Raw genomic sequence first — 41,764 nt, 5'->3', positions numbered from 1 at the left:
CGGAATTCAGAAGGAAAGCTGAGATTCGGGCCGACGTATCTACCGTAAGCCACTGGTCAATAGCGAAAAGGGCTAGTCCAACCACCGGATAAGATCGTGGCTGCGCACGATCTATCCTTGTTCGTTATGCGTCATTGATGGAAATTCTGTAGCTGCTGAATTGCTTCAAGTGGAGTGAGAAACCTATAAGAGACAACCAACACCGCGACGCAACCAAAACCGGCTATGCCAGACACGACGGGCTGCTTATAACGTATCTGTAGCGATATGGACAACCAGACTATACCGAGACACCCGATAAGAAATGGAGCCGCTTGGGAAGGAGTTGCTTCAGTGAAGTTGGGCCACAAGACTGAGGCCACAACAATAATGGCTGGCACATAAAGCCATGCACTGTGGATGGGTTTATCAGGCGGCTGAAAATAGTCATTTAGATTAAGACCATTGTTCTCAAAGAAGTCTTCTATTTCTTTGGGTGTTCCCTCCAGGTCTCCGAGTTTCATCGGTCGCCTCCGGCTTGCCCGTCAACTACTCGCATCACATCAGCTCTGGCTGCGGTGTCGCTCCACTCAGCAGAACAGTCATCCTTGATAAATATAAGCCGATTTCCTTCAAGTATGGTATTAGTTCCTCGAAATCTAAATCCCGAGAGATTGCCGCCGAACGCCTTCTGATTTACATTAGCCAATGCTTCAGATACAGTCTCTGAGTTAGGATGATATGTATCGTCGTTCTCTTCAGTGGAACTAAGCGTGAATTCAATGACTGCGCCCCCTGAGAGAGCCGGATAGACGTCGCAACGCAAAGCTATGCCAGGCTTCAAATACTGAGCCAAGTGGCGACGAAAGTTGTTGACATAACGCTGAATGAGTGGGACTTCAAGCATACGGGATTTTTAACGGACTCTACTGCGCATAACTTGTTATTAGGTGGTTTCCGTGAACCACTCCCCGCAGGGCTCTTCTTTCCGTGAACCACGGCGCCGCACCCGGCGATGTTCGCGCAATACCGTTGCGCCGCATGGTATCTGACCAAATGCATCGCAAGACTAGCCGTGGTTAACGGGTCTGAGAACCGAATGGTCAGTCACACCCCTGCAGGAGGCCAAGCACAGAGAGGCTGTCTAGACCCAGCATCGGAATCAGGATCAAGAAAAAGCCCGGGTGCTTCACCCCGGGCTTTCAGATTCTGCAGCCGCAGCTGCCCTCAGTTCACACCACCGCAGCCTGCTCCGCCTTCTGCTCCGCGAGCACCTTCTCCAGCCCCTCGATGTCTTCGTCGGTGATCTTGGTCTGCATCGGGCAGTGCTTCGGCCCGCACATTGAGCAGAACTCGGCCTGCTTGTAGATGTCGGCCGGCAGGGTTTCGTCGTGATACTCGCGGGCGCGCTCGGGATCGAGCGAGAGGTCGAACTGCTTGTTCCAGTCGAAGGCGTAGCGGGCGCGGCTGAGTTCGTCGTCGCGGTCGCGGGCGCCAGGGCGGTGGCGGGCGATGTCGGCGGCGTGTGCAGCGATCTTGTAGGCGATCAGGCCCTCACGCACATCCTCGGCATTGGGCAGTCCCAGGTGTTCCTTCGGGGTCACGTAGCAGAGCATCGCCGTGCCGTACCAACCGGCCATCGCCGCGCCGATGGCGCTGGTGATGTGGTCGTAGCCGGGAGCGATATCCGTCACCAGCGGACCGAGCACATAGAAGGGCGCCTCGCTGCACTCCTCCATCTGCTTCTTGACGTTGAACTCGATCTGGTCCATCGGCACATGGCCCGGACCCTCCACCATCACCTGGATGTCGTGCTCCCAGGCGCGGCGCGTGAGCTGGCCCAGGGTTTTGAGTTCCGCCAGCTGGGCGGCATCAGAAGCATCGTGCTGGCAGCCGGGCCGCAGCGAATCGCCAAGCGAGAAGCTGCAGTCGTAGCGCTTGAAGATCTCGATGATGTCATCGAAGCGCGTGAACAGCGGGTTCTGCTTGTGGTGATAAAGCATCCACTGAGCCAGGATGCCGCCGCCACGGCTCACGATGCCGGTGAGGCGGCCCTTCACCAGCGGCAGGTGCTCGATCAGCAGGCCGGCGTGGATCGTCTGGTAATCCACCCCCTGCTGGCAATGCTTCTCGATGATGTGCAGGAAATCATCGGCATCGAGCTTCTCGATCGAGCCGTGCACACTTTCGAGCGCCTGGTACACCGGCACCGTGCCGATCGGCACCGGCGAAGCGTTGATGATCGCCGTGCGCACCTCATCGAGGTTGACGCCACCGGTTGAGAGGTCCATCACCGTATCGGCGCCGTACTTCACCGCCAGCCGCAGCTTGGCCACCTCTTCATCGAGATCCGAGGCATTGGGCGAGGCACCGATGTTGGCGTTAACCTTGCACCTGGAGGCGATGCCGATCGCCATCGGCTCGAGATTGGTGTGGTTGATGTTGGCCGGGATGATCATGCGGCCCCGGGCCACTTCTTCCATCACCAGCGATTCGGGCAGGTTTTCCCGCTTGGCCACGAAAGCCATCTCTTCGGTTACCACACCCTGACGGGCATAGTGCATCTGCGACACGTTGGCGTGGCCGCGACGCTTCTCAATCCAGGCACTGCGCATGATCGGCTGCTGAATGACGGGGCCGGACCGAGCAGGCACATCTCCGGCTCCGAACACGGCCGCAACCGAAGGCCACAGCAGAAATCGGGACACTTCCCTGCGCCGGCATGACCCGGATCAGGTTCGGAGGGTGTGATCTCAGCCCACAGCCGAAGACGGCCGGGCACCCCTAGTGACTCCCTCAAACTAGCAAGGCTGGACGGAATGGGTGGTCAGGCCTGAAGACCGTTCAGGGCGGCCGCCACCACCCGGTGATCGGCGTCCTGCTGCAGGCCGCGGAGCAGCTCCCGCGCAGCCTCCGCGGCCTGGTCGGGGGGCTGGCTGGAAGCAGCCTCACGCACCACCCGGCTGAGGATCTCCGCTCCCCCTACCCGGACGCTGCCGTCGGCAACAGCAACGGCCATACGCGCCAGCTCCAGCAATACCTGGGGGTCGATCTGTGGTTGCTCGGCCAGGGCCGAGAGGATGCTGCAGCGCACCAACCACTGTTCGTCCCGCTGGAACGACTCCCGCAGCAAGGGCCAGGCCCGCTCCAACCCGTAGTTGGCCAGGGCGTTGGCGGCTTCGGCCCGCACGTTGGCATCCTCGTCACCCTGGAGCGCCTCGACCAGGGCCGACCAGCCAGCTTCATTGCGCTTGACCCCCAGACCCGCACAGCTGATGGAGCGCACGATGAAGGGCTCCTGCTCCAGACCCAGCAGCAACAGGGGAACGGCCTGTTCGGCCTCCAGCTTGCGCAGTCCCACCAGGGCCGGCAGAGCCTGGGCAGGGTCGTCCGAGACAATCGCCTGGCGAATCGCCTCGGGGTCAAAGTCGGCTGGTGATGACGTTTCCGCGTCGTCCATGGGGGGGTGGCTTGCGAAGGAGTTTCACCCTGCCACGTTGCTGCCCTGGCCATCACCAGACCCGCTTGCCGGTGGGGGAGCGGCCAGGCGCAGGGCCTCCAGCAAGATCCGCCGCCTCTGGGCCCGGCGCAGACCACTGCTCACCAGCAGGCCGGTGCCGATCACCAGGGCCGGCACCGCCTCAAGCCGCTGGGTGCCGCGGCGGGAGGCCAGGCTCACCAGCGCCAGCAGAATCAGTAGAGGGGCCGAAAGGGCCAGCACCATCCTCAGGGCAGGACGGAAGCGGCTCAAGCCTGGCGCTCCATCCAGAGCAGCAGGCTGAGGGTGAGCACCTCGACCCCCACTGCCAGGGAGCCTTCGTCGGGGTTGAAGCCGCCGTTGTGGAGAGCGGCACAACCATCGGCTCCAGCCACCCCCAGACGGAACATCGTTCCCGGCGCCACCGAGAGCAGTTGGGCGAAATCTTCAGCCCCCAGAGACGGTTGATCCAGGCGCAGCACCTGCGGGCGGCCCAACAGGGCCTGGGCGGCCTCCTCCACCAGATCGGTGAGGGCGGGGTCGTTGTGCACCGGCGGCGAAATGCAGCGGTAGCGAACCCGGGCCTCGCCGCCATACCCCCGGCAGATGGAGTGGACGGTGTCCTCGATCCAGCCCGGCAGCTCGGCATGCACGGTGGTGTCCAGACAGCGGACGGTGCCCAGCAGACGCACGTGGTCGGCGATCACGTTGAACGCCTTGCCCCCCTCGATCCGCCCGAAGCTCACCACCACCGGGTGCAGGGCATCCAGCCGACGGCTGATCGCCTCCTGCAGGCCGCTCACCACCCGGGCCGCGATCCAGATCGCATCGGTCGACTGGTGGGGCCGGGCACCATGGCCCCCTTCCCCCAGCACCTCCACCTCCAGCTCACCCGCGGCGGCGGTGAGGCTGCCGCTGCGCACCCCGATCGTTCCCACCGTCAGGCTGGGGAACACATGCAGCCCGAACAGGGCCTGCACGCCCTCCATGGCGCCATCGGCCAGCATCCAGGCCGCCCCCTGGGCCGTTTCCTCCGCCGGTTGGAACAGCAGCCGCACCCGGGCACTCAGCTGGCCGGCCAGGGGAGCGAGCAGTCGCGCCACACCGAGCCCCACAGCGGTGTGCAGATCGTGCCCGCAGGCATGCATCAACCCCTGCTGACTGGAGGCGAAAGCGAGGCCGGTGCGCTCCTCCACGGGCAGGGCATCCATGTCGACCCGCACGGCCAGCAGCGGAGCTCCCTCCGGCCCCAGCTCACCCACCACACCGGTGCGGCCGACCCCTTCGCGCACCTGCCAACCGAGCAGGCGCAACTCACCGGCCACCAGGGCCGCCGTCTGGTGTTCGGCGCCGCTCAGCTCGGGGTGGGCATGGACGTGGCGGCGCAGGCCGATCAACTCGGGCGTGGCCTGCTCCAGAGCCCTGGCCAGATCCAGCCGCCGCCAAATATCCGCCGCGGTGCCGCTGGAACGGGGTGGGGCGGCAGAACTCATCGCTGGACCAACTGGAGAAAATCCTCGAGAGCCTGGACCGGCCCCGGGGGCCAGCGTCGGATCTCCAGCAACCATTCTGGCTGGCGGTAGCGGGGATCCAGACCCGAGGCCGCCGCCCAGTTACTTTCCGCTTCACCGCCGGCGCCCCGTTGCCAGAGCAGGGCCGTCAGGGCCGCCCGAGCGTCGGCGAAGAGGGGATAGCGGCGCACCAGCTTGCGCAGTTCCCGCTCGGCCTCGGCCGGCTCCCCCAGCTGAAAAGCGGCGAGGGCCGCACTGGAGCGGGCCATGGCAAAGCCCGGCCGGGCCGCCGCCGCCGCCTCGAAGCAGTCCCTGGCCTGATCCCAGTGACCAAGCGAACCTTCCACATTGCCGAGGTTGTACAGGGCGGAAGCCTCCTCGGGATCCCGCTCAAGAATCCAGTGGTAATCGGCGGCGGCCAGGTCCCACTGGCCCAGGGCCTCTTCGGCGGTGCCGCGGTTGAGGTGGGGATCGGCGTTGACCGGATCAAGCGCCATCGCCTGCTCCTGGTCAGCGATCGCGGCCTCAGCCCGCCCCAGGGCGAGCTGCACGTTGCCCCGGTTGCTCCAGGCGGCGGCATCGCTCGGAGCCTGCTCCAGCACCCGGTCCCAGAGGGGCAGGGCATCACCGAAGCGGCCCTCGCGGCTGGCCGCAAGGGCCGCTTCGAACAACTGCGGCAGCGGCGCTGCTGTGGCGGGGCTGGCCCAGAGCGGTCGTGGGGCGGGCAGCAGCGCCAGAGCCAGGGTCAGACAGAGCGCCAGCAGGCCCCATCCCATAACCCGCAAGCCAGCCATCAGGCGGCCTCCGGCCAGGCCAGATGGCGCCGTGCCGCCTCGGTGGCCACCCGACCCCTGGGGGTGCGTTGCAGGAATCCGAGCTGCAGCAGAAAGGGCTCCACCACTGTTTCCAGGGTGATCGGGTCTTCACCGAGGCCGGCGGCCAGGGTGTCGAGGCCCACCGGGCCGCCGCCGTAGCCACCGAGCAGCAACTCCAGCAGGCGGCGATCGCTGGCATCGAGGCCAAGGGCATCCACCCTGTGCAGGCTGAGGGCCTCGGCCACCAGTCCCGGGCCGATGCGCGCTTGCCCCTGAACGCTGGCCACATCCCGCACCCGCCGCAGCAACCGGTTGGCGATGCGAGGCGTGCCGCGGCAGCGACGGGCCACCTCCACAGCCGCCTCCGCCTCCAGCACCAGACCGATCAACCCGGCTGCCCGCTCGACGATCGCCTGAAGATCGTCGACGGTGTAGAACTCCAGCCGCTGGATCAGCCCGAAGCGATCGCGCAGGGGTGAGCTGAGGGCTCCGGCCCGCGTGGTGGCACCCACCAGGGTGAAGGGGGCCAGCGGCACCGCCCGGGTGCGGGCCGTGGTCCCCTTGCCGACGGTGAGGTCGAGGCGGAAGTCCTCCATCGCCGGATAGAGCAGTTCCTCGGCCACGCGGTTGAGCCGGTGGATCTCATCGATGAACAGCAGCTCGTTCGGGCGCAGGTTCACCAGCAGACCGACGATGTCGCGCGGGCGCTCCAGGGCGGGGGCGCTGGTGATGCGGCAGCGCACGCCCAGTTCCTCCGCCAGCACCAGCGCCATGGTGGTCTTGCCGAGGCCAGGGGGGCCGTAGAGCAGCACATGATCAAGGGCCTCCGCCCGCTGACGGGTGGCCTCCACGGCGATGCCCAGCACCTGCTTGAGCTCGCTCTGGCCGATGTAATCGCTGAGGCGCCGCGGCCGCAGGCCGTCCTCCCGGTTGGGAAGGGGGGCCTCCTCTTCGGCCTCGAGCGGATCCCGGCTGCGGCTGGCCTTCTGCTGGCGTGGATCCAGCAGACGCGGTGGCGGCTGGGCACCGGATCCGGCTGCGGAGGAGACGATCGCCATGGCCCTGAGAGTAGGCAGGCCAGGACGTGGATAGGGTCAGTTCAGCAGAGGGGAGGTCGATGGCCAAAGGCGCGGGCAAGAAAGCGGCCAAGGCGGCACGGGATGCCGCCAACCGGCTGCTGGCCGACAACCGCTTCGCACGACATCAATACGAGATCCTCGAAACCCTGGAAACGGGCATCGAGCTGGTGGGCACCGAGGTGAAGTCGATCCGGGCGGGCAAGGCCAACCTGCGCGACGGCTTCGGTCTGATCCGCAACGGCGAACTGCAGCTGCACAACGTGCACATCTCCCCCCACAGCCACGCGAGCGCCTACTTCAACCACGAGCCTCTGCGCACCCGCAAGCTCCTGGCCCACCGCAAGGAGATCAACAAGCTGCGGGTGGCACTCGACCAGAAAGGCCTCACCCTGGTGCCGCTGAATCTGCACCTCAAGGGCTCCTGGATCAAGCTCACCCTGGGGCTGGCCAAGGGCCGCAAGCTGCACGACAAGCGCCAGGATGAGAGGGGTAAGGACGCCGATCGGGAGGTGCGCTCGGCCATGGCGCGGATCTGACCCCCACCCCGATCCGCCCGGCTCGCGCGCCATACAGTCGCATCGCTCCACCGCCTGCAGCTGATATGTCGGCATTGACGCGCTGCCTGCAGGAAGAGGCCGCAGCCATCGCCGCAACAGCCGGCCGGCTCGATAGCCACCAAGTGGATGCGGCCCTGGTTCTGCTGGACCGCTGCGCCGACGAGCGCGCCAAGCTGGTGATCACCGGGGTGGGTAAGAGCGGCATCGTGGCGCGCAAGATCGCCGCCACCTTCTCCTCGATAGGGCTGATGGCCCTCTACCTCAACCCTCTCGACGCCCTGCACGGCGATCTGGGGGTGGTGGCCCCCCAGGACGTGGTGCTGCTGCTCTCCAACAGCGGCGAGACCCAGGAGCTGCTGGAGATCCTGCCCCACCTGCGCCGCCGCGGCACCGGCCGCATCGCCCTGGTGGGCCGGGTGGCCTCGAGTCTGGCCCGGGGCTGCGAGGTGGTGCTCGATGGCTCCGTCGACCGGGAAGTGTGCCCCCTCAACCTGGCGCCCACGGCCAGCACCGCCGTGGCGATGGCGATCGGCGATGCCCTGGCGGCGGTGTGGATGGAGCGACGCGGCATCTCACCAGCCGATTTCGCCCTCAACCATCCTGCCGGTGCCCTGGGCAAGCAACTCACCCTCACGGTGGGGGACCTGATGGTGCCGACCGCTCAGCTGCATCCCCTTGAGGAGGACGCCAGCCTCAGCGAAGTGATCGCCAGGCTCACCGGCGATGGGGTGGGGGCCTGCTGGGTCAGCCGTGCCGACAACGACTCCCTGCTGGCCGGACTGATCACCGATGGCGACCTGCGCCGGGCACTGGAGCATCATTCACCGGCCACGTGGGGTGAACTGCGGGCCACCGATCTGATGACCGTCGACCCGATCACCGTGGGAGCGGATCTGCTGGCGGTGCAGGCGCTCGAGCGAATGGAGCGCAATCGACGCAAGCCGATCGGTGTGCTGCCTGTGCTGGCCGACGGGGGACCGATGCTGGGGTTGCTGCGCCTGCACGATCTGGTTCAGGCGGGCTTGGCGCCGGGAGCAGTCTGAGCCCTCAGCCGGCAGCGGCCGCTGCAATCGCCCGGGCCTGCTCCAGCTGCTCGGCGGTGTCCACCGAGAGGAAATCACCGTCGACGGGAAAGGTGCCCACCGGGATGCCGGCCTCGATCAGCCGCAGCTGCTCGAGCTTCTCGGTGTGCTCCAGGGGTGAGTGGGGCAGATGCGCCCAGCGGGCGAGCACGTCGGCCCGGTAGCCGTAGATGCCCACATGCCCCCAGTAGGGAGCGTGCCGGGACCAGTCAGCGGACTCGACGCCACGGACGTGAGGGATCGCGGAGCGGGAGAAGTAGAGGGCACGACCGTCCGCCGCCAGCAGCGTCTTGACCACATTCGGGTTGTGCACCTTCTCCGCACCCATCCGGTACACCGGGGTGAGCACGGCGGGGGCTGGCGTGGTGCCGGCAAAGGCCTCGGCCATCGCATCGATCACCGCCGGATCAATGAAAGGTTGATCCCCCTGAACATTGATGATCACCGTGCGGGCAGGGTCAGGTGGGGCAGCCTCCGCTCCGGCGACTGCGGTCGCGGCCAGGGCCGTGAGCTCGTCCACCACCGAAGCGAGGCGGTCGCTGCCGGAGCTGCAGGAGGCCGCTGTCATCAGGACAGGAAAACCCCAGCCCTCGGCCTCCTGCCGCAGCAGGTCGCTGTCGGTGCAGAGCACCACCGTTGCGGCCCGCCGGGACTGCCGGCAGCACTCCAGCACCCGCCGCAGCATCGGCTGCCCGCCGATTTCGGCCATCACCTTGTTCGGCAGCCGGGAAGACTCGAGCCGGGCGGGTACCGCCACCAGGTAACGCCAGGGGGCCGCTGCCTCCTGCTGCAGGTCTGCCTCGTTCACCGCAGGGCCCCGGTCGCTGCTGCGGAGCCTATCGCCAGGCAGCAGTGAGTTTCCTGGCTTGGCGCACCAGCTGCTCCACCTGCCGCTCCGGCGCCGCGGCCCGCTCGCCAGCAGACACCGCCCGGTAGAGGTCCGCCACCCTCCAGGCCTCACTGCCAGGGTCGTCCCCGTGGCGGGGAATGAGATGTACATGCAGATGCCGGGCACCTTCACCGAAGGCGATCGCGTAGACCCGCCCGCAGCCTGTGAGTGTTCGCACAAGCTCGCTGCAGCGCTGCAGAATCGGACCGAAGGCCACCGCCTCCTCCGGCAGGAAGTCGATCGGTCCACCGAGATGGCGGCGGGCATCCAGCAGCAGCCAACCCGCCAGGGGGGCCGGCCGGGGGTGATGGCGCAGCAGCCAGAGGTCCTGGCGAAGGATTTCGTCACGGGCCACCGCCTCCCCATCGCCATGGAGGCGGCAGATGCCACAGGGGGGCTTGTCGCTTGGCTGACCGGGGCCCTCCTGCGAAGCTGCGCTCAGCCGCGGGTCGCTCATCACTGCCGTTCCTCCCGGTTCCGTGCCCGTGGTGCTCAGCGTGGCTTACCACAGCCTCGACGCCCTGCAGCAGCTGGGGAGTGATCTGGCCCGCCAGAGCCTGCCCCCAATCTGCTGGTTGGTGGTGGACAACAGCCCGCAGTCGGCGCCGCTGCGGGCCAGTGACCTCAACGCCGGCGGTGGGCTGCAGCTGGAGCTGGTGGCGGGCCGGGAAGGGGATGGCTTCGGGGCAGGTTGCAACCAGGGCTTCGAGCACCTGGCCCGCCGGGGCTGGGAGGGCTGGATCTGGCTGCTCAATCCCGACACCGCCCTGCCGGCCGGCCATGAACTGGAGCGGCTGAGCGAGGCCCTGGCGCAACTGCCGCCCCGGGCGCTGCTGGGCACCGCCGTGCGCGGCGCAAGCGGTGAGCTCGAGCCCAGCGGCGGCTGGATCGATCCCGGCCTCGATTTCCGCCGGCGGCGGGTGGGTGAAGCCAGCCTGGCCTCTGCTGTCGGCTCAGCCGCAGCCTCTGCTGCCGCCACTGCCATCCCTGGCGGAGGCGCGGTGCAGCTCGACTGGCTGAGCGGCTGCAGCCTGTTGATCCGGCCCAGCGCCCACCTACCCCCGGCTCGCTTCGATCCCGCCTTCCCCCTTTATTACGAAGACATGGACCTCTGCCTGCGGCTGGGGGCGACGGGCGCCCCGGTGCTGTGGTTGCCGGCGCTGGCGGTGACCCACCAGAGGGGTGCAGGCAGCCACACCCCCAGCGAGCGGCGCCAGCGGCTCTCGACCCTGAGTTATCTGCGCTTTCTGCGCCGCCACCGACCCCGCTGGGTGCTGGCCCTACGCAACCTGAGGCTGCTGCTCATGACGCTGCTGCGGCTGCCGGGGCGGCCGAAACGCAGCTGGGCGACGCTGGTGGCGATGGCGGAGGCCATGGGTCCCTTCCCCACCGCTTCGCCGGCGGTTCCCCCAAGGCGATGAGTGCGGCGATGCCCCTGGCCCTCTTCAACGGCAGCTATCTCGGGCAACGGCCTACCGGCATCGGCGTGGTGGCCCGCGAATTGGCGGCGGCCCTGGATCCGGTCCTGGTGCCGCTGCTGGATCCCTGCGGCGGCGATCGCCCCGGCAGCCTTAAGATCCCCGCCAACCTCTCGCCCGAGCACGGCCGCGCCGGCCACTTGCGCCGCCTGCTCTGGACCCAGCGGGAGCTGCCGAAACTGCTGCGCCGCAGCGGGGCACCGCTGCTGCTCTCGCCCCTGCCGGAAGCCCCTCTGGGGCGGGGGGTGCGCTCAGTGGTGCTCGCCCACGACCTGCTGCCTCTCCGCTACCCGCAGCTAACCCCCCTGCTGGCGTACCACCTGGCCTACGTGCCGCTGGTGCTGCACCGGGCAGTGCGCGTGCTCTGCAACTCCGAAGCCACGGCCCGAGAGGTGCACCAGCGCCTGGGTGTGCCCGCGAGGCGGCTGGTACCGATCCGGCTGGGATTCAGTCCCGGGCTGCTGCGGCCCCTGGGGCTGGAGCGGCAACCTTTTTTTCTGGTGCTCGGCCGCCACGACCCGCACAAGAATCTGGAGCGGGTACTGCGCGCATTCGCGGATCTGCAAGACCGCGACCACCGCCTGGCGCTGGTGGGCCCCCAGGATCCCCGTTACACCCCCCGTCTCCGGCGTCTGGCCAGTGAGCTGGGCATCGCCGGCCGCTGCGACTGGCGCGACTGGGTCAGCGACCAGGAACGGCTGGACTTACTGAACCGCTGCCGTGGACTGGTGATGGCCAGCCTCTGGGAGGGCTTCGGGCTGCCAGCCCTGGAGGGGATGGCCTGCGGCGCCCCCGTGATCGCCGCCGAGGCCGGGGCCCTGCCGGAAGTGGTGGGAGAGGCGGCCCTGCGGGTGGATCCCCGCTCGGTGGGCGCCATCGGCTCGGCCATGGCGGCCCTGATCCAGCAGCCGGCACTCGCCGCTCAGCTGGGGGAGGCGGGCCTGCTCCAGGCCACCCGCTTCCGCTGGGCGGACACCGGCCGAGCGGTGGAGGAACTGCTGCGGCAACTGGCCTGAGCCGGCTCGGCTCAGACCAGGCTCACCGCCGGATCCCTGCTGGCCAGGCGAGTCACCAAAGCACGCAGGTGGGGATCACTGCTGGCCGGCAGGGTCACCAGCAAGGGCGATCCAGCCGGACGCAGGGCCAGGGCCGCCAAGAGGGCCATGCTCTCCCCCACCACGATCAGGCCGGAAAACCGGGCGATGCGCTGCTCCAGCGCGATCTGGACTTCACTCCCCGCCGGCGTGGCCTCACACGGCAACGGCCATGACCGTTTCGAGCGCACCGGATGAGGTACGAGCTGCCACGGCCGGGGTAGCTGCTCCACCCTCGCCATCAGCTGCTCCACCCCGGGGGAGTCCACGATCAGGCTGCCCGGCTGTGCACCTGGTGGGGGGGCATCGGCCCCGGGCGCGGCCCGATAAAGCGGCCCGAGCTCCAGCACGTGGAAGCGCTCGCACCAGGGGGCCCGGCTCTCGCGCTGGTCGGAGAACAGGGCGAGGGGCGTTCCCGGCGGGAAGCGCCCGGGGTCGAGGGCCCGGGGCTGGCCGCGGTACTGATCGAGGCCGTCATCGAGCAGAAGCAGGCAGGGGCAGCGACGCACCAGCCAGCGCAGGGCGCGGCCCGCACCACGGAGGTGGGGCAGCCGCACCTCACCGACGAGCCCGAGGGTGGTGAGCAGGGCCAGGACGGCCATCACCGCCGGCTGGATCCGCAGGCGCAGGGGCCAGAGCTGACGGTCTTCGCGCTCCAGGCAAAGGCGGCTGCCTTCGAGCACCAGCACCTGCAGCACCGGCATGGGCCAGTGTCGACGCGACGACGAATCCGGCGCCGCTCGCCGGCGCAGGCGCCGTGCCGCCTCGAGGTGGATCCCGTTGAAGACGAAGGTGAGGCGGATCACAGGAGCGCTGGGGCGGGTGGGTCTGCGCTCACGACGGCCGTCCGGCCACCCGCTTCATGCCCTGCAGACGGCCGCGGCCGAGGGACAGCAGCCAGACCGGCAGCTCCAGCAACCGCCGGCCCGTCTGCCAGTGCAGTCGATGCCACCAGCGCACCGGCCAGACCCCGTGGCGATCGAGGGGCACCAGCTTGATCGGCAGCCGCTCCAGAAAGATGTCAGGGATGGCCAGGAAGCAGCCCCAGAACGCCATGCGCCGGGCGTGATCAATTTCATCGGCACTGTCCGCCGGGAGCTTCGGCAGGCTGCCGGGCTCCAGGCGCCAGAGGCCGGGCTGGATCTGCTGATAACGGGACCGGCGACTGGCGGTGCCCCAGGGGCAGTGGGCCGCCACCAGGCGGTTGCCCAGGCGGGAGGCCCGCATCGTGGCCAGGCCAAGGCTCTGGCGCAGGCTGCCGCGGCCATTCGCCCGCGGCTGGCCCATGCGCTCCTCGTTGGAGTGGGTGATCACCCCGATCGCGGCGACTGGGATCTCCCCGAGGGACCAACCCTGCTGGAAGGCCAGCCGGGCGCGCAGGTCCTTGTCCTCGAAGCCCCAGCCCCGCATGCACTCGTTGAAGCCTCCCACCGCCTCGAAGCGCTCGCGGGTCATCAGGAACTGGCCGTAGCGGCCCTCTGTGCCGGTGCCCACCCAAAGGGATCCATCCGCCAACAGAGCCTCCGGATCGAAGTCGGCCGTGGGCCAGCAGTCGGCGTCCATGCGGATCAGCCAATCGCCTTGGGCCTGGGCGAGGGCGAAGTTGTAAGCGCGGGAGGGGTTCCAGCGCGTCTCCCCCTCGACGCGCAGCAGACGCAGGCGCGGATCGGGCGGTAGATCGGAGCGGCGCAGGAATTCGTCACTGCTCCAGTCCACCACCAGGTGTTCCTGGTGGTGGGGCCAGGCCGCCACCGCGGCGGCAGAGCGCAGCAGGTGCTCGTGCCGGTTCATGCAGACGGTGACGAGGCTGAGGGAGGGGATCGCGCCCACGGGAGATGGCACGCTCAATGTAAGAACGGGACTCAGCGGCGTTCCCGGCGGCGGCGGGCCAGCTGCAAGGCCTCGCGCACCAGGGCCAGGGCCAGCACAGGCAGCTGGAGCAGCTGGCGGCCGCTGTACCAGTAGAGGCGATGCCACCAGCGCACCGGCCAGGGCCCACCCCGCGCCGGGGGCAGCAGGGGGAAGGGCATCTGCTCGAGAAACACCTCCGGAATCGCCAGGAAGGTGCCCCAGAAGGACATGCGCCGGGCGTGCTCCACCTCCTCCTGCAGCGCCGGGGAGGGCTGGGGGAGGCTGCCCGGCTCCAGCCGCCACACCCCCTGGGGCTGCTCCAGGTAGCGGGAGGCACGAGAGCGCCGGCCCCAGGGCTGCTGGGCAGCCAGCAACCGGTTGGCCAGGCGGGAAGCCCGCATGGCGGCGAACCCCTGGGAGCGCCGCAACCCGAGGGGGCCAGCGGACGGTGCCTGCTCGGCCCGCTCCTCATCGGAGTGGGGGATCACCACCAGCCAGTCGGCGGGGATGCGGGCCGGCTCCACACCGAGACGCTGCACCAGCCGCGCCGCCAGGTCCTTGTCGTCGAAGCCGTAGCCAACCAGCACTTCGTTGTAGCCGCCCACCTCCGCCAGCAGGGAGCGGGCCATCAGGAACTGGCCCTTGCGGCCCTCGGGCCCACTACCGAGAGCACAGAGCATCGTCTGGTCGTCGGCTCCCAGGACGGGGTCAGGAGCTTCGAGGGCCACCATTAACCCGGCGGCTGTGGGATCGAATCGCTGGCTCGGCCAGCAGTCCGCATCCAGCTTCAGCAGCAGGGAACCGCGGGCACGGGCGATGGCGAAGTTGTAGGCGCGGCAGAGGTTCCAGCGGTCTTCCCCCTCCACCCGCAGCAGCCGCAGGCGGGGATCCGAGGGCAGGTCTTCGCGGCGCAGGGGCTCGGTGCTGCTCCAGTCCACGATCAGGTGTTCACTGTGGTGGGGCCAGCGACTGAGGGCGGCGGCGGAGCGCAGCAGGTGGTCGCGGCGGTTCATGCAGACCGTGACCACGCTCAGCGCCGGCACCATCGGCTCCGTCTCGCGCGCTGTCAACAGGTCAGTCCCAGAGCTTGAGGGCGTCGTCGCGGGCGGAGAACCATTCCGCCGCCAGCGGACCGCCCATGGTGCGCTGCTCCCGGAACCAGGGGCCCCCCAGGGTCCAATGCAGCAGGGTTGGGCCTCCTTCTGCCACTGCGGCCGTCGGGGCGGCCTGCACATCCACCAGGTGGTTCCAGCGACCGTCGAGGGCACCGATCTCATGATCGCCAGCCAGCCAGTGGAAGCGGTGCAGCTCCAGGCCGCTGGCGCTATTGACGTATTCGGGGGTCAGGGCCTGGCAGCGGCCGCAGTTGAGCAGCATCAGGGAGCTCCAGTTCTTCTTCGGGTAGGCGCTCTGCACCTCGCCGAGGAATTTCACGGTTTCCGCCGGCACGTGCTCGTGCTGCACGCACATCAGGGCGTAGTCGTCGCTGCGCTCGGCCCAGAGCTCGGCGATATCGCCGCGGCAGAGCATGTCGCAGTCCATGAAGACGGCCCAGCCCTGATAGCCCATCAGATGGGGCACCAGGAAGCGGGTGAAGGAGAAGGCCGTGCTCTGCTTCGGATCCTTCCCCCGGTGGTAAAGGCCCTGGCGCTCCAGCTGGGGGGTCACCAGAGGTGTGATCGCCAGCGGCGCACTGCTGTGCTGGTAGAGGCTGTCAATCAGCACGTTGGTGGCGGCCCGCTCTCGCGGGTCGTAACCGATGAAGACCGGGATCGGTTCAGACAAACGGATGCAGGCCAATCGAAGCAGGGTCAAATGTAGGTCTCGTTGCCCGGCCGCACCTCACCGCCACGTCAGCCCAGGTAGTTCACCAGGAAGAAACGCAGCTGGATGGCCCAGATCAGTACGGCCACACCCACCATCACGAAAGCCGGGAAGCTGTCGCCCGGGCGGTGGGGCAGCAGCAGGGTGGGAGCACCGACCCAGCCGAGCACTACTGTGGGGGTGAAGAGCAGGCCGTAGATCCAAGGGTGCTGGCTCAGCGTCTGGTGAAACAGGGGGATGAACAGCCACATCTGACCGGCGCTAAGGATCAGGAGAAGCTGGCGGTCCCGGCGGATGCGGGAAAGGCAGAGCACGAACAACACCATCCCGAGAATCCACACGGCGTAATGCTCGATCGCGTGGGAGGGGGCCACTCCCGATGATTCCAGGGTCTCTCCTGATTTCTGCCAAAACAGAAAGTTCAGGGCGTCAAAGACACCGTCGTGAAAATTGTTGTCCGGCGTGAATCCCATCCGGGTGGGCAGGCGCTGGCCCACCAACCGGTCGGGGAACATCGCGCTCACCGTCCAGCGTTGGAGGAAATAGAGAACAGGTCCCAGCAGGGAAGCGAGCCCGATAGCCCCCAGCGCCCAACGCAGGCGACGATCGGGCCGCAACCGCTTCAGCCCCATGGCGATCACCGCGTTGATGCCGCCCAGGATCGGGTAAGTCCAGGAGGCCAGGAAGAAGACACCGATCACCCCACGCAACCCCGCAGCACGGGCGGTGGGCCCTCGCAGCCACTTCAGCAGCAGGAACACGCCCAGCAGGTGCAGGAATAGCCCGAGATACTGAGGTTCATCGACCAAGCAGTAGCGCAGCAGAGCCTCGTTGGTGATCGCGATGGCGTAGGTGGATGCGAACACCAGCTGCCTGTCGCCGACACGTCGGGAGGCGAAGCAGGATGTGGCGATGGCCGCCAGCAGAAGCCCCATCAGCAGCACCACCGCCAGGGACCAGTAGAGCTTGAACAGGTGAAAGCCGGATTCACCCACCAGCCTGTAACCGAGCCACAGCGGCAGCAGAGCGAGGGGGGTCTTGGATCGGTAGATCGTTTGCGGAAAGCTGGCCGCATCGAAATAGCCGCGGCCCCATGGATACATCCCGCCCATTGAAAAGAAGCCGTGGTTCTCCCAGGCCTGCACGGCCCGAAGAGCTTCGTTGCCAAAGTCGTATATGTGGGCGTGGAGACCTTCGTTCAGCAGCCGCGCACCGGTGAACCACGTGATCACCAACAGCACCGCCACCAGGCCAGTCCGCCGGGAGACTGCCGTTCGCCGGAGCAGATCCGACAGGCGGCGGCCAATGTCAAGGAGTGGTGCGGCCCAATCAGCAGTGATCCTCTGCATGAGCGCGTGGCTGGCCTGACCTGGGGCTCATACCGCCTCTAAATCCTAGGTCAGGCTTCGACATCGCCTCCCTGAGCGCCGCAAAGCGCTGAATACAATGACACCGATGAGCTTCCTGGCCGGCCTCAATTACGCCCAGCGCCGGGCGGTGGACCATCACACCGGCCCGCTCCTTGTGGTGGCCGGCGCCGGCAGCGGCAAGACCCGCGCCCTCACCCACCGCATCGCCCACCTGATCGGCCACCACGGCGTCGATCCGCACCAGCTGCTGGCCGTCACCTTCACAAACAAGGCGGCGCGGGAGATGAAGGAACGGCTGGAGCTGCTGCTGGCCCAGAGGCTCGCCACCAGCCAGTTCGGCCAGCCGTTCAGCACCCTGCAGCCCCAGCAGCAGCGGCAGCTTCGTAACCGCATCTACCGGGAGGTCACCAAAGAGCTCTGGATCGGTACCTTCCACGCCCTGTTCGCGCGGCTGCTGCGCTTCGACATCGACAAGTACAAGGACCCCGAAGGCCTCACCTGGACCCGCCAGTTCTCGATCTACGACGAAACCGACGCCCAGACCCTGGTCAAGGAAATCGTCACCCAGGAGCTGGGTCTTGATCCCAAGCGCTTCGAGCCCAAGAAAGTGCGCTGGGCCATCAGCAATGCCAAGAATCAGGGCTGGCTGCCCGATGTGATGGAGGCGAAGGCCGAGGGGATGCGCGGCCGCAAGGAAGCCGAGGCCTACCGGCTCTACCGGCGTGCCCTGGCGGCCAACAACGCCCTCGACTTCGACGACCTGCTGCTGCTGCCGGTGCAGCTGCTGCAGAGCAACGAGCAGGTGCGCCACTACTGGCACGGCCGCTTCCGCCATGTGCTGGTGGATGAATACCAGGACACCAACCGCACCCAGTACGACCTGATCAAGCTGCTGGTGACCGGCGGCCGCGAACCCGAGCACTTCGACGACTGGGGCCAGCGCTCGGTCTTCGTGGTGGGCGACGCCGACCAGAGCATCTACAGCTTCCGCGCCGCCGATTTCACCATCCTGATGGGCTTCCAGGACGACTTCGGCGATCGGGCCAGTGACGAGGCCACCCGGACGATGGTGAAGCTGGAGGAGAACTACCGCTCCACCGCCACGATCCTGGAGGCGGCCAACGCCCTGATCGCCCACAACAGCGAACGCATCGACAAGGTGCTGCGCCCCACCCGCGGTGAAGGGGAACCGATCACCCTCACCCGCTGCGACGACGAGATCGCCGAGGCCGAGGCGGTGGTGCACCGGCTGCGCATGCTCGAGGCTGCCCACCCCGAGCTGAGCTGGGGCGACATGGCGATTCTTTATCGCACCAACGCCCAGAGCCGGGCGATGGAGGAATCGCTGGTGCGTTGGGGCATCCCTTACATCGTGGTCGGGGGCCTGCGCTTCTACGACCGGCGCGAGATCAAGGACGTGCTCGCCTACCTGCGTCTGCTGGTCAACCCGGCCGACAGCGTCAGCCTGCTGCGGGTGCTGAACGTGCCGCGCCGCGGCATCGGCAAGACCACCGTGCAGCGGCTCACCGACGCCGCGGCCCAGCTGGGTCTGCCGCTCTGGGAAGTGGTGAACGATGCGGAGGCGGTGCGCTCTCTGGCGGGCCGTTCAGCCAAGGGTCTGCTTCAGTTCAGCGAATTGATTACCGATCTGAACCGCCGCATCCAGGACGCACCCCCATCGGAACTGGTGCAGCGGGTGATGGAGCAGAGCGGCTACCTGGCCGAGCTGATCACCGAGGGCACCGACGAGGCCGAGGAACGCCGCCGCAACCTGCAGGAGCTGGTGAACGCGGCCCTGCAATACCAGGAGGAAAACGAGGAGGGCTCGCTGGAGGGCTTCCTGGCTTCCGCCGCCCTGGCCAGCGACGCCGACAGCAAGGACACCGAGCAGGACCGGGTCACCTTGATGACCCTGCACGCCAGCAAGGGCCTGGAGTTTCCCGTGGTGTGCATGGTGGGCCTGGAGCAGGGCCTCTTCCCGAGCTACCGCTCGCTGGAGGATCCCGCCGCCCTCGAGGAGGAGCGGCGCCTCTGCTACGTGGGCATCACCCGCGCCAAGGAGCGCCTGTTCCTCTCCCACGCCAGCGAGCGGCGCCTGTGGGGCGGCATGCGCGAGCCGGCGGTGCCGTCGGTGTTCCTCTCGGAGCTGCCGCCGGAGCTGGTGCAGGGCGACATTCCCCACAGCGGTGGTGCCGCCATCCGGCGGGAGCAGCGGCTGGATCGCCTCACCAGAATCGATCGAGAGGAAAGCCAGCGGGTGGCCGCCGGCGGCAGCGCCGCGGCCCCGACCAATGCGGTGCGCCGCCGGGCCCCGCCAAGGGCCTGGGCCATTGGCGATCAGTTGCGCCACGCCAGCTTCGGTGACGGCACGATCACCCACCTGTTCGGCAGCGGCGAGAAGATCTCGATCGCGGTGAAGTTCGAGGGTATGGGCCCGAAGATCCTCGATCCGCGCCTGGCACCGATCGAGCCCCTGTGAGCACAGCTCCCAGGGTGCTGGTGCTCAGCGGAGGGCTGATCCATCTCGTCAACCAGCTGGCGGTGGTTCTGAAGCGGCCGGAGCTGGGTGGGGGTGCCGCGGAGATCGCTCTGCTGCTCACCGGTGCCATCACCTGGGATCCCCTGCGTCTGGCCGAGCAGCACGGGGCAATCGAGCGCTGGCTGGAGCAACTGCGCCAGCTGGATCCTGAAGCCATGGCTCCGGTGCACCTCGTACGGGAGCCGGAGGCCCTCGAGCCAGGCACCTACGACCTGGCCTGCCTCAACAACCAATGGCAGCAGGTGCAGCGGGACCCCTGCGAGCGGCTGGGGATTCCCACCTGGCTGATCTGCGGCGATGGCCTGGGCCTCTACTACCGCTGCGCCCGCGAGCTGAAGGCGATCCTGCCCAGCCTGCTCAACCGGCCGATCCCGGAGCCGGGCCGACGGGTGCACGCTGTGCTCGAAGGCGCCCAACCGCACTGGCACCGCCCCCATGGGCCGGTGGATCCCGTGCCGCTGGGCACCCGCGCGCGACTGTTCGAAGCCCTGGTGGCCAGCTTCGATGCGGCCTGCCAGCCGTTCGTGGAGGCCTGCCTCGCGGCCACCCGGCCGGAGCGGGCGCTCTGGCTCTGCTCCCTCCCCAACCTGGCCCATCAGTTCCCAGGGGAGCGCCTGCCAGCGGAACTGCTCGAGGCCTGGATCGCCCAGCTGCCGGGCTTCGATCCGTCACTGGATCGCCTGCTGCTGATCGAGCATCCGAAGGCACCGACCAGCGGCAGCTTCGGTCCCGAACCGCCAGCCGGAGTGGCCGCCGTGTTGCGCAGCGCAGTGCCTGTGGAGGTGCTGGTGCGGACTCTTCAGCAGGCGGCGCCCGGCCGGCGCCTGGTGGTGGCCGGCCTCACCTCGGCGCTCTATGGGGTGCACAGCCTGAGCGGCGCCGAGGTGGTCTGGCTCAGCCTTCGGCCCCTGTGGACCCACAACCCCCGCTACCGGCGTCATCCACTGGAGTTCCTGCATCGTCTGGTGCGGGTGCGGCGCATGGCCTTGCTCACCCAACGTCTGGTGACCCCGTGCTGATCCAGCTCGAGCCCCCCCTGCGGCGGGCCCTGCAGCTCGTGGTCGAAGCCGCCGCTCCCCTGCGGGTGGCCCTGGTGGGCGGGGCAGTGCGGGATCTGCTGCTGCACAGGGTGCACAGGGATCCCTGGCGTGGCCTGCCCGACCTCGACCTGGTGGTCGAGCAATCCGGGTCTGAACCCGGGACGCCGGCCGCCCACCGCATCGCCCGCCAGCTGGCCGAGCTGCTGGGGCACAGCCTGCGTCGCTGCCAGCTGCATGAGGAGTTCGGCACCGCCGAACTGGACATCGACGGGGTGCTGCTGGATCTGGCCACCGCCCGGCGCGAGTGGTACGAGGAACCCGGCGCCAATCCCAGCGTCTGCTACGGCTCCCTGGCGGATGACCTGGCGCGCCGCGATCTGAGCATCAACGCCATCGCCCTGCTGCTGGATGTCGAGCAGCTGGAGCGGGCCGAGGCAGCCCACGCCGATGCCCTCGAAAGTCAGCTGCTGGACCCCTTCGGCGGGCGGGAGGATCTGGCGGCCCGGCGCCTGCGCTTCCTGCACGGGCACAGCCTTCAGGACGATCCCACCCGGATCGTGCGGGCGGCCCGCTACAGCGCCCGGCTGGGCCTGGAGCTGGCGCCTGAGGCCCTGGCGCAGTGGCAGCACACCCTCGCGGCCTGGCCCTGGCGCCGAGGTGAGGCCAAACCCAGCGCCAGCCCGGGGGTGCCCCCTTCCCTGGGCAGCCGCCTGCGCAAGGAGCTGGAGCTGCTGCTCGGACGTGAACCCTGGCCGCGGGCCCTGGAGCTGCTGCAGCACTGGCAGGCCCTCGAACTGCTGGATCCCGTCCTCCAGCAAGACCGGAACTGGCGGCGACGGCTGCACTGGGCCCAGCGGCTGCTGGCCCTGACTCAATTACCCCCCTGGCCCCAGGAGCAGTGGTTGATGGTGGCCCTGCTGGCCCCCCTGGCGGATCCCCTGGCTCTGGCCGACCAGCTGCAGCTGCCCCACCGCAGCCAGCTGAGCCTGCGCGGCCTGGTGCGGCTGCGCGACTGGCTGTCGAAACCCGGCCTTGAGCCAGGCGTCAGCCCGGCGCAGCTGAGCCTGGCCCTGGAGCGGGGGGGGCTGACGCCGGAAGCGGTGATCCTGGCGCTGGTGAGCGGGCCGCCTGGTGTCTGGCGACGGGGGCTGCTGCGCTGGTTGCTGCGCTGGCGCTGCCTGGCCTCTCCCACCAGCGCCCGGGAGCTGCTGGAAGCTGGGTACGCCGCAGGACCGGCCCTGGGGGAAAAGCTGCGCCAGTTGCGCGGTGAGCGGCTCGATCAGGAGCGCTGGTGAGGCCTGGACTGGATCACCTGCCTGATCACCAGCGCACCTGCCATGGCCAGCGATCTGGCACGCAGAGGAAGTCGTCGTTCTGGCCGCAATCCAAGCCGGCGGAGGGAAGGATGCGGCCCTCGAACCAGTACTGGAACGTGACGTAGACCGCTGGGATTACACACCAGTGCGCGTCGTAGTGGTTGAGCCAGATCAGGAAGCTGATCAGCAGCAGGAAGGCGACGCTGTCTGCCAGGCGGCTGGTGACCTGGGGCAGCCACTGGTGGCTGACCGAGGCCTGGATCAGCAGGTAGGCCACTCCGAAGACCATCAGCAGCCGGGTATGTTCACAGCGCAGCAACCGCAAGGGCGAGAGCCGCTTCTGGGCGCAGGCCAGCAGGACACCCAGGGTCAGTGCGCGCTGCAGACGGCCCACGATCCTGCGGATCGAATAATCACTGAAATAAGCATCGAATGAGTAGTCCTGCAGGCGCTGGAGGGCCGTGATCCCCACCAGGGTGATCAGGGCCCCACCAGCGAGCACCGACAGCAGAACCAGCCAGCGCCGCCAGCCAGGGAGCGACCAGATATCTCGGCAGCGCCCGGCCGCCATGGCCAGCGACTCCGGCAGGCGCATGGCCAGGGGACTGAGGCTGATCAGCAGATTCCAGACGATGGTGCTGTGGGTGAGCGCCGAGAGGATCACCCCCAGCCCCAGCCAAAGACGTTGGGGGCGGAACTGGCGGGCCGCCCAGAGCATCAGCGGCAGGAGCAGCAGCACCGCCAGGGCCTGACGGCTGTGGGCGTTCTGCATGAAACCCCGCAGCATCGGGCTGCAGCAGATCAGCAGACTCCACCAGCCACCCCAGGCGGGCACACCCCAGGCCCGAGCCATCAGCAGCGGCGCTGCCGCATAACCAGCGACCACCAGCCCATGCACGGTGGCCATGCGGTAGGGCAGCAGCAGCACCAGCGGCCGCAGCAGGCGCCAGAGAGGCTCCGGCGGTCCCCTCTCCGGATCCACCGCCATGTAGTGGGAAAAGCGGGTGGTGTCGCTGTTGCCCCAGCTGCCCAGGGTGAAGAACACCAGCACCAGCAGCAGCAGCACCACGGCGGCGGCCCACCACAGCCGTGGCCGGCGGTAGGCGCCGGCCAGGTGGATCAGCAGAGCCATCAGCACCTGCGCCAGGAACAGGCCTGCCATCAGACCAGGGGCCTGGGTGACCTGGTCGATCCGGAAGGGAGCCTCTAGCGGAAAGGCCGCAGACAGCATCAGCGTGAAGGGAGATCCCAGTAGCGGATCTGCCAGGGCCAGCGATCAGGAATGCAGAGAAAGTTGTCGTCAAGGCCGCAGGTCAGCAGGCGCGAGGGCAGCAGGCGCTCGATCAGCCAGTAATCAACCGTGACGAACAACGCTGGCAGCACCGCCCAATGGCATTGGTAACGGTTCAACCAGGCCAGATACACAACCAAAAGAAACAGGCCCACCACATCGGCGAGGCGACTGGTGATCTGCGGAAACCATACGGCCTGCACCGACCATTGCATCAGGTGATAGAGAAGGCCGAACAGGATGAGCTGACGGGTGACACCACAGCTCAACAAGGCTTGCCAGCTCAGCCTCCGCCACCAGCAGGTGAGCAGCACCCCCAGCAGCATCGCCGCCTGGAGCCTCCCCACCGCCGGATCCAGGGGGTACTTGTTGAAGTAGCTCTCCTGTTGCACGTAGACCGCCAGTTTCTCCACCGCCGTTGGCAGGGCCAAGGCCACCAACAGCGCCAGGCCGGCGACCAGGGCGGCGACGGCAACCAGGGCGATCGCTCCGGCAGGCCGGTGCAGACGCCGTCGCAGCAGGGCAAGAGTCGTGGTTCGCCCCGCCAGAAGCCCCGGCAGAAGCGCCAGCGTGAGGGAGCCGGCGAAGGCCGTGTGCATCGTGAGTGAGAGCAGGGCGGCGATGGCTGCCCAGCGCCTGCGCACCGCGGCCAGCTGGCCAGCCCAGAGCAGCAGAGGCACCAGCAGCAGCGTGGCCAGGGCCTGACGGCTGACGCCGTTCTGGAGAAAGTTGCGCAGCAGCGGGCTGCAGCAGATCAACAGGCTCCACCAGCCTGCCCAGGCCATGGCCCGCCAGCGCCATGCCAACAACAGTGGCGCCAGTGCATAGCCGGCCACCACCAACCCATGCACCGCCGACATGCGGTAGGGCAGCCGCACCACCCAGGGGGCCACCAGCACCCAGAAGGCCTCCCCCCTGACGCGGGAGAGATCGAAGCTGAAGTAGTAGCTCAGCTTGGTGGTGTCACTGTTGCCCCAGCTGGCGAGGGTGAAGAACAGCCCCACCAGGGCCACCAAGGCCAGTGCAGCAATCCACCAGAAGGCAGCCCGCTGGCGCACCCCCGCCCAGGCCATGGCGGCCGCCAGCACCAACTGGGCGGCAAAGAGACCAGCCATCAGCAGCGGCGCTGCAGTGACCTGATCGAGGCGAAACGGAGCGACCGACGGGAAGGCCAGCACGGCGCTCAGGCGGCGGGAGCGGACCGGCGCCGGTCCAGCAACAGATCACGCAGGGCCGGTGCCGGCTGCAGCGCATCGAATCCCCAGTAGGGATCGAGCAGGCGTCGCACGCTGTCCTGGGAACCAGGCTCCGCCGACCAGAGCGCCTCCCGCAGGAGAGCGCTCAGGCGCTGCCGCTCGGCCCACTCACCGGCCTCCTCCTCAGCCTTGGCGCCGGCCAGGGCCGAGAGATCCTGCTCGGCTTCAGCCTCGATCCAGTGCAGTCGTGCCCCCAGGGCCACTCCATAGCCAAGGTGGGTACCGAAGGCGTTGCTGGCCAGACCATCACTGAGCGCAAGCAGCGTGCGCATCGCGTCGAGGAACCAGGGGTTGGAGCGATACCCATTGCAGGCCACGATCCATTCCGGCGGCAGCGGCAGCAGTTCGGGGTCCTTCCAGTGGCGCAGCCAGATCAGCGAGCGGTAACCGCCGGCCTCCATCAGCCCGCGGACCTCCGCCACGCAGCGCTCTAAGTCCATGCGCCGCTCCACCTGATCCCAGCTGTGGGCCAGCACCACCAGCAGGGTGGGGCCGAGCTCGGCGCGCAACTGGCTGATCGCCTCGACCGTGAGCAGGGGCCGGGCATAGGCGATCCAGGGGCCGATGGCATGGGCCGGCAGCCCGAAACGCTCGCGCAGCCAGCGGGCCCGCAGCGGTCCCATGCAGAGATAGCCGCGGGTCCAGGGGCGCGGACTCTCGAAGGTGGCCTCCCGGCTCACCTTGAGGCCATGCTCCAGCAGGTGGGGGAGCGGCGCCCCGATCAACGGCAGACCCGCATGGCGCTTGAGCTGGATGTCGTGGCCGTAGTGGTGGGAGGAGTTCTCGAGCTCGCGCCGGGCCGGGCTGAAGAACGGCTTGGTGGACACGGCTGAGCGGAAGGCATGACGATCCCAGAGGTCGGCGCTCACCCGCGGGGCGAAGGGCCGCTGACCAAAGGCCTGATGCACAAGCCCCCGGTAGGCGGCCAGGGCCTGCCACTCATCCCGGTCGAGCCGCTCCAGCCGTCCGATCGGACCGAGCCGCCCGGCCCTGACGGCCTGGCGCAGCCCGGCGCGCAACCGCTCCCGCAGACCTGCGCGGCGCTCAGCCATTGCGGTCACGCCAGCCGGCTCGGCTCAGCACCCGCCACTCGTCCCGTGCCCGCAGGATCGCCTCGGCCAGGGAGCGCACGGCGCCTTGGCCGCCGCCGGCAGCGAGTACCGCATCGGCCTGGCGGCGCAGTGGACTCACCGCATCCGCCGGACAGAGCAGCAGGCCAACCCCCGGCCGCACTGCCAGATCATTGAGGTCGTCACCCACAAAAGCGGTCTGGGCGATGGTCATGCCCAGGCTGCTCTGCAGCTGCGCCAAAGCCTCGGGCTTGTCCTTGACTCCTGTCAGGCACTGGCTGATGCCCAGATAGCGGGCCCGCTGCTCAGTGGCACCGCTCTTGCCGCCGCTGAGCAGCGCCACCTCGAGGCCCGCTTGCTGCAGCAGCCGGATCCCGAGACCATCGCGCACATCGAAGCGCTTGATCACCTCCCCAGACTCCGTGGTCCAGAGACCCCCGTCGGTGAGCACCCCATCCACATCCAGTACCAGCAGCCGCAGGGCCCGCAGCCGCTCACGCCAGCGCCAGGCCAGCAGGGCCGGCTGGCGCCAGGGCAAGGCCAGGGGACCACTCACAGCACCGTGACGGCCTCCCCCTGCTCCTGCAGGGGGGCGCGGATCGCCAGCAACTGCTCCAGCAGCGGCTCGACCCGATGCAACGGCACCATGTTCGGCCCATCGCTGAGGCCCTGGTCGGGATCGGGATGCACTTCCATGAACAGGCCATCGATGCCGACCGCAGCCGCTGCCCGCGCCAGGGGCGCCACGAATTCGCGCTGGCCACCGCTGCTGCTGCCCCGGCCTCCCGGCTGCTGCACCGAATGGGTGGCATCGAAGATCACCGGGCAACCCAGGGCGCGCAGCTGGGGCAGGCTGCGGAAATCAACGACGAGGGTGTTGTACCCGAAGCTGGAGCCCCGCTCGGTGAGCCAGAGGTTCTCCACTCCGGCCTCCCGCATCTTGGTCACCACCTGGGCCATATCCCAGGGAGCGAGGAACTGGCCCTTCTTGACGTTGATGATCTTGTCGGTGCCGCGCACAGCCTCGGCAGCCGCCAGCAGCAGATCGGTCTGGCGGCAGAGGAAGGCAGGAATCTGCAGCACATCCACCACCTCGGCCACGGGGGCCGCCTGCTGGCTTTCGTGTATGTCGGTGAGAACCCGCAAGCCGAAACGCTGCTTCACCTCCTTGAGCACCTCCAGTCCCCCACTGACTCCAGGGCCGCGGAAGGAGCCCCCGGAGCTGCGGTTGGCCTTGTCGAAGCTGGCCTTGAAGATGTAGTTGATGCCCAACCGCTCGGCGATTGTCTGCATCCGCTCGGCCACCTGAAACACCAGCTCGGGGCTCTCGATCACGCAGGGGCCGGCGATCAGGGTGAAGCTCATGGGGGGGAAGGAGAAGGGCGTCAGCTGACCAGCTTGCGTTCCAGAGAGGCGAGATCCCTGAAGGTCTCCGACCGCTGCTGCAGCTCCTCGAAGGTACCGGAGGCCTTGATCCGCCCAGCCTCGAACTCGTAGATGCGATCACAACGCATCACGGTGCTGAGCCGGTGGGCGATCACCACGGTGGTGCAGCGGCGGCCCACCACCTCCAGGGCCTCGATCACCTCGTTCTCGGTGCGGTTGTCGAGGGCACTGGTGGCCTCATCCAGCAGCAGGAAGCGGGCCCGGCGGAAGAAGGCCCTCGCCAGGGCCAGACGCTGTCGCTGGCCGCCGGAGAGCTGGAGACCGTTCTCCCCCACAGGCGTGTGCAGCCCGTAGGGCATCTCACTGACGAATTCCGCCAGCTGGGCGGCATGCAGGGCATCCCAGACCTCGTCCGTGTCGACGGTCATCTCGGGCAGACCGAAGGCAACATTCTCGAGAATGCTGGCGTCGAGCAGGTTGATGAACTGCGGCACCTGGGCACAGCAGGCCTGCCAGGCAGGCACATCCAGATCGCTGACGGGGATGCCATCGAGTTCCAGGCAGCCCGGCTCAGGGTTGAGCAGACCCAGGAGCAGGTGGGCGGTCGTGGTCTTGCCGCTGCCGGTGGAGCCCACCAGGGCGATGCGGGAGCCAACCGGGATCGAGAGGCTCACTCCGCGCAGCACAGGCTCATGGCTGCCCGGGTAGCTGTACCAGGCGTCGCGCAGGCGGATCGTGCGGGTGGGGAAGATGCCCTCAGGGCTGGGCACACCTGGGGTCTGCAGGGTTGGCCGGTCCGGGGGCAGGTTCAGGTATTCGAGGGTCTTCTCCATCACCGGCAGACCACCGCGCAGCTGGGTGAGGGCCGAGAAGAAATCCTGCAGGGGCGGGGTGAGCCTCAGGGCCACGACCGCAAGGGTGGAGAGGAAGGGAATGATCTGGATGATGCGGTCGCTATCGCCGCTGAGCAGGGCCGGCACGGCCCCCACCGCAAAGATCAGAGTGATACCGAACGGCTCTATCAGCATCCTCGGCAGGGTGGGCAGCAGCTCTGAAGCCCAGGAGTATTGCTTGGCCTTCTCGCCGGTCGAGACGAAGGAGTCGCGGAAATAGCCCTCGGCACCGGTGAGACGGATGTCGCGGATGGAGCCCAGCGACTCCATCAGGATGTGGGCGCTACGCGACTCCAGTCGAAGTTTCTGCTTGGAGGCATGGCGCAGGTAGGGGGTGATCACCAGCGACAGGGTGAGATAGGCCCCCACCAGGGAACTGATCAGGATCACAGCCAGCCCGCGGCCCACCACCAGCATCCCGAAGGACAGCAGAAGGATCGAGAAGATGCTGCCCACCATGCGCAGCAAGGGATTGACCACCGAATTGGAGGTCTTCTTGATATGACTCAGCAACAGGGTGGAGAGCTTGGCCGTGCTCTTGGAGAGATGGAATTCATAACTCTGGGCCAACACCCTGGAATGAATCAGGTTGCACAGATCGATCCAGATCTTGGCGGTTAGGCGCTGCTGGAAGAACTGCAGACCCACCTTGGAGAAGGAGCCCACCCAGGAGAGGAGAATCAGCAGCAGGATCAGCCAGAGGCTCTGATCAACCGGATTGCCCCCGAAGACCTTTACCCCCGGAAGGGTGTTCGGCAGCTTGCTGCCCACCAACGCCCCCATCAACCGGCCCACCATCGCCACGGTGGCCAGGTCGATCAGGCCTGGAATGATCGAGAGGGGCAGCAGCACCGTCAGTGCACGCAGGCGCTCCGGCGGCAGGTAAGCCAGCAGGCTGCGCAGCTGGGACACCGTTCTGCTGCGCATACGCGGCATCGATCGAAGCGGAGATCCCAGCGCAGCCGAGCCCATTCAGCATTGACGGTATGTGACTGAATCCGACCGGGGTCAACGGGACAGCCAGCCCTGCAAGCGCCCCACGCGCTGCTGCCAGCGCAGGCGCCAGGCAGGAAGCGAGCTCAGGGGCGGCTCGCCCGAGCCTGAGGAGCCCCCCTGATCCCGGCCCAGGAGACGATCCCAGTGCTGATCGATCAGCTCCAGCGCCTCGGACCAGCGCCGCAACAGTTCAGGTTCCCCGCAGGCCTCCAGCAACGACGCCAATCGCTGCGGCTCGGCCCGCCAGGCCTGGGGATCCAGCGCCGCCGCACTGATCCGCTCCAGGTCGGACTCCAGGGTGCCGCAACCGATCTGATGGCCCAGCCGCCCCGGATCGAGGAAATCTGCCAGGGCATGGTTGAGGCTGCTGAACACCACGCAACGGCAGGCCATCGCCTCCAGCGGCGGCAGCCCGAAGCCCTCGCTCACCCCGCGGCCGCGCCAGTAATCAGCGGAGTCGTACAAGACCACACGGCTGCGGTTGAACAGCTCCACGAGGTCGTCCACCCAACCTTGCTGTACGTACACCCGCAATCCCCGTCGCCGCAGGGCCGGCACCAGGGTCTCAAGCACGTAGGCACTGGTCTTGCGAGCCTGCACCAGCACGTCGATGTCGCGCTCAAGGCCGCGGTCGATCCAATGGGGTTCAAGGGCATTGGGCACCAGGAACAGTGGGTTGCGTGGAGCCCGGTCGCCCCAGTAGCCCAGGGTGTTGCGGCTCACGGCCAGCACTGGCACCCCGGGTGGCAGATCGAAGCCGTAGCCGCTGCTGTGGGCGTGGTAAGCCACCGGCCGACCCTTCAGCTGGCCCAGCAGCTTCGGCACGTCGAAGCCCCAGCTCACGATCCAGAGGGCCGAGCCCGGCGCCGGCTCGTGGCGCAGCAGATCGCCCAGGAAAGGGTGGGCCGGCTGCCGCTGGCGATAGGTGACCACCTCGGTGGGCACCAGCGCGGCCGTCAGGCGGGCCGTCTGCAGTTCCACCTGCAGGCCGCCGCAGCGGAAGCGGCCAGTGGTGCCGGGCACCAGAAATCGGAGTGGACGCAAGGGAACCGGCTCGATCGCCGACGACTCTGGCTCAGGCCATGACCGGGGCGGAGCTCAGGCGGCGACCACCTCGGTGCTGCCAGTGCGCTGACGGCGTGTGAGGAAGCCGAACAGCACCTTGCCGATGGCCGCCACCAGATTCCCCTCCAGTTCCTGGAACATCACCATGTTGAGGTGGAAGGCATGGTTGGCCTCCGCCACGATGCGATCTGCCATGGCCTGATCGATCGGCAGCTGATCAAGGCTGATCCGGTAGTTCGCCTTGAATGCCTTCTCATCGGGAATGGCATCGAACTCATAGAAACGCAGACCATCGTGGTCACCCAGACTCATCGCCTTCTGGGCGATGTTCTTGAGAATCTGCCCGCCTGAGAGATCACCGATGTAGCGGGTGTAGTGGTGGCCCACCAGCAGCTCGGGTGAGTCGGCCGCCACCTGATGCAAGCGGGCCACGTAGGCCTCGGCGCCGGGGGTGGGGCTCACCTGCTGACGCCAGTCGGAGCCGAAGTAGAAGGCCAGGTCGGCCTCGAGGGCGGCACGCCGGTTGAGGGCATCGCTGGCGATCGGCCCCACGACAGGGTGGCCCTTGAGCTTGCCGATCTCCTCCTCCATCGCGCTGTAGACGAAATAGAGGTCGGCCACCAGCTTGCGGTAGCTGATCTTGTCGACCACTCCCTTGAGGAAGCAGGTCACGAAGCCGGTGTTCTCGGCCATCGTGTGCGCTTTCTTGGTGCCTTCGCGCAGTTGGGACGCCAGATCGACAGCCATCTCAGCGGGGTGCTGTTTGTACGGAACAGTCAACGTAGGGCTGATGGGCTGTGAGAGTCCCGCGTTGGTTGCGAAGGTTTAAGCGGCCTGGTCCTGCTGATCCGGGTCGCGGGCCAGCAGGGTGAACAGCTCCCGGCAGACCTGCTGCAGCTTCTCCACCACCTCGGCCTGGGGCAGATTGGGCCCGCTGGGACGCCAGTCGCCCACCGTGGCCAGCCGCCACTGCTCACCCTGAAAGGTCATACCGCTGAGCACCACTCCCAGCAAACGGGGCGGTCCCTGAGCCGGTGCAGGTGCTGCGGCCAGGCGCAGCTGCATCAGCAGGCTGCGGCACTGCAGGCGCGGGCTCCAGCCCGGGAAATGAAAGGCCAGATCCACCGACTCCTCCTCGGCGAAACGCCGGGTGTCGGGGTCGTCGCGCCAGGGGGTGAGGTTGGCTTTGGCATCGGGGAAATGGCGCCTGAACAGGCCGGCCGCGGAGGCGATGGCCTGGGCCATCTCCGGACTGCGGGCCAGGTCTGCCGCATTCATGGCGTTTCCCCTGAGCAGACGTGCGGATGGGGTGAACTTAGGCTCGCCCCACTGAACCCATGCTGCAGTGTGCCGCCGGCCGCTGCGAGACATGGTCGGCGGATGACCACGGGCCACCCCTCCTCATCCGGATTCACCTCGCATGACCTGCCGCCGATGGCGTCCACCCCAGCTCCCGCCTACGACCAGCTGACCCCGCCCACCACGGGCAGCGCCATCCGCTTCGAGAACGGCCTGCCGGTGGTGCCCAACGACCCGATCATTCCCTTCATCCGCGGCGACGGCACCGGGGTGGACATCTGGCCCGCCACGCAGCGGGTGCTTGACGCGGCGGTGGCCAAGGCCTACGGGGGCGAGCGCCGCATCGAGTGGTTCAAGGTGTTCGCCGGCGATGAAGCCTGTGAGATCTACGGCACTTATCAGTATTTGCCCCAGGACACGCTGACCGCCATCGAGCAGTACGGCGTGGCGATCAAGGGACCGCTCACCACACCGATCGGCGGCGGCATCCGCTCGCTCAATGTGGCCCTGCGCCAGATCTTCGACCTCTACTGCTGCGTGCGCCCCTGCCGGTACTACACAGGCACCCCCAGCCCCCACAAGCGGCCCCAGGATCTCGACGTGGTGGTGTATCGGGAAAACACCGAAGACATCTACATGGGGATCGAGTGGGAGGCCACGGATCCGGTGTGCGTGGAGCTGATCGCCCACCTCAACGACGTGGTGATCCCCGCCAACGGCAAGCTCGGCCAGCGCCGCATCCCGGAGGGCTCAGGCATCGGCATCAAACCGGTGAGCAAGGCCGGCACCCAGCGCCATGTGCGCAAGGCGATCCAGCACGCCATGAAGCTTGAAGGCGCCAAGCGCCACGTGACCCTGGTGCACAAGGGCAACATCATGAAATTCACGGAGGGGGCCTTCCGTGACTGGGGCTATGAGGTGGCCACCAGTGAATTCCGCGACGTCTGCGTGACCGAGCGGGAGAGCTGGATCCTCGACAACCTCGCCCGCAACCACGGCCTCAGCGTCGAAGACAACGCCCGCCTGATCGAACCCGGCTACGACAGCCTCACCCCCGAGAAGAAAGCGGCGGTTGACACCGAGGTGAAGGAGGTGCTGGCCGCCATCGGCGAGAGCCACGGCTACGGCAAGTGGAAATCAATGGTGCTGGTTGATGACCGCATCGCCGACAGCATCTTCCAGCAGATCCAGACCCGGCCCCAGGAGTATTCGGTGCTCTGCACCCTCAACCTCAACGGCGACTACATCTCCGATGCCGCCGCCGCGGTGGTGGGCGGCCTGGGCATGGCGCCGGGGGCCAACATCGGGGATCACGCGGCGATTTTCGAGGCCACCCATGGCACGGCACCCAAGCACGCCGGTCTCGACCGCATCAACCCCGGCTCGGTGATCCTCTCGGGCGTGATGATGCTCGAATACATGGGTTGGCAAGAAGCTGCCGATCTGATCACCCGCGGCATCAGCGCGGCGATCGTGAACGGCCAGGTCACCTACGACCTCGCCAGACTTATGGAACCTCGAGTTGAGCCTGTGAGCTGCTCCGGCTTCGCCGAGGCGGTGATCGACCACTTCGATCCCTGAGCACCGGCTCCAGCGCCCCGGCCCCCAGCGATGACAGTCACTCAACCCGACCATCCCTTCCTGCGCACAGCCAGCACGCTCGCCACTGATCCGTGCATCCACTGCGGCTTCTGCCTGCCGAGCTGTGCCAGCTACCGGGTGCTGGGCAGTGAGATGGATTCGCCCCGGGGTCGGATCCACATGCTCAAGGCAATCGAGCGTGGCGAGCTGGCGCTGGATGCCACCGTGGCCAGCCATTTCGACAGTTGCCTGGGCTGCCTGGCCTGCGTCTCGGCCTGCCCTTCGGGGGTGCGCTACGACGAGCTGATCGCCGCCACCCGGCCCCGGCTGAATGCTCCGGAGCTGCGTTCCCCCTGGCAACGCAGCTTCCGGTCTTTGCTGTTCCAGCTCCTGCCCTACCCCGCACGCCTGCGGGCGCTGCTTCAACCCCTGCGGCTCTACGCGGGCACCCCCCTGCAGACCTTCGCCCGCCGCAGCGGTCTCACCCGGCTGCTGGGGCCCCAGCTGGAGGCGATGGAGCGGCTGCTGCCGGCGCTGCAACCTGATGCCTTCCAGCCATCAGCTCCGGTGCTGATCCCGGCCCAAGGCGATCGTCGCTACCGGGTGGGCCTGGTCACCGGCTGCGTGCAGCGGCTGTTCGACCCGGCGGTGAACCGTGCCGCGATCGAGCTGCTCAGCGCCAACGGCATCGAGGTGGTGATCCCCCCCGAGCAGAACTGCTGCGGTGCCATGACCCACCACCAAGGCGAACTGGAGCAGACCCGGGCCCTGAGCAAGGACCTGCTGGACCGCTTCGAGTCCGTGATCGGTGAGGGCCGGCCAGCGGGTCCAGAACCCCTGGATGCGGTGCTGGTGGCGGCCTCCGGCTGCGGGCACACCCTCAAGCAGCTCGACACGATCCTGGCGGAAGAACCGGAGTGGGCCGCGCGGGGCAGCGCCTTCGCCGCCCATGTAGCCGACATTCAGGAGTTCCTGCACCGGGTGGGGCTGAGCCCCGAGTTCGTGGCTCGGCTCCAGCCCCTGCGCCATAGCGATGGCACCCCCGCCAGCGCCGATCGACCCCTGCGCCTGGCCTACCACGATGCCTGCCACATGCTGCACGGCCAGGGGTTGAGCCAGCAGCCGAGGCAGCTGCTGCGCCAGATCCCCCACGTGCGGATCGTCGAGGCGGTGGAGGCGGGCGTGTGCTGCGGCAGCGCCGGCATCTACAACCTGGTGCAGCCCGAGGAAGCCGCTGAACTGGGCCGGATCAAGGCCGCCGATCTCGGCGGCAGCGGCGCCGATCTTGCCGTGAGCGCAAACATCGGCTGCACCCTGCAGATCCGCCAGCACATGGAGACCACGGCCCGCGCGATCCCCGTGGCCCATCCGGTGGAGCTGCTGATGCGCAGCATCACCGGCGGCTGACGCCTTCCATCAGCCACCAGGCTTGGCGGAGGGTTTCAGCGACGCCGAGGTTGCCCGGCATGGTGAGCAGGGGCAGCTGCGGGAAGAGGGCGTGGTCGGCGGGCAGGCGCAGCAGCGAGAGGCCCGGCAGCAGTTGCCCCTCCAGCCGCACCGCAGTCAGGGCCAGGCCATCGCGCAGCAGGGTCTGGCTGGTGGTGCCGCCCTTGCTGATCAGGTAGCTGAGCTCCGGCGGCAGCCCGGCAGCGAGTCGGGCCATCAGCCCCGCCAGGGTGCGCGACAACCGCTGCCGCTCGCCGGCGTTGTGGCAGGGCCGCTCACCCCGGCTGCTGAACAGCACCGGCGTGCGACCTGACAGCCAGGCGCTCGCCAGGCGCTCCAGCAGCTCCTGCTGGAGCGGTTCGAGGGCCTGATCAGCCAGATCGGCCGACTCAGGACCCAGGCGCCGGATGGTCTCAAGCACCCGCTCCACCGGCAGCTCCACCCCGGCGCAGGCGGGTTCAACCAGCAGCAGCTGCAGCTGCTGATTGCTCAGGGGCACATGGGATCCCACCAGCACCGCGCCCGGGGCCGCACCGCGGCGTAAGCGGGCCAGGGAGGCGGGCGGCAGCGGCTGGGGCGGCAGAGCGGCCAGCGCCTGTAGAAAGCTCGCCGCCGACTGGACGAGCAGCCGCCTGGCGGGCAGCACCGCCCGCACGGCCCGCGCCAGGACCTCGAGCTGCTCGGGCCGCTGCGCATTCACCACCACCAGCGGGTTGCCACTCAAGGCGAGCAGGCGCTCCACCAGCGCCTGGTGGCCGTGGGGCTCGAGCTCCGCCAGGGATATCTGCTGCACCGACTCGGCCAGGCGCTCGCCACCGCTCTTGTGCTCCACCCAGGCGGGCAGATCGCTGGTGGGATAGCCGAATCGGGCATCGTCAGCAAAGGCCGAGCGATGCACCGGCTCGCCGTGGAGCAGGTGCACCCCATCCACAGTGGTGCGACCTCCCTCCAGAAAGGCGGGCACCAGCAAGGTGGCATCGAAGGGGCCGAGTTCCGCCTCGATCCGATCGATCTCCAGGGGGAAATGGCCCCGCAGGGTGGAATCCCCTCGGCTCACCAGCAGCCAGGAGCCGGGGCCGGATTCGCCAGTGGGATCACCCAGGACTTCTCGCAGCGACCGGCAGATGGAGTTCACCCGCTCCGCCGCCTGATCGGGCTCCAGCGCCCGGGTGTCGCTGAGCAGAAACAGCAGGGGGGAAGGGTCGGGCAGGGCCCGCTTGAGGGTGGTCGGATCCCAGCGCAGAAGCAGCGGACAGCCATGCACCGACTGGGATCCGGTGGGGTCGTCATCCAGGACGATGATCTTCAAACCAGCGGATGCGGGGGAGGGCCAGGGGGCCATGGCACCATCGTGCCGTGATCACCCCCGAGCCCCACGATCTGGCTGATCTCGTGCAGGCATTGCACGCGGATGGCACCCCCTGGCTGCCCGCCGGCAGCGGCAGCCGCCTGCACTGGGGGCCACCGGTGCAGGAGACCAGCACGGTGGTGAGCAGCCAGCGGCTGAACCGCATCCTCGACCACGCCGTCGGGGATTTCACGGTGACGGTGGAGGCGGGCACCCCGCTGCGGGAACTGCAGGAGACCCTGCGGCGAGAGAACCAGTGGCTCACCATCGACTGGCCCTGGGGCAGCGATGCTGACGGCAATGGGGCCGGCACGGTGGGGGGTCTGGTGGCCCGTGGCCTGGCCGGGGGCCTGCGCCAGCGCTATCTGGGTGTCCGCGACCAGTTGATCGGCATCGGCCTGCTGCGGGCCGACGGGGTGGCGGCAAGGGCTGGCGGCAAGGTGGTCAAGAACGTGGCCGGCTACGACCTGATGAGGCTGTTCACGGGCAGCTGGGGCTCCCTCGGTTTGATCACGGAGCTGACCCTGCGCACCAGCCCCCAGCCGCCTGAGCGGCGGGGCCTGCTGCTGCAGGGTGAGCTTGAGCCGCTCGATGAACTGCGCCGCTGGCTGCTGCGCTCCAGCCTCACCCCCGAGCTGATCGACTGGTGGAGCCCGACTCTGGCCGTCCAGGCCGGAGCTGATCCCCAGCACGCCCTGCTGCTGGGTCTTGCCAGCGTCAGTGATGCCGCCCTCCGGGCCCAGTGCCTGGAGATCCGCACCCGGGCCGAGCAGCTGGGATTGCGGGGCCAGCCCCTGGATCCGGAGAGGCTGGAAGCCCTGCGGGCCGTGGCCCTCGGCCGTCCGCAGCCCGAAGGCTGGCTGCTGCGCTTGGGGACCCTCCCTGCCCAAGCCAGTGCTCTGCTGGCGGAGCGGGTGCTGCGTGACCTGCCGGTGGTGCTGGGCGCCGGCAGCGGCCTCGGCGACAGCTGGGCTGGATCCGACCTGCCCGCTTACCGGGTGGAGGAACTACGGCGAAACTGCGTGGCCCGCGGCGGGGTGCTCACCGTGCTGCAGCAGCCGCCGGGCACCAGCCCGCTGCCGGCCTGGGAGGACGTGCCCTCCAGGCCCATGATCGAGGCGGTGAAAGCCCAGTTCGACCCCAAACAGCAGCTGGCCCGAGGGCGGCTGCCCGGTGTGCGCAATCCACTTGAAAGCTGAGGCGGATGTAACGCGGGCACTCACCCCGAATACGCCTGCGAGAAAGTTTGAATATGCCGTTCTGCCAGCCCACCAGGATCTACAGAGAGAGCTCTGAGTACATGATCAATGAATTCGCAGAAAGTCGGCTGGCCAACTCGCTCAGGCTTGATTCGTGGCTTTGTGGTCTGTCCAACGCCTCAGACCAGAAGCGGGCAGGATTGCAGGGTTCGAGTCTCATCTTCATCGTCGTGTCTGACGCATGCGCCTAAGCGGCAAGGTCCCGCCTGCTCCGTGTTGCCACCGCATGGGCGGCCTCCGCTCCCAGAGAACGTTGCAACAGCCAGACTGGGCTCTCCAGCTTTCCGGCTTTGGCCACCATCTCCCTTTCCACAGCGAATCCCTGCCGCTCCCAGAATCGTCGTGCCCGGGGATTCTGTTTCTGAACGATGAGTCGCACTGTGGTGGCCCCCTCCTCCGTCATCTGTTGTCGCAGGTTCTCCCAGATGCTTGTTCCTGCTCCGGCACCTCGCACATCGGGACGAAGGAGAAGCGGTCGGCCCCTGTCAGTGGCCTGAAGGAAAGAGCTGAAGGCATGGCGTGGCGGTGGGCCCCCTTGGGGTGCTGGGGAGGGGTTCAATCGCAGGCGTCCAGGGCCAGGAGCTGGCGGCGCAGCAGTCCTGCCAGCAGATCACGCTCCTCCGACGTCGTGAACTGTTCCAGCCGTTCCCGCTCGCTGCCAAGGATCTGAGGCAGCACCGTCTCCACCACCTCAACGCCCCTGGCCGTGAGCCGCACCAGGACGCTGCGTCGATCCGTTGTTTCGCGGTGTCTCTCGACCAGGCCGTCGCCCTCCAGGCGATCGATCCGGTTGGTCATCGCTCCCGAGGACAGCATCAACGCGCCGTATAGCTCAGTGGGGGTGAGCTGGTGCGGCGGAGGCTGCCGCCTCAGTGTGGCCAGCACATCAAAGGACCAGACGCTCAGCCCATGGGGGACCAGCAACGCTTCGCGCTGGCGCTCCAGCAGCCGGGCGATGCGCAGGATCCGCCCCACCACGGCGAGAGCGGAGACATCCAGCGCCGGGGACGCCTGCTGCCACTGGCTCAGGATCTGGTCGATGCGGTCGGAGGCCATGGCTCGAGAATAGCTTGACGTCAAGACAACCGGCCCCTAGCTTCGAATCAAGTCTCTTGATATCGAGATGTCTTGCCTGCCTCTGCCCCGCTCGACGCTGCCTGTCGTCCCCGTGTCCTCGGCCATGCCGGTGGCGATGGCCCTGCTGGCCGGCGCCCTGCTGCCGGTGCAGGCGGCCATGAACGCCCAGCTGGCCCAGTCGCTCCAGTCCGTTCCTCTCGCCGCCCTCCACTCCTATCTGCTGGGTTCGGTCACCCTGGTCGGGCTGCTGCTCAGTGGCCTCATGCCGGCACCCGACTGGCGGGCGATCCGGACGGCGCCGCGCTGGAGCCTGCTGGCCGGGGTGCTTGGCGCCTGGTATGTCAGCTCCAGCACCCTGGTGATCTCGAGTCTCGGCGCCACTCTGACGCTTGGTCTGGTGGTGGCGGGCCAGGCGGTCGCCGGCCTCGTCATGGATCACCACGGCTGGCTGGGGGTGCGCCGCCAGCGTCTCGGCGCCCGGGGCTACGCGGCCATGGCGCTGTTCCTGGCAGCCATGGCCCTGCTCACCCAGCCGGGGGGTGGGCGATGAACCCCTTTTCGGCCGTGCTCTGAGCCTTTTCGGCAGGCAGTCTTCTCTCGTTGGGTGGGGCCGCCAATGCGCGTCTGGGCGGCAGCCTGCGCTCCGCGGTGGCCGCCGCCACGATCAATTTCCTGGTGGGTGCCGCCGCCCTCAGCCTGCTGCTGGCCCTGGGAGGTTTCCGTGCTGGCCGCTTGGAGCGTCTCGCCGAGGTCCCGCCCTGGGCCCTCTGCGGCGGCATGCTCGGCGCCCTCTACGTGACCCTGTCCACCCTGGTGATTCCCAGACTCGGACTCACCGCCACCACCATGACGGTGGTCTTCAGCCAGTTGATCGGCTCGCTGCTGATCGATCACTGGGGCTGGCTGGGGGGTCCCCCAGCGCCAGAACGGGCCCGGCCGCTGGCTGGCGGTGCTGCTGTTGATGTTCGCCGTGGCGTTACGCCGCAGTGATGCCACCCCGTCCCACCGCTCCCACTCCGATGGCTGACGCACCGGGCGAACTGCGGATGGGGGTGGCCTGCTCCGCCTTTGTGGTCATCGGGGCGGTGGAAGCGGCCCTCGGCGTGCTGGTTCCCTCGCTGCTGGACACCTTCGTGCTGAGCACGGGGTCGGTGACGCTGTTGCTGGCCAGCCAGATCGGTGGCTATGCCCTCGCGGCCTTGCTGAACGGCGTGGTGAACAGCCGGCTGGGGCTTGACCGGATGCTGATGGTGGCCTTCACCTTGCTGGCGTCGGCCCTGCTGCTCTACGCCCTGACCCCCCGCTGGGACGTGATGGTGGCAACGGGTGTGGCGGTGGGCCTGGGCATCGGTCTGATCGACGCCGGCCTCAACACGGCCGTGGCGCAGCACGAGGCCGGCGCCAGGCTGATCGGCCCGCTGCATGGCTTCTACGGCGTCGGCGCCTTCACGGGGCCGGCGATCGCCACCACGCTGCTGGCCCTGGGGAGCGGTTGGCGCCTGGTCTACGCGGTGCTGGCCGGCCTGAGCGGCTTGGTGCTGCTGGTGGTCTGGCGGCAACGCCGGACCTGCCCGTGGCAGCGTCCCCCAGCGGCTGAAGGCGGCGACTGGCGAGTCCTGGGGCAGGCCCTGCGGCGGCCTGCCGTGGGGCTGAGCGGGCTGGTGCTGCTGAGTGCGGTGGGCATCGAGGCCTCGATCGGCACCTGGGGCTTCAGTGTTCAGCACCTCGGCCGCTCCCAATCGGCGGTGGCTGCCGGCATCGGAATCAGCCTCTACTGGCTTGGGCTCACGGCGGGCCGATTCTGTTTCGGTGGGCTGGTGGGGCGGCTGGGCGTGATCCGGTGGATCAGCTGCTCGCTCGCCCTGCTGCTGGCGGCCCAGATCGGCTGGTCCCATGGGACCGAGCCATGGGTTGCCCTGCCACTGGCGGGATTCGGCCTGGCCGGGATCTTTCCCGCCACGATCCTGCTGATCCCGCGGCGCCTGCCCGTCCATTTGGTGCCGGCCGCCGTCGGCTTCGCCACCAGTGCCGCCAGTGCCGGTGCGGTTGTTGTGCCCACGTCGCTGGGCTGGATCGCCGCTGAGATGGGGTTGGCCGGCGTGCCCGCCCTGCTGGTGCCCGTGGTACTGGGCCTGGCTGGCCTTTATGGCCTGCTCCTGCCTCGTCATGGTTGACATCGGACTGACCCATGTGGCCCTGCCCGTCACGGATCTGGAGCGGAGCCTGGCCTTCTATGCCACCTACACCGACCTGCGACTGGTCCACCGGCGGGACAGCGAGACGGGGCCGCACGTCGCCTGGATCGGCGACGGCACCCGAGCCTTCGTCGTGGTGCTGATCGAGACCGCGGTGGTCGACGCGCCCCTGCGGCCCATGGGCCATCTCGGGGTGGGGTGCGCCACGCCAGAGCGGCTGCTGGAGCTCTGCGCATTGGCCCGCGCCGAGGGGGTGCTGCTAGCAGACCCCCGGGACGATGGCCCGCCCGTGGGGATCTGGGCCTTCCTGCGCGATCCCGACGGCCACACCCTGGAGCTCTCCTACGGCCAGGAGATCGGCCTGGTCTGCACCCCGATGACGCCATGAACCACGACACAGACCTGCTCTGGCTGAACGAGCCGCCGCGATGGGAGCGCGATGCCGCCGCGGGCCGCCTGCGGCTCTGGCCAGCCGGCCGCACTGACTTCTGGCAGCGCACCCACTACGGCTTTGAGGCAGACAACGGCCATGCCCTGCTGGCGGAGCTGGACGGTGATGTCGTGCTGACCAGCCGGGTGACGGCCCATCCGCGGCACCGCTATGACCATGCCGGGCTGCTGCTGCGGCTGTCGCCGGCCTGCTGGATCAAGACCTCGGTGGAATTTGAACCGGACGGTCCCAACAGGCTCGGCGCGGTGGTGACCAACGCCCAGGCCTCCGACTGGTCGACCCAGCCCCTGGCCCGGGAGATCACGACGGTGTGGTTCCGGCTGCGCCGCGAAGGCCGGGATGTGATCGCCGACTCCAGCCTGGATGGGGAGCATTGGGAGCAGCTGCGGATGGCACGGCTACAGGAGCTGGGCGAGACGGGACCGCTGCAGATCGGTCTCTATGCCTGCAGCCCAACGGCGGCGGGCTTCATGGCGGAATTCGATCATTTCGACTGCCGGCCGGGAAGAATGTCGAATTGCATGACATCTTCTCGGATACCGTGATGCTGGGCTACGAGCTTGATGGTCTCGATGAGTTCCGTTGCGACGCCTTGGCGCCTGACAGGCTCCGCGACCCCCAGATCTATGAAGGTGTCGCTGGATAGGTGGCGCCTACCGACGAGCCGAATGTCCCCCGGTGGGCACCCGTGCTCAGCGCCTGGATAGGCATCATCCGATGCAAATCTCACTCAACGCTGCCTTTGGGAGCCAGCCATTTAGTTTTATTGACGCTCGATGGCATGAAGGCCAGCTGCCGCAGAAGGCCGGAACCGATGTTTCTCAGGGAGTGCGGTGTGTTGGGCGGAATGATTAGCACGCTGCCTTGCTCATACCTCTGCCAGGGGCCACTGTTCAGTGAGCACTCGGCGGCTCCGGAAATGCAAACGATGACTTCCTCGTATGGGTGCTGGTGAAACGGCACCTCGACCCCTGGATTCAGCACGTGCTCATACAGCAGGGACGCCTGGGCTCCCAAGGCTTGATCTGAGATGGGAAAGAGAATGCGCTCTGTAGCAGAGGGCGTATGACCCAGCATGTTGTGGTGGATTGGCATTGCTTCTCCTAGGTGAGGCAAGTATGAGGCCTAACGAACAAGGATAGATCGTGCGCAGCCACGATCTTATCCGGTGGTTGGACTAGCCCTTTTCGCTATTGACCAGTGGCTTACGGTAGATACGTCGGCCCGAATCTCAGCTTTCCTTCTGAAT

General features: G+C 67.9%; 42 protein-coding genes and 1 riboswitch. Of the genes, 15 read left to right on the top strand and 27 right to left on the bottom strand.

All coding sequences use genetic code 11. From position 1 onward, the window contains the following. Positions 1-131: 131 nt before the first annotated feature. From KBY93_RS12065 to ruvB, 7 genes are all read right to left on the bottom strand, one after another. Positions 132-503 (bottom strand): hypothetical protein, encoded by a 372-nt coding sequence (locus KBY93_RS12065; protein ID WP_255094673.1) that lies wholly within the window; start codon positions 501-503, stop codon positions 132-134. A gap of 708 nt (positions 504-1,211) precedes the next feature. After that, positions 1,212-2,594 (bottom strand): phosphomethylpyrimidine synthase ThiC, encoded by a 1,383-nt coding sequence (gene thiC / locus KBY93_RS12060; protein WP_255094672.1) that lies wholly within the window; start codon positions 2,592-2,594, stop codon positions 1,212-1,214. A gap of 77 nt (positions 2,595-2,671) precedes the next feature. Next, positions 2,672-2,775: riboswitch (TPP riboswitch) on the bottom strand. A 31-nt stretch (positions 2,776-2,806) separates the two neighbouring features. Beyond that, the gene (locus KBY93_RS12055; protein ID WP_255094671.1) at positions 2,807-3,439 is read right to left on the bottom strand and encodes a HEAT repeat domain-containing protein; all 633 of its coding nucleotides are present in this window, start codon (positions 3,437-3,439) and stop codon (positions 2,807-2,809) included. 24 nt (positions 3,440-3,463) lie between these two features. Next, on the bottom strand, positions 3,464-3,730 hold the full coding sequence (locus KBY93_RS12050; protein WP_255094670.1) for a DUF3188 domain-containing protein: 267 nt from the start codon (positions 3,728-3,730) through the stop codon (positions 3,464-3,466). Then, entirely contained in the window at positions 3,727-4,950 is a 1,224-nt protein-coding gene (locus KBY93_RS12045; RefSeq protein ID WP_255094665.1) for an amidohydrolase, read from the bottom strand. The genes KBY93_RS12050 and KBY93_RS12045 overlap by 4 nt, the downstream gene beginning before the upstream one ends. Further along, on the bottom strand, positions 4,947-5,762 hold the full coding sequence (locus KBY93_RS12040) for a tetratricopeptide repeat protein (protein WP_255094664.1): 816 nt from the start codon (positions 5,760-5,762) through the stop codon (positions 4,947-4,949). Before KBY93_RS12040 ends, KBY93_RS12045 begins: the two co-directional genes overlap by 4 nt. Further along, positions 5,762-6,841 (bottom strand): Holliday junction branch migration DNA helicase RuvB, encoded by a 1,080-nt coding sequence (gene ruvB, locus KBY93_RS12035; protein ID WP_255094663.1) that lies wholly within the window; start codon positions 6,839-6,841, stop codon positions 5,762-5,764. Before ruvB ends, KBY93_RS12040 begins: the two co-directional genes overlap by 1 nt. 59 nt (positions 6,842-6,900) lie before the next feature. On the opposite strand from ruvB, the gene smpB reads away from it, so the two are divergent. Further along, positions 6,901-7,398: an SsrA-binding protein SmpB gene (smpB, locus tag KBY93_RS12030; protein ID WP_255094662.1), complete on the top strand. Its 498-nt coding sequence runs from the start codon at positions 6,901-6,903 to the stop codon at positions 7,396-7,398. Between the two features lie 65 nt (positions 7,399-7,463). Further along, a complete protein-coding gene (locus KBY93_RS12025; RefSeq protein ID WP_255094661.1) occupies positions 7,464-8,462 on the top strand; it encodes an SIS domain-containing protein in 999 nt (332 codons plus the stop codon). Positions 8,463-8,466: 4 nt separating this feature from the next. Here the strand turns inward: KBY93_RS12025 and kdsB are convergent, their stop codons facing one another. Both kdsB and KBY93_RS12015 read right to left on the bottom strand, forming a co-directional pair. Beyond that, positions 8,467-9,309 (bottom strand): 3-deoxy-manno-octulosonate cytidylyltransferase, encoded by an 843-nt coding sequence (gene kdsB, locus KBY93_RS12020; protein WP_255094660.1) that lies wholly within the window; start codon positions 9,307-9,309, stop codon positions 8,467-8,469. A 28-nt stretch (positions 9,310-9,337) separates the two neighbouring features. Continuing rightward, the gene (locus KBY93_RS12015; protein ID WP_255094659.1) at positions 9,338-9,847 is read right to left on the bottom strand and encodes an HIT family protein; all 510 of its coding nucleotides are present in this window, start codon (positions 9,845-9,847) and stop codon (positions 9,338-9,340) included. Positions 9,848-9,869: 22 nt separating this feature from the next. On the opposite strand from KBY93_RS12015, the gene KBY93_RS12010 reads away from it, so the two are divergent. Next, on the top strand, positions 9,870-10,811 hold the full coding sequence (locus KBY93_RS12010) for a glycosyltransferase family 2 protein (protein WP_255094658.1): 942 nt from the start codon (positions 9,870-9,872) through the stop codon (positions 10,809-10,811). 8 nt (positions 10,812-10,819) lie between these two features. Continuing rightward, positions 10,820-11,884, top strand: a complete 1,065-nt coding sequence (locus tag KBY93_RS12005; RefSeq protein WP_255094656.1) for a glycosyltransferase family 1 protein — start codon at positions 10,820-10,822, stop codon at positions 11,882-11,884. Between the two features lie 11 nt (positions 11,885-11,895). Here the strand turns inward: KBY93_RS12005 and KBY93_RS12000 are convergent, their stop codons facing one another. The 5 genes from KBY93_RS12000 to KBY93_RS11980 form a co-directional block, all read right to left on the bottom strand. Continuing rightward, positions 11,896-12,768, bottom strand: coding sequence for a hypothetical protein (locus KBY93_RS12000; RefSeq protein WP_255094655.1), 873 nt, complete (start codon positions 12,766-12,768; stop codon positions 11,896-11,898). A 28-nt stretch (positions 12,769-12,796) separates the two neighbouring features. Continuing rightward, the gene (locus KBY93_RS11995) at positions 12,797-13,792 is read right to left on the bottom strand and encodes a glycosyltransferase family 2 protein (RefSeq protein WP_255094654.1); all 996 of its coding nucleotides are present in this window, start codon (positions 13,790-13,792) and stop codon (positions 12,797-12,799) included. Positions 13,793-13,824: 32 nt separating this feature from the next. Further along, positions 13,825-14,883 carry a glycosyltransferase family 2 protein gene (locus tag KBY93_RS11990; protein WP_255094653.1) on the bottom strand — a complete coding sequence of 353 codons (1,059 nt, stop codon included), beginning with the start codon at positions 14,881-14,883 and terminating at the stop codon, positions 13,825-13,827. A gap of 4 nt (positions 14,884-14,887) precedes the next feature. Next, on the bottom strand, positions 14,888-15,598 hold the full coding sequence (locus tag KBY93_RS11985; protein WP_255094652.1) for a hypothetical protein: 711 nt from the start codon (positions 15,596-15,598) through the stop codon (positions 14,888-14,890). Positions 15,599-15,666: 68 nt separating this feature from the next. Further along, entirely contained in the window at positions 15,667-16,986 is a 1,320-nt protein-coding gene (locus KBY93_RS11980; RefSeq protein ID WP_255094651.1) for a hypothetical protein, read from the bottom strand. A 106-nt stretch (positions 16,987-17,092) separates the two neighbouring features. Between KBY93_RS11980 and KBY93_RS11975 the strand changes: the two genes are divergently transcribed. From KBY93_RS11975 to KBY93_RS11965, 3 genes are read left to right on the top strand one after another with little or no spacing between them, the layout of a single operon-like run. Continuing rightward, entirely contained in the window at positions 17,093-19,486 is a 2,394-nt protein-coding gene (locus KBY93_RS11975) for a UvrD-helicase domain-containing protein (RefSeq protein WP_255094650.1), read from the top strand. Further along, positions 19,483-20,565, top strand: coding sequence for a hypothetical protein (locus KBY93_RS11970; RefSeq protein ID WP_255094649.1), 1,083 nt, complete (start codon positions 19,483-19,485; stop codon positions 20,563-20,565). The genes KBY93_RS11975 and KBY93_RS11970 overlap by 4 nt, the downstream gene beginning before the upstream one ends. Then, on the top strand, positions 20,559-21,881 hold the full coding sequence (locus KBY93_RS11965; protein ID WP_255094648.1) for a CCA tRNA nucleotidyltransferase: 1,323 nt from the start codon (positions 20,559-20,561) through the stop codon (positions 21,879-21,881). The genes KBY93_RS11970 and KBY93_RS11965 overlap by 7 nt, the downstream gene beginning before the upstream one ends. A 25-nt stretch (positions 21,882-21,906) precedes the next feature. Here KBY93_RS11965 and KBY93_RS11960 read toward each other — a convergent pair whose 3' ends face one another. The 9 genes from KBY93_RS11960 to KBY93_RS11920 all read right to left on the bottom strand — a co-directional run bounded on the left by KBY93_RS11960 (position 21,907) and on the right by KBY93_RS11920 (position 31,137). Then, positions 21,907-23,133 (bottom strand): hypothetical protein, encoded by a 1,227-nt coding sequence (locus KBY93_RS11960; protein WP_255094647.1) that lies wholly within the window; start codon positions 23,131-23,133, stop codon positions 21,907-21,909. Continuing rightward, positions 23,133-24,371: a hypothetical protein gene (locus KBY93_RS11955; RefSeq protein WP_255094646.1), complete on the bottom strand. Its 1,239-nt coding sequence runs from the start codon at positions 24,369-24,371 to the stop codon at positions 23,133-23,135. The genes KBY93_RS11960 and KBY93_RS11955 overlap by 1 nt, the downstream gene beginning before the upstream one ends. 5 nt (positions 24,372-24,376) lie before the next feature. Continuing rightward, positions 24,377-25,501, bottom strand: a complete 1,125-nt coding sequence (locus KBY93_RS11950; protein ID WP_255094675.1) for a hypothetical protein — start codon at positions 25,499-25,501, stop codon at positions 24,377-24,379. Continuing rightward, positions 25,494-26,057 carry an HAD family hydrolase gene (locus KBY93_RS11945; protein ID WP_255094645.1) on the bottom strand — a complete coding sequence of 188 codons (564 nt, stop codon included), beginning with the start codon at positions 26,055-26,057 and terminating at the stop codon, positions 25,494-25,496. The genes KBY93_RS11950 and KBY93_RS11945 overlap by 8 nt, the downstream gene beginning before the upstream one ends. Before the next feature lie 14 nt (positions 26,058-26,071). After that, on the bottom strand, positions 26,072-26,884 hold the full coding sequence (gene kdsA / locus KBY93_RS11940) for a 3-deoxy-8-phosphooctulonate synthase (RefSeq protein WP_255094644.1): 813 nt from the start codon (positions 26,882-26,884) through the stop codon (positions 26,072-26,074). Positions 26,885-26,904: 20 nt separating this feature from the next. Then, positions 26,905-28,725 (bottom strand): ABC transporter ATP-binding protein, encoded by a 1,821-nt coding sequence (locus KBY93_RS11935; protein ID WP_255094643.1) that lies wholly within the window; start codon positions 28,723-28,725, stop codon positions 26,905-26,907. An 81-nt stretch (positions 28,726-28,806) separates the two neighbouring features. Further along, positions 28,807-29,838, bottom strand: a complete 1,032-nt coding sequence (locus KBY93_RS11930; RefSeq protein WP_255094642.1) for a glycosyltransferase — start codon at positions 29,836-29,838, stop codon at positions 28,807-28,809. Positions 29,839-29,892: 54 nt separating this feature from the next. Further along, entirely contained in the window at positions 29,893-30,606 is a 714-nt protein-coding gene (locus KBY93_RS11925; RefSeq protein ID WP_255094641.1) for a heme oxygenase (biliverdin-producing), read from the bottom strand. A gap of 78 nt (positions 30,607-30,684) precedes the next feature. Further along, positions 30,685-31,137 carry a hypothetical protein gene (locus KBY93_RS11920; protein WP_255094640.1) on the bottom strand — a complete coding sequence of 151 codons (453 nt, stop codon included), beginning with the start codon at positions 31,135-31,137 and terminating at the stop codon, positions 30,685-30,687. A gap of 156 nt (positions 31,138-31,293) precedes the next feature. Between KBY93_RS11920 and KBY93_RS11915 the strand changes: the two genes are divergently transcribed. Both KBY93_RS11915 and KBY93_RS11910 read left to right on the top strand, forming a co-directional pair. Beyond that, a complete protein-coding gene (locus KBY93_RS11915; protein ID WP_255094639.1) occupies positions 31,294-32,739 on the top strand; it encodes an NADP-dependent isocitrate dehydrogenase in 1,446 nt (481 codons plus the stop codon). A 30-nt stretch (positions 32,740-32,769) separates the two neighbouring features. Continuing rightward, positions 32,770-34,146 carry a (Fe-S)-binding protein gene (locus tag KBY93_RS11910; protein ID WP_255094638.1) on the top strand — a complete coding sequence of 459 codons (1,377 nt, stop codon included), beginning with the start codon at positions 32,770-32,772 and terminating at the stop codon, positions 34,144-34,146. Here the strand turns inward: KBY93_RS11910 and KBY93_RS11905 are convergent. Continuing rightward, entirely contained in the window at positions 34,133-35,527 is a 1,395-nt protein-coding gene (locus KBY93_RS11905; protein ID WP_255094637.1) for a four-carbon acid sugar kinase family protein, read from the bottom strand. The two genes, KBY93_RS11910 and KBY93_RS11905, sit on opposite strands and share 14 nt — an antisense overlap. Before the next feature lie 14 nt (positions 35,528-35,541). Between KBY93_RS11905 and KBY93_RS11900 the strand changes: the two genes are divergently transcribed. Then, positions 35,542-36,732, top strand: coding sequence for an FAD-binding oxidoreductase (locus tag KBY93_RS11900; protein ID WP_255094636.1), 1,191 nt, complete (start codon positions 35,542-35,544; stop codon positions 36,730-36,732). Positions 36,733-36,979: 247 nt separating this feature from the next. Here KBY93_RS11900 and KBY93_RS16290 read toward each other — a convergent pair whose 3' ends face one another. Then, complete coding sequence (locus KBY93_RS16290) at positions 36,980-37,351, bottom strand: GNAT family N-acetyltransferase (RefSeq protein WP_399223098.1); 372 nt, start codon at positions 37,349-37,351, stop codon at positions 36,980-36,982. After that, positions 37,348-37,848: a MarR family winged helix-turn-helix transcriptional regulator gene (locus tag KBY93_RS11895; protein WP_255094635.1), complete on the bottom strand. Its 501-nt coding sequence runs from the start codon at positions 37,846-37,848 to the stop codon at positions 37,348-37,350. Before KBY93_RS11895 ends, KBY93_RS16290 begins: the two co-directional genes overlap by 4 nt. Before the next feature lie 112 nt (positions 37,849-37,960). On the opposite strand from KBY93_RS11895, the gene KBY93_RS11890 reads away from it, so the two are divergent. The 5 genes from KBY93_RS11890 to KBY93_RS11870 are packed head-to-tail and all read left to right on the top strand — an operon-like array spanning position 37,961 to position 41,060. Continuing rightward, a complete protein-coding gene (locus KBY93_RS11890) occupies positions 37,961-38,419 on the top strand; it encodes a DMT family transporter (protein ID WP_255094634.1) in 459 nt (152 codons plus the stop codon). Positions 38,420-38,469: 50 nt separating this feature from the next. Further along, positions 38,470-38,859 (top strand): DMT family transporter, encoded by a 390-nt coding sequence (locus KBY93_RS11885; RefSeq protein ID WP_255094633.1) that lies wholly within the window; start codon positions 38,470-38,472, stop codon positions 38,857-38,859. Positions 38,860-38,888: 29 nt separating this feature from the next. Then, complete coding sequence (locus tag KBY93_RS11880; protein WP_255094632.1) at positions 38,889-40,043, top strand: sugar MFS transporter; 1,155 nt, start codon at positions 38,889-38,891, stop codon at positions 40,041-40,043. Then, positions 40,036-40,452: a VOC family protein gene (locus KBY93_RS11875; RefSeq protein WP_255094631.1), complete on the top strand. Its 417-nt coding sequence runs from the start codon at positions 40,036-40,038 to the stop codon at positions 40,450-40,452. Before KBY93_RS11880 ends, KBY93_RS11875 begins: the two co-directional genes overlap by 8 nt. Then, positions 40,449-41,060 carry a DUF1349 domain-containing protein gene (locus tag KBY93_RS11870; RefSeq protein ID WP_255094630.1) on the top strand — a complete coding sequence of 204 codons (612 nt, stop codon included), beginning with the start codon at positions 40,449-40,451 and terminating at the stop codon, positions 41,058-41,060. Before KBY93_RS11875 ends, KBY93_RS11870 begins: the two co-directional genes overlap by 4 nt. Positions 41,061-41,241: 181 nt before the next feature. Here KBY93_RS11870 and KBY93_RS11865 read toward each other — a convergent pair whose 3' ends face one another. Beyond that, positions 41,242-41,532: a cupin domain-containing protein gene (locus KBY93_RS11865; protein ID WP_255094629.1), complete on the bottom strand. Its 291-nt coding sequence runs from the start codon at positions 41,530-41,532 to the stop codon at positions 41,242-41,244. Positions 41,533-41,764: the final 232 nt, after the last annotated feature.

This window comes from Synechococcus sp. J7-Johnson (genome assembly GCF_024345795.1).
In the GTDB taxonomy this organism is placed as follows: Bacteria; Cyanobacteriota; Cyanobacteriia; order PCC-6307; family Cyanobiaceae; genus Regnicoccus_A.
The sequence above is the reverse complement of the archived record's forward strand: the minus strand, read 5'-3'. Positions and strand labels throughout refer to the sequence as shown.

Excerpts from the sequence above, each read along its gene's own strand:
- KBY93_RS12005 (WP_255094656.1), top strand. The coding sequence starts at position 10,820 with ATGCCCCTGGCCCTCTTCAACGGCAGCTATCTCGGGCAACGGCCTACC.
- KBY93_RS11950 (WP_255094675.1), bottom strand. The coding sequence starts at position 25,501 with ATGGCTGAGCGCCGCGCAGGTCTGCGGGAGCGGTTGCGCGCCGGGCTG.
- KBY93_RS12055 (WP_255094671.1), bottom strand. The coding sequence starts at position 3,439 with ATGGACGACGCGGAAACGTCATCACCAGCCGACTTTGACCCCGAGGCG.
- KBY93_RS12040 (WP_255094664.1), bottom strand. The coding sequence starts at position 5,762 with ATGGCTGGCTTGCGGGTTATGGGATGGGGCCTGCTGGCGCTCTGTCTG.
- KBY93_RS11905 (WP_255094637.1), bottom strand. The coding sequence starts at position 35,527 with ATGGCCCCCTGGCCCTCCCCCGCATCCGCTGGTTTGAAGATCATCGTC.
- KBY93_RS11925 (WP_255094641.1), bottom strand. The coding sequence starts at position 30,606 with ATGGCTGTCGATCTGGCGTCCCAACTGCGCGAAGGCACCAAGAAAGCG.
- KBY93_RS11935 (WP_255094643.1), bottom strand. The coding sequence starts at position 28,725 with ATGCGCAGCAGAACGGTGTCCCAGCTGCGCAGCCTGCTGGCTTACCTG.
- KBY93_RS12065 (WP_255094673.1), bottom strand. The coding sequence starts at position 503 with ATGAAACTCGGAGACCTGGAGGGAACACCCAAAGAAATAGAAGACTTC.
- KBY93_RS12015 (WP_255094659.1), bottom strand. The coding sequence starts at position 9,847 with ATGAGCGACCCGCGGCTGAGCGCAGCTTCGCAGGAGGGCCCCGGTCAG.
- thiC (WP_255094672.1), bottom strand. The coding sequence starts at position 2,594 with ATGCGCAGTGCCTGGATTGAGAAGCGTCGCGGCCACGCCAACGTGTCG.
- KBY93_RS12025 (WP_255094661.1), top strand. The coding sequence starts at position 7,464 with ATGTCGGCATTGACGCGCTGCCTGCAGGAAGAGGCCGCAGCCATCGCC.
- KBY93_RS11895 (WP_255094635.1), bottom strand. The coding sequence starts at position 37,848 with ATGGCCTCCGACCGCATCGACCAGATCCTGAGCCAGTGGCAGCAGGCG.
- kdsA (WP_255094644.1), bottom strand. The coding sequence starts at position 26,884 with ATGAGCTTCACCCTGATCGCCGGCCCCTGCGTGATCGAGAGCCCCGAG.
- KBY93_RS11915 (WP_255094639.1), top strand. The coding sequence starts at position 31,294 with ATGGCGTCCACCCCAGCTCCCGCCTACGACCAGCTGACCCCGCCCACC.
- KBY93_RS11980 (WP_255094651.1), bottom strand. The coding sequence starts at position 16,986 with ATGCAGAGGATCACTGCTGATTGGGCCGCACCACTCCTTGACATTGGC.
- KBY93_RS12045 (WP_255094665.1), bottom strand. The coding sequence starts at position 4,950 with ATGAGTTCTGCCGCCCCACCCCGTTCCAGCGGCACCGCGGCGGATATT.
- KBY93_RS11875 (WP_255094631.1), top strand. The coding sequence starts at position 40,036 with ATGGTTGACATCGGACTGACCCATGTGGCCCTGCCCGTCACGGATCTG.
- KBY93_RS11920 (WP_255094640.1), bottom strand. The coding sequence starts at position 31,137 with ATGAATGCGGCAGACCTGGCCCGCAGTCCGGAGATGGCCCAGGCCATC.
- smpB (WP_255094662.1), top strand. The coding sequence starts at position 6,901 with ATGGCCAAAGGCGCGGGCAAGAAAGCGGCCAAGGCGGCACGGGATGCC.
- KBY93_RS11880 (WP_255094632.1), top strand. The coding sequence starts at position 38,889 with ATGGCTGACGCACCGGGCGAACTGCGGATGGGGGTGGCCTGCTCCGCC.
- KBY93_RS11975 (WP_255094650.1), top strand. The coding sequence starts at position 17,093 with ATGAGCTTCCTGGCCGGCCTCAATTACGCCCAGCGCCGGGCGGTGGAC.
- KBY93_RS11960 (WP_255094647.1), bottom strand. The coding sequence starts at position 23,133 with ATGCTGTCTGCGGCCTTTCCGCTAGAGGCTCCCTTCCGGATCGACCAG.
- ruvB (WP_255094663.1), bottom strand. The coding sequence starts at position 6,841 with ATGGCGATCGTCTCCTCCGCAGCCGGATCCGGTGCCCAGCCGCCACCG.
- KBY93_RS11870 (WP_255094630.1), top strand. The coding sequence starts at position 40,449 with ATGAACCACGACACAGACCTGCTCTGGCTGAACGAGCCGCCGCGATGG.
- KBY93_RS11910 (WP_255094638.1), top strand. The coding sequence starts at position 32,770 with ATGACAGTCACTCAACCCGACCATCCCTTCCTGCGCACAGCCAGCACG.